This is a genomic window from Actinoplanes couchii (assembly GCF_016862075.1).
GTDB classification, from domain to species: Bacteria; Actinomycetota; Actinomycetes; order Mycobacteriales; family Micromonosporaceae; genus Actinoplanes; species Actinoplanes couchii.
The window spans coordinates 1-52,719 of sequence record NZ_BOMG01000065.1 but is presented as its reverse complement, the minus strand read 5'-3'; the positions used below and the strand labels follow the sequence as shown (position 1 = coordinate 52,719).

54 protein-coding genes and 1 pseudogene are annotated in these 52,719 nt (G+C 71.1%); 24 read left to right on the top strand and 31 right to left on the bottom strand.

Features of this window, described 5'->3' with window-relative positions:
• On the bottom strand, positions 1–903 hold a 903-nt coding region (locus Aco03nite_RS27500; protein ID WP_203799466.1), incomplete at its 3' end, for a 2-keto-4-pentenoate hydratase.
• A complete protein-coding gene (locus Aco03nite_RS27495; RefSeq protein WP_239145470.1) occupies positions 882–2,351 on the bottom strand; it encodes an FAD-binding protein in 1,470 nt (489 codons plus the stop codon). The genes Aco03nite_RS27500 and Aco03nite_RS27495, both read right to left, overlap by 22 nt.
• Positions 2,352–2,399: 48 nt before the next feature.
• Here Aco03nite_RS27495 and Aco03nite_RS27490 point away from each other — a divergent pair, with 48 nt between their 5' ends.
• The 5 genes from Aco03nite_RS27490 to Aco03nite_RS27470 all read left to right on the top strand — a co-directional run bounded on the left by Aco03nite_RS27490 (position 2,400) and on the right by Aco03nite_RS27470 (position 8,462).
• The gene (locus Aco03nite_RS27490) at positions 2,400–3,977 is read left to right on the top strand and encodes an FAD-dependent oxidoreductase (protein ID WP_203799457.1); all 1,578 of its coding nucleotides are present in this window, start codon (positions 2,400–2,402) and stop codon (positions 3,975–3,977) included.
• A gap of 77 nt (positions 3,978–4,054) precedes the next feature.
• Positions 4,055–5,305 (top strand): GlnX family signal transduction membrane protein, encoded by a 1,251-nt coding sequence (locus tag Aco03nite_RS27485; RefSeq protein ID WP_203799452.1) that lies wholly within the window; start codon positions 4,055–4,057, stop codon positions 5,303–5,305.
• On the top strand, positions 5,302–6,276 hold the full coding sequence (locus Aco03nite_RS27480; protein ID WP_203799449.1) for a glutamate ABC transporter substrate-binding protein: 975 nt from the start codon (positions 5,302–5,304) through the stop codon (positions 6,274–6,276). Before Aco03nite_RS27485 ends, Aco03nite_RS27480 begins: the two co-directional genes overlap by 4 nt.
• A gap of 74 nt (positions 6,277–6,350) precedes the next feature.
• Positions 6,351–6,869, top strand: coding sequence for an NfeD C-terminal domain-containing protein (locus Aco03nite_RS27475; RefSeq protein ID WP_203799447.1), 519 nt, complete (start codon positions 6,351–6,353; stop codon positions 6,867–6,869).
• Between the two features lie 81 nt (positions 6,870–6,950).
• Positions 6,951–8,462, top strand: a complete 1,512-nt coding sequence (locus Aco03nite_RS27470; protein ID WP_203799445.1) for a flotillin family protein — start codon at positions 6,951–6,953, stop codon at positions 8,460–8,462.
• Here the strand turns inward: Aco03nite_RS27470 and Aco03nite_RS27465 are convergent.
• From Aco03nite_RS27465 to Aco03nite_RS27440, 7 genes and pseudogenes are all read right to left on the bottom strand, one after another.
• Positions 8,453–9,229, bottom strand: coding sequence for an SMI1/KNR4 family protein (locus Aco03nite_RS27465; RefSeq protein WP_203799443.1), 777 nt, complete (start codon positions 9,227–9,229; stop codon positions 8,453–8,455). The two genes, Aco03nite_RS27470 and Aco03nite_RS27465, sit on opposite strands and share 10 nt — an antisense overlap.
• Positions 9,226–9,819: a hypothetical protein gene (locus Aco03nite_RS27460; protein WP_203799441.1), complete on the bottom strand. Its 594-nt coding sequence runs from the start codon at positions 9,817–9,819 to the stop codon at positions 9,226–9,228. The genes Aco03nite_RS27465 and Aco03nite_RS27460 overlap by 4 nt, the downstream gene beginning before the upstream one ends.
• A gap of 30 nt (positions 9,820–9,849) precedes the next feature.
• Complete coding sequence (locus Aco03nite_RS27455) at positions 9,850–10,989, bottom strand: lipid-transfer protein (protein ID WP_203799439.1); 1,140 nt, start codon at positions 10,987–10,989, stop codon at positions 9,850–9,852.
• On the bottom strand, positions 10,986–11,354 hold the full coding sequence (locus Aco03nite_RS53185) for a hotdog family protein (RefSeq protein ID WP_239145472.1): 369 nt from the start codon (positions 11,352–11,354) through the stop codon (positions 10,986–10,988). Before Aco03nite_RS53185 ends, Aco03nite_RS27455 begins: the two co-directional genes overlap by 4 nt.
• Positions 11,346–12,137: pseudogene (locus Aco03nite_RS53180) on the bottom strand (bifunctional MaoC family dehydratase N-terminal/OB-fold nucleic acid binding domain-containing protein); the annotation flags it as partial. The gene Aco03nite_RS53185 and the pseudogene Aco03nite_RS53180, both read right to left, overlap by 9 nt.
• Complete coding sequence (locus Aco03nite_RS27445) at positions 12,134–13,270, bottom strand: acyl-CoA dehydrogenase family protein (protein WP_203799435.1); 1,137 nt, start codon at positions 13,268–13,270, stop codon at positions 12,134–12,136. The pseudogene Aco03nite_RS53180 and the gene Aco03nite_RS27445, both read right to left, overlap by 4 nt.
• A complete protein-coding gene (locus Aco03nite_RS27440; protein ID WP_203799433.1) occupies positions 13,255–14,250 on the bottom strand; it encodes an acyl-CoA dehydrogenase family protein in 996 nt (331 codons plus the stop codon). Before Aco03nite_RS27440 ends, Aco03nite_RS27445 begins: the two co-directional genes overlap by 16 nt.
• 102 nt (positions 14,251–14,352) lie before the next feature.
• Between Aco03nite_RS27440 and kstR the strand changes: the two genes are divergently transcribed.
• Positions 14,353–14,997: a cholesterol catabolism transcriptional regulator KstR gene (gene kstR / locus Aco03nite_RS27435; protein ID WP_203799431.1), complete on the top strand. Its 645-nt coding sequence runs from the start codon at positions 14,353–14,355 to the stop codon at positions 14,995–14,997.
• A 79-nt stretch (positions 14,998–15,076) separates the two neighbouring features.
• On the opposite strand, the gene Aco03nite_RS27430 is transcribed toward kstR, so the two are convergent.
• A complete protein-coding gene (locus tag Aco03nite_RS27430) occupies positions 15,077–15,508 on the bottom strand; it encodes a type II toxin-antitoxin system Rv0910 family toxin (RefSeq protein WP_203799429.1) in 432 nt (143 codons plus the stop codon).
• A 13-nt stretch (positions 15,509–15,521) separates the two neighbouring features.
• The gene (gene kstD / locus Aco03nite_RS27425; protein ID WP_203799427.1) at positions 15,522–17,168 is read right to left on the bottom strand and encodes a 3-oxosteroid 1-dehydrogenase; all 1,647 of its coding nucleotides are present in this window, start codon (positions 17,166–17,168) and stop codon (positions 15,522–15,524) included.
• A gap of 110 nt (positions 17,169–17,278) precedes the next feature.
• On the opposite strand from kstD, the gene Aco03nite_RS27420 reads away from it, so the two are divergent.
• Positions 17,279–17,932 (top strand): hotdog domain-containing protein, encoded by a 654-nt coding sequence (locus tag Aco03nite_RS27420; protein WP_239145469.1) that lies wholly within the window; start codon positions 17,279–17,281, stop codon positions 17,930–17,932.
• Between the two features lie 87 nt (positions 17,933–18,019).
• Here the strand turns inward: Aco03nite_RS27420 and Aco03nite_RS27415 are convergent, their stop codons facing one another.
• Both Aco03nite_RS27415 and Aco03nite_RS27410 read right to left on the bottom strand, forming a co-directional pair.
• Entirely contained in the window at positions 18,020–19,153 is a 1,134-nt protein-coding gene (locus tag Aco03nite_RS27415) for a hypothetical protein (RefSeq protein WP_203799418.1), read from the bottom strand.
• Between the two features lie 59 nt (positions 19,154–19,212).
• Positions 19,213–20,265, bottom strand: a complete 1,053-nt coding sequence (locus tag Aco03nite_RS27410) for a pectinesterase family protein (protein WP_239145468.1) — start codon at positions 20,263–20,265, stop codon at positions 19,213–19,215.
• Positions 20,266–20,422: 157 nt separating this feature from the next.
• Between Aco03nite_RS27410 and Aco03nite_RS27405 the strand changes: the two genes are divergently transcribed.
• Entirely contained in the window at positions 20,423–21,907 is a 1,485-nt protein-coding gene (locus tag Aco03nite_RS27405) for a serine hydrolase domain-containing protein (protein ID WP_239145467.1), read from the top strand.
• A 20-nt stretch (positions 21,908–21,927) separates the two neighbouring features.
• On the opposite strand, the gene Aco03nite_RS27400 is transcribed toward Aco03nite_RS27405, so the two are convergent.
• The gene (locus tag Aco03nite_RS27400; RefSeq protein WP_203799412.1) at positions 21,928–22,221 is read right to left on the bottom strand and encodes a hypothetical protein; all 294 of its coding nucleotides are present in this window, start codon (positions 22,219–22,221) and stop codon (positions 21,928–21,930) included.
• A 288-nt stretch (positions 22,222–22,509) separates the two neighbouring features.
• On the opposite strand from Aco03nite_RS27400, the gene Aco03nite_RS27395 reads away from it, so the two are divergent.
• The gene (locus Aco03nite_RS27395) at positions 22,510–23,898 is read left to right on the top strand and encodes a cellulase family glycosylhydrolase (RefSeq protein WP_203799409.1); all 1,389 of its coding nucleotides are present in this window, start codon (positions 22,510–22,512) and stop codon (positions 23,896–23,898) included.
• Positions 23,899–24,078: 180 nt separating this feature from the next.
• Here the strand turns inward: Aco03nite_RS27395 and Aco03nite_RS27390 are convergent, their stop codons facing one another.
• Together Aco03nite_RS27390 and Aco03nite_RS27385 are read right to left on the bottom strand one after the other, a co-directional pair.
• Entirely contained in the window at positions 24,079–25,584 is a 1,506-nt protein-coding gene (locus Aco03nite_RS27390) for a GGDEF domain-containing protein (RefSeq protein WP_203799407.1), read from the bottom strand.
• Between the two features lie 50 nt (positions 25,585–25,634).
• The gene (locus tag Aco03nite_RS27385; protein WP_239145466.1) at positions 25,635–27,026 is read right to left on the bottom strand and encodes a DHA2 family efflux MFS transporter permease subunit; all 1,392 of its coding nucleotides are present in this window, start codon (positions 27,024–27,026) and stop codon (positions 25,635–25,637) included.
• 67 nt (positions 27,027–27,093) lie between these two features.
• On the opposite strand from Aco03nite_RS27385, the gene Aco03nite_RS27380 reads away from it, so the two are divergent.
• On the top strand, positions 27,094–27,684 hold the full coding sequence (locus Aco03nite_RS27380) for a helix-turn-helix domain-containing protein (RefSeq protein ID WP_203799401.1): 591 nt from the start codon (positions 27,094–27,096) through the stop codon (positions 27,682–27,684).
• A gap of 2 nt (positions 27,685–27,686) precedes the next feature.
• Here the strand turns inward: Aco03nite_RS27380 and Aco03nite_RS27375 are convergent, their stop codons facing one another.
• Entirely contained in the window at positions 27,687–28,196 is a 510-nt protein-coding gene (locus Aco03nite_RS27375; protein ID WP_203799398.1) for a hypothetical protein, read from the bottom strand.
• A gap of 125 nt (positions 28,197–28,321) precedes the next feature.
• On the opposite strand from Aco03nite_RS27375, the gene lexA reads away from it, so the two are divergent.
• Positions 28,322–28,987: a transcriptional repressor LexA gene (lexA, locus tag Aco03nite_RS27370; protein ID WP_203799396.1), complete on the top strand. Its 666-nt coding sequence runs from the start codon at positions 28,322–28,324 to the stop codon at positions 28,985–28,987.
• Positions 28,988–29,010: 23 nt separating this feature from the next.
• On the opposite strand, the gene Aco03nite_RS27365 is transcribed toward lexA, so the two are convergent.
• The 5 genes from Aco03nite_RS27365 to Aco03nite_RS27345 all read right to left on the bottom strand — a co-directional run bounded on the left by Aco03nite_RS27365 (position 29,011) and on the right by Aco03nite_RS27345 (position 34,095).
• Positions 29,011–30,228 carry an MFS transporter gene (locus Aco03nite_RS27365; RefSeq protein ID WP_203799394.1) on the bottom strand — a complete coding sequence of 406 codons (1,218 nt, stop codon included), beginning with the start codon at positions 30,226–30,228 and terminating at the stop codon, positions 29,011–29,013.
• Positions 30,225–30,767 (bottom strand): ArsR/SmtB family transcription factor, encoded by a 543-nt coding sequence (locus tag Aco03nite_RS27360; RefSeq protein WP_203799392.1) that lies wholly within the window; start codon positions 30,765–30,767, stop codon positions 30,225–30,227. Before Aco03nite_RS27360 ends, Aco03nite_RS27365 begins: the two co-directional genes overlap by 4 nt.
• A 55-nt stretch (positions 30,768–30,822) precedes the next feature.
• On the bottom strand, positions 30,823–31,788 hold the full coding sequence (locus tag Aco03nite_RS27355) for a hypothetical protein (RefSeq protein WP_239145465.1): 966 nt from the start codon (positions 31,786–31,788) through the stop codon (positions 30,823–30,825).
• Between the two features lie 166 nt (positions 31,789–31,954).
• Entirely contained in the window at positions 31,955–33,085 is a 1,131-nt protein-coding gene (locus Aco03nite_RS27350; RefSeq protein ID WP_203799390.1) for a hypothetical protein, read from the bottom strand.
• Positions 33,082–34,095, bottom strand: coding sequence for a hypothetical protein (locus Aco03nite_RS27345; protein ID WP_203799388.1), 1,014 nt, complete (start codon positions 34,093–34,095; stop codon positions 33,082–33,084). The genes Aco03nite_RS27350 and Aco03nite_RS27345 overlap by 4 nt, the downstream gene beginning before the upstream one ends.
• Before the next feature lie 102 nt (positions 34,096–34,197).
• Between Aco03nite_RS27345 and Aco03nite_RS27340 the strand changes: the two genes are divergently transcribed.
• The 3 genes from Aco03nite_RS27340 (at position 34,198) to Aco03nite_RS27330 (ending at position 36,417) form a co-directional block, all read left to right on the top strand.
• Entirely contained in the window at positions 34,198–35,043 is an 846-nt protein-coding gene (locus Aco03nite_RS27340) for a rhamnogalacturonan acetylesterase (RefSeq protein WP_239145464.1), read from the top strand.
• Positions 35,040–35,894: an alpha/beta fold hydrolase gene (locus Aco03nite_RS27335; RefSeq protein WP_203799386.1), complete on the top strand. Its 855-nt coding sequence runs from the start codon at positions 35,040–35,042 to the stop codon at positions 35,892–35,894. The genes Aco03nite_RS27340 and Aco03nite_RS27335 overlap by 4 nt, the downstream gene beginning before the upstream one ends.
• Positions 35,895–35,955: 61 nt before the next feature.
• Positions 35,956–36,417, top strand: coding sequence for a hypothetical protein (locus Aco03nite_RS27330; RefSeq protein ID WP_203799384.1), 462 nt, complete (start codon positions 35,956–35,958; stop codon positions 36,415–36,417).
• Between the two features lie 31 nt (positions 36,418–36,448).
• Here the strand turns inward: Aco03nite_RS27330 and Aco03nite_RS27325 are convergent, their stop codons facing one another.
• From Aco03nite_RS27325 to Aco03nite_RS27305, 5 genes are read right to left on the bottom strand one after another with little or no spacing between them, the layout of a single operon-like run.
• Entirely contained in the window at positions 36,449–37,378 is a 930-nt protein-coding gene (locus Aco03nite_RS27325; RefSeq protein ID WP_203799382.1) for a branched-chain amino acid ABC transporter permease, read from the bottom strand.
• A complete protein-coding gene (locus Aco03nite_RS27320; RefSeq protein WP_203799379.1) occupies positions 37,375–38,226 on the bottom strand; it encodes a branched-chain amino acid ABC transporter permease in 852 nt (283 codons plus the stop codon). The genes Aco03nite_RS27325 and Aco03nite_RS27320 overlap by 4 nt, the downstream gene beginning before the upstream one ends.
• On the bottom strand, positions 38,219–38,890 hold the full coding sequence (locus Aco03nite_RS54190; protein WP_203799374.1) for an ABC transporter ATP-binding protein: 672 nt from the start codon (positions 38,888–38,890) through the stop codon (positions 38,219–38,221). The genes Aco03nite_RS27320 and Aco03nite_RS54190 overlap by 8 nt, the downstream gene beginning before the upstream one ends.
• 28 nt (positions 38,891–38,918) lie before the next feature.
• Positions 38,919–39,674 carry an ABC transporter ATP-binding protein gene (locus Aco03nite_RS27310; protein WP_203799371.1) on the bottom strand — a complete coding sequence of 252 codons (756 nt, stop codon included), beginning with the start codon at positions 39,672–39,674 and terminating at the stop codon, positions 38,919–38,921.
• On the bottom strand, positions 39,671–40,819 hold the full coding sequence (locus Aco03nite_RS27305) for an ABC transporter substrate-binding protein (RefSeq protein WP_203799367.1): 1,149 nt from the start codon (positions 40,817–40,819) through the stop codon (positions 39,671–39,673). Before Aco03nite_RS27305 ends, Aco03nite_RS27310 begins: the two co-directional genes overlap by 4 nt.
• 72 nt (positions 40,820–40,891) lie before the next feature.
• Here Aco03nite_RS27305 and Aco03nite_RS27300 point away from each other — a divergent pair, with 72 nt between their 5' ends.
• The 10 genes from Aco03nite_RS27300 (at position 40,892) to Aco03nite_RS27255 (ending at position 51,168) form a co-directional block, all read left to right on the top strand.
• Complete coding sequence (locus tag Aco03nite_RS27300; RefSeq protein WP_203799364.1) at positions 40,892–41,701, top strand: PaaX family transcriptional regulator; 810 nt, start codon at positions 40,892–40,894, stop codon at positions 41,699–41,701.
• The gene (locus tag Aco03nite_RS27295; protein ID WP_203799361.1) at positions 41,682–42,446 is read left to right on the top strand and encodes a class I SAM-dependent methyltransferase; all 765 of its coding nucleotides are present in this window, start codon (positions 41,682–41,684) and stop codon (positions 42,444–42,446) included. Before Aco03nite_RS27300 ends, Aco03nite_RS27295 begins: the two co-directional genes overlap by 20 nt.
• 44 nt (positions 42,447–42,490) lie before the next feature.
• Positions 42,491–42,925 (top strand): PPOX class F420-dependent oxidoreductase, encoded by a 435-nt coding sequence (locus Aco03nite_RS27290; RefSeq protein WP_203799358.1) that lies wholly within the window; start codon positions 42,491–42,493, stop codon positions 42,923–42,925.
• Between the two features lie 186 nt (positions 42,926–43,111).
• Positions 43,112–43,909, top strand: coding sequence for a slipin family protein (locus Aco03nite_RS27285; RefSeq protein WP_203799355.1), 798 nt, complete (start codon positions 43,112–43,114; stop codon positions 43,907–43,909).
• A gap of 86 nt (positions 43,910–43,995) precedes the next feature.
• Positions 43,996–44,541, top strand: a complete 546-nt coding sequence (locus tag Aco03nite_RS27280; RefSeq protein WP_203799352.1) for a hypothetical protein — start codon at positions 43,996–43,998, stop codon at positions 44,539–44,541.
• Positions 44,541–45,209 (top strand): PIG-L deacetylase family protein, encoded by a 669-nt coding sequence (locus Aco03nite_RS27275; protein ID WP_239145471.1) that lies wholly within the window; start codon positions 44,541–44,543, stop codon positions 45,207–45,209. Before Aco03nite_RS27280 ends, Aco03nite_RS27275 begins: the two co-directional genes overlap by 1 nt.
• Positions 45,206–46,558 (top strand): glycosyltransferase family 2 protein, encoded by a 1,353-nt coding sequence (locus Aco03nite_RS27270; RefSeq protein ID WP_203799346.1) that lies wholly within the window; start codon positions 45,206–45,208, stop codon positions 46,556–46,558. The genes Aco03nite_RS27275 and Aco03nite_RS27270 overlap by 4 nt, the downstream gene beginning before the upstream one ends.
• On the top strand, positions 46,555–49,302 hold the full coding sequence (locus tag Aco03nite_RS27265) for an ATP-grasp domain-containing protein (RefSeq protein WP_203799343.1): 2,748 nt from the start codon (positions 46,555–46,557) through the stop codon (positions 49,300–49,302). The genes Aco03nite_RS27270 and Aco03nite_RS27265 overlap by 4 nt, the downstream gene beginning before the upstream one ends.
• On the top strand, positions 49,296–50,453 hold the full coding sequence (gene wecB, locus Aco03nite_RS27260; RefSeq protein WP_203799341.1) for a non-hydrolyzing UDP-N-acetylglucosamine 2-epimerase: 1,158 nt from the start codon (positions 49,296–49,298) through the stop codon (positions 50,451–50,453). Before Aco03nite_RS27265 ends, wecB begins: the two co-directional genes overlap by 7 nt.
• A gap of 19 nt (positions 50,454–50,472) precedes the next feature.
• Entirely contained in the window at positions 50,473–51,168 is a 696-nt protein-coding gene (locus tag Aco03nite_RS27255) for an HAD family hydrolase (protein WP_203799339.1), read from the top strand.
• A 1-nt stretch (position 51,169) separates the two neighbouring features.
• Here the strand turns inward: Aco03nite_RS27255 and Aco03nite_RS27250 are convergent, their stop codons facing one another.
• The 4 genes from Aco03nite_RS27250 to Aco03nite_RS27235 form a co-directional block, all read right to left on the bottom strand.
• A complete protein-coding gene (locus Aco03nite_RS27250) occupies positions 51,170–51,451 on the bottom strand; it encodes a hypothetical protein (protein WP_203799337.1) in 282 nt (93 codons plus the stop codon).
• Complete coding sequence (locus Aco03nite_RS27245; protein WP_203799334.1) at positions 51,444–52,340, bottom strand: WXG100 family type VII secretion target; 897 nt, start codon at positions 52,338–52,340, stop codon at positions 51,444–51,446. Before Aco03nite_RS27245 ends, Aco03nite_RS27250 begins: the two co-directional genes overlap by 8 nt.
• A gap of 5 nt (positions 52,341–52,345) precedes the next feature.
• Positions 52,346–52,543 (bottom strand): hypothetical protein, encoded by a 198-nt coding sequence (locus Aco03nite_RS27240; protein ID WP_203799331.1) that lies wholly within the window; start codon positions 52,541–52,543, stop codon positions 52,346–52,348.
• The coding region (locus Aco03nite_RS27235; protein ID WP_203799328.1) for a hypothetical protein at positions 52,540–52,719 on the bottom strand (180 nt) is incomplete at its 5' end. The genes Aco03nite_RS27235 and Aco03nite_RS27240, both read right to left, overlap by 4 nt.

Genomic DNA, 52,719 nt, shown 5'->3' with positions numbered 1-52,719 from the left:
GGAAGCAGGAAGGCCGGAAGCAGGAAGGCCGGAAGCAGGAAGGCCGGAAGCAGGAAGGCCGGAAGCAGGAAGATCGGGAACAGGAAGGCCGGACGTGGAAGAGCCGGAGGTGGAGCTGTTGGTGGGTGGCAGGAATCGCAGGTGGACCCGGCCCAAGCCGCTGAACTCGGCGCGGAACACGTCCCCCGGGTTCGCGTCGACGGCTCGGGCGCAGGCGCCTGGCATGATCAGGTGGCCTGCTCGGAGGCGGACTCCGAAGCGGGCTACCTTGCGGGCCAACCACGCGACAGCTGTCACCGGGTTTCCGAGGACCGCGTCCGATCGGCCGGCCGCCACCTGCTCGTCACCCCGCCACAGGACGGCGGTGATGCCTCGCGGGTCGATCTCTCCCGGTGGTACTCGTCCCTGGCCCACCACGAAGCCGGCCGACGAGGCGTTGTCCGCGATCGTGTCGGGCAGACTGATCTTCCAGTCGATGATGCGGCTGTCGATCAGCTCGATGGACGGGGCCAGGGCCTCGGTCGCGGCCAGCACGTCCTGCTCGGTGCAGCCCTCGCCGGGCAGGTCCGCACCGAGCAGGAACGCCACCTCGATCTCCACCCGCGGATAGCAGTAACGCGCGGCGTCGACCGGCCGGTCCTCGAACAGCCGCATGTCGGCCAGCAGATGACCGTAGTCGGGTTCGTCGACCCCCATCATCACCTGCATGGCCTCGGACGACAGGCCCACCTTGTGCCCGACGACCGCCGCGGTACGCCGCCGGATGTTGTGCAACTGGATCGCGTAGGCGTCCTCGGCGGTCAGCCCCGGATAGTCCCTGATCAGAGGCCCGATCGGCACCCGTTCGCGTTCCGCGGACCACAGGCGCCCGGCAAGCTCCGTCAACTCGGTGGCACTGAGCACGTGCTACTCCTTCCGGCCCGGCGCCCGGAGAAGACGCAGTCGGCGAGGGACAGACCACTGACATAGGACCCGGAACAGACCCCCACCGCGGTACGCCCGGCCGCGTAGAGCCCGCCGATCACGCTTCCGTCGGCCCGCAGCACCGCGCCGCTCGACTCGTCCACGGTCAGCCCGCCAAGAGTGAGCATCGGCGCGGGCAAGACCCGCAACGACACGTCGAGCAGCGAGAACGGCCCTGTCCAATTTGACGGATAAGTAAAGGAACCGGTGATCCCCACCCGGCGGGCCGCCTCCTCGACGGTCGGGGCGGTGGTCCGCAACGCGCTCATCAACCACCAGGCCTGAAGCCGCTGAAACCACAGACTCTGCTCACGCACCTGCCCCCGGGCCGCACTGAGAATCGTGGAGTCGACCAGCAACCAGGCCCGCCCGCCGGGCCGGTCGAGGATCGCGTCCCCGAGAGCCGCCCCATAAGCGGATGCGTCACCGACCCGGCGCCCGTCCCGATCGATCAGGATCCCGCCGGCCAGCGCGGACGGCGGCGTGACGAACCGCCACATCGTGACCCGGTCCAGGTGCCGCACTCCCGCCCCGAGCGCCGTCCCGAGCCGGATCCCGGCCCCGTCGTCCCCGGGAGTCCCGAGCCGCAGTCCACGGTAGAGCGGCGCGTGCTCCCGCATCATCTCCCGGTCGAAGACGAACCCACCCGCCGTGAGCACCACCGCGTCGGCCGCTATCACTTCCTCTGCCGACCACCGGTCCTCGATCCACCGCACCACCCGGTGCAGCCGCCGTCCGAGACGGGGCAGGTAGACGCCGGACTTCACCGACCAGCGGTGCAGCAGGCCGTGGGCGCGACGGGCCACTCCGGACCGCAGCGCCCGGACGCGGACCCCGGTGACCCGGCCGGCATCGTCGGCGATCAGGCCCACGGCCCGGGTCTGTGGCCGGAAACGCACACACGCGGTCCGGGCGGCGTCGGCCAACCGTGAGTACAGCAGCCCGCCGGAGGTGCCCGGGGCGTAGGTGCGGTGTCCGCGCGGCGCCGGGTCGGGATACAGATGTTCGTTGCCGGACCAGTACAGATAGTGGTCGTCGGACGGGTAGGACGTCTTGTACGGGCACAGGCTCGCCTCGAACGGCACGCCCTGTTCCTCCAGCCAGGCGAGGTTCGCCGCCGACTCGTCGCAGAACCGGCGCAGGGTCTCGTCGGAGACGGCGCCGCGCACTTCGCGGTGCAGGTAGCCGTACATGGAAAGGGGGGTGTCCAGGATGTTCGCGGACCGTTGCTGGCGCGTCCCACCGCCCGCGTAGACGACGCCGCCCGAGATCGCGGTCGCGCCACCGCCTCCGAAGCGGTCGATGACCAGCACCGATGCACCGGAGGCGGCGGCCTCGATCGCCGCGCAGGCCCCGGCCGCGCCGAAGCCGACCACCACGACGTCCACGCGCACCTCCTAGGCGTTACGGCCGGATAACTATAACCTGTTCTAGTGATGACCGAGGAAGAGTACGACGTCGTCGTAGTGGGAAGCGGTGCGGCAGGCATGACCGCCGCCCTCACCGCGGCACACCTCGACCTCCGTGCGGTGGTCGTGGAGTCCGCGGCGAAGTTCGGCGGTTCGACAGCCCGGTCCGGTGGCGGCCTGTGGATGCCCGGCCCGGAAGCGGCCACCTATCTGAAACACGTTGCAGGTGACGAGGTGTCGCCGGCCCGCCGGGACGCGCTGCTGGAACACGGGCCGACGGTGCTGAACTTCGTCCGCAAGCACACGCCGCTGCGGTTCATGCGGGTGCCGGGCTACCCCGACTACCACCCGGAGGCGCCCGGTGGACTGGCCGAGGGGCGCACCGTCGAACCACGCCCGCTGCCGGTCCGGCGTACCGGAAAGGACCTGGAAGATCTTGCCGAGCCCTATCAGGCGGCGCCGAACGGGATGGCGGTGACCGCCCTCGACTACCGCTGGCTGTCACTGGGGCTGCGGCACCCGCGCGCGGCGCTGACCGTGGCGCGGCTGACGGCCGGCCGGCTCACCGGGCGCAAACTGACGATGGGCCAGGCGCTCGCCGCCGGACTGCGGGCCGGACTGCGCGCGGCCGGGGTTCCGGTGCTGCTCGGCACCCCGATGACGGCGCTGGTCACCGACGGCGGGCGGGTCACCGGCATCCGCTGCGGCGACCGGACCCTGACGGCGCGGCGCGGGGTGGTCCTGACCGCCGGCGGGTTCGAGCACAACGAGCGGCTGCGTCGGCAACACCACGGTTTGGGTACGACCGGAACGGTCGGCGCCCCCACCAACGTCGGCACGGCCATCGAGGCGGGGCAGGCGCTCGGTGCCGCCGTGGACCTGATGGACGAGGCGTGGTGGGGCCCGGCCCTGCCACTGACCGGTGGCCCGTACTTCTGCCTGGCCGAACGCAACCTCCCCGGCAGCCTGATCGTCGACGGCACCGGCCGCCGGTTCGTCGACGAGGCCGCGCCGTACGTCGACTTCGTGCACACCGTCCTGGGCCGCACCGGCACCGGACCGCACCTGCCGACGTGGCTGGTCGTGGACCGCACGTACCGGGACCGCTACCTGTTCGCCGGCCGGGCCCCGCGCACTCCGCTCCCCCGGCGCTGGTTCGACGCGGGTGTGGCCCATCGGGCGGACACCCTGGACGATCTGGCAGCGCGGATCGGTGTTCCGGCGGAGGCGCTGCGCGGGACGGTGGAGCGGTTCAACGGTTTCGCCACGACCGGCCGGGACGAGGATTTCGGGCGCGGCGATTCGGCGTACGACAGGTACTACGGCGACCCGCGGCAGCGCCCGAACCCGTGTCTCGGCCCGCTGCTGCGCCCGCCGTTCCACGCGTTCGCCCTGATCCCCGGCGACCTGGGCACCAAGGGCGGCCTGCGCACCGACGAACGCGCCCGTGTCCTGCGCGAGGACGACACCCCGATCCCCGGCCTGTACGCCGCCGGCAACACGTCCGCCTCGGTGATGGGCCGGGGCTACGCCGGAGCCGGCGCCACCCTGGGCCCGGCCCTGGTCTTCGGCTATCTGGCCGCCCTGGATCTCGCCGCGGACTGACCGGAGTGGACTCGACTTCTTAGGGTGACGATGTCTGAACACGGCGTTGCGTCACCCTGGGGGTGAGAGTGGACCGGATGACCACACCGCGACTCTATTGGCTGGTGGCGATCGGGCTCGTGGTGCTCGGTGCGGTCGCCGGGGCCGCCGCCGTCGGGGAGGTGCGCGGGCGGGGCGCCACGATCGGGGACATCGCCGAGGTCAGTGGGCCGATCAGCGTGGACGCGCAGACGTTGTACCGGGCGCTGGCCGACGCGGACGCCACCGCGGCCACCGGGTTCCTGGCCGCCGACGGGGAGTCGGCCGAGCTGCGCGGACGCTATCTGGACGACATCGCCAAGGCCACCGCCGCGCTGACCGTGGCGTTGCGGGACGCCGACGACGCGGACGCCGACCGGCTGCGGGTGGTCGCCGATCAGCTGCCGGTCTACACCGGACTGATCGAGACGGCCCGGTCGAATCAGCGGCTCGGGGTGCCGCTCGGCGGCGCCTATCTGCGGGAGGCGTCCGGGCTGATGCAGCAGACGATTCTGCCGGCCGCGGCCGCCGTCTTCGACCGGACGAACCGGTTGCTGACGGTGGAGCACCGGGCGGCCTCGGCGGTGCCCTGGGCGGCTCTGCTGCTGACTCTGCTGACCGGTGCGGCGCTGGTGGCGGCGCAGGTGCTGCTGTCCCGGCGCAGCCGGCGGACGTTCAACCGGGGGCTGCTGGCGGCGAGCCTGGTCACCGTGCTGGCGCTGCTCTGGTCGGGGCTGGCGCTGCACGCCTCCGGACGGCATCTGGACACCGGGGAGCAGGACGGCGCGGAGCTGGTGCGGCTGCTGGCGAACGCCGGCCGGGCCTCGTTGCAGGCGCGGGCGAACGAGTCGCTGACGCTGGTGGCGCGGGGCGGCGGCACCGGCTTCGAGGCGACGTTCGCCGCGCAGATGGACGAGCTGATCGGCAGGAACGGGCGGAGCGGGTTGTTCGCGCGGGCGATCGTGCAGGCGCCGTTCACCGACCGGCAGTTGATCGACGAGGCGAGGGACGAGGCGGTCCGCTGGCGGGAACTGCACGTCCAGGTGCGGTCCGCGGACGACGGCGGCGACTGGGACCGGGCGGTCGAGCTGGCCACCGAGCCCGGCGAGAACGGTCTGACCGCCGTCTTCGGCCGGCTGGACGCGGCGCTGTCCCGGGCGCTGGACATCGGCAACGACCGGGTGGAGCGGCAGGCGGCCCGGGCCGGCGGGTCGCTCACCGGCCTGACCGCGGGGCTGGTGCTGCTCACCGGCGGCCTGGTCGCGGGCGTGGTGTTCGGGTTCCGGCCCAGGATCGGAGAGTATCGATGAGAAGGACGACCGTGCTCGTCGCGGTGTTGCTGCTGGTCACCGCCGGATGCGGGACGCCGGAGGAGGCGCGGCCGGTGGCGGCCGAGGCCACCGCGTCGGTCCCCCGGCCGCTGAACGTGGCGGATCCGGCCGAGGTTCCGAGCCCGGCCCCCGTACCGCAATGTGATCCTCGGGCCAGTCTGCGCCCGAAGGGCGCTCTGCCGGAAGCGGGCGCGATGCCGGCCGGCAGCACCATGGCCGGCATCGTGACGAACGGGCGGCTGCTCATCGGCATCGACCAGAACGCCTACCTGTTCGGTTTCCGGGATCCGGCGACCGGCGAACTGGCCGGTTTCGAGATCGACATGGCCCGGGAGGTCGCGCGGGCGATCTTCGGTGATCCGGAGAAGGTGCAGTTCCGGGCGATCACCACCGCCGACCGCATCCCGGTGCTGGAGAACAACGAGGTCGACCTGGTGATCCGGACCATGACGATGACGTGCGAGCGGTGGCAGCGGGTGTCGTTCTCCACCGAGTACATCGCCTCCCGGCAGCGCCTACTGGTCCGGAAAGCGGACGGGATCAAGGACTTCGCCGACCTGGAGCCGGGCAGCAAGGTGTGCGCGACCCGGGGCTCCACCAGCATCGTCACCATCGACGAGCAGCCCGGCGACCTGGTACCGGTGAGCACCGACAGCACCCTGGACTGTCTGGTGCTGCTCCAGCAGCACCAGGTGGACGCGGTGTCGACGATCGACGTCCTGCTCGCCGGGCTGGCGGCGCAGGATCCGGCGACGGTGGTGACCGGCACTCCGGTGTCCGACGAGCCGGCCGGGATCGGCATCCCGAAGAACCGGCCGGACATGGTCCGGTTCGTCAACGGGGTGCTGGAGAGGATGCGCGCGGACGGCACGTGGACCCGGATCTACGACCGTTGGTTGCGGAGCCGGCTGGGACCGGCCGGCCCACCGAGAGCCGTCTACCAGGATTGATGGTCGTACGGCCGACACCACGGGTGGCCCTGCTGGTCTACCCTGACCCGACCGGGCGAACGGGGGGAGGGCCGGTGCTGACGGCGACTGTGGTGTTCCTGGTGATCGGCGGCGTGGCCGTCGTGCTCCTGGCGCTGGCGCTGCTCGGTGGCGAACTACTGCATTTCGGGCATCCGGACGCCAGCGGGCCGCTGTCCACCGAAGTGGCGGCCGGTTTCCTCGGAGCGTTCGGGTTTGTCGGCGCCGCGGCGTCCGAGCTGCTCGACGCCCGTACCGCCGCGGTGATCTCGATCGCAGTCGCGATCGGCGCGCTGGCGGCCTTCCCCGCCGCCTGGCTCGCGTGGCGCCTCGCCCGAGCCGTGCGGAACATGCGCACCGACGCCACTCCCCAGCGGGCGAACCTGGTGGGTTCGCTCGGCACCGTGGTCACCTCGGTCCCGGCCGGCAGCGGTTACGGCGAGGTGACGTTGCGCCTCGGCGGCCAGCCGGTCAAGGTCTACGCGCGGGCCGACCGCGCGATCCCCACCGGTGCCCAGGTCTTCGTGATCGAGGCGCCCAGTGATACCAGCGTCGTGGTCGAGCAGACCCCCTAGCAGCACGGTCGAGCAGACCCACTGACGTTTCGATACCTCCTCAAAGGTCTCCAAACCCCTTTTAATTCTAGGAAGGCCTGAATGTCTGGATTGTTGTACGCGATAGCCGGCATCGTCGTGCTCATCGTGCTGGTCGTCATCTTCGTGCTCTCCCGCATCAAGGTGGCCGGCCCGAACGAGGCCTTCATCATCACCGGCCGCAAGGGCAAGACCACCCAGGGCCTGGACGGCACCAGCAGCACCGACATGTCGGGGCAGAAGGTCGTCATGGGCGCGTCGGTGTTCGTGCTGCCGATCGTGCAGAAGCTGCAGTCGCTGGACCTGTCCAGCCGCCGCATCGACGTCGGCATCAAGGGCGCGGTGTCCAAGCAGGGCATCCGCGCCGAGCTGCACGGTGTCGCCATCGTCAAGGTGGGTGGCACCGAGGGCGCCATCCGGGCCGCCGCCCAGCGGTTCCTGCACCAGCAGTCGGAGATCGAGGACTTCACCCGTGAGGTGCTCGCCGGCGCGCTGCGGTCGATCGTCGGCCGCCTCACCATCGAGGAGATCATCCGGGACCGGGCGGCGTTCGCCAGCGCGGTCGCCGAGGAGGCCGAGCACTCGATGACCAACCAGGGTCTGGTGCTCGACACGTTCCAGCTGCAGGACATCGTGGCCGAGGGCTCGTACCTGCAGGACCTGGGCCGTCCGGAGGCCGCCCGCGTGCTCAAGGACGCGGCGATCGCCGAGGCCCGCGCCCGGCAGGCCGCCGAGCAGGAGCGTCTGCTGGCCGAGGAGGCCATCGCCGAGGCGAACCGGAACCTGTCGCTGAAGCAGGCCGCCATCCAGGCCGAGATCGATGCCGCGAAGGCCCAGTCGGCCGCCGCCGGCCCGCTCGCCCAGGCCGAGCGGGACCAGAAGATCCTGGCCGAGCAGCAGAAGGTGGCCGAGCAGAACGCCGAGCTCAAGCAGCGTCAGCTGGACACCGAGGTGCGCAAGCCGGCCGACGCCGCCCGGTACCGGGTGGAGCAGGAGGCCGAGGCGAACCGTAGCGCCGCGGTCCTGCAGGCCGACGCCCAGCGGCAGGCCACCATCGCCGCCGCCCAGGCCCAGGCCGAGCAGGCCCGCCTGACCGGTGAGGGTGAGCGGGCCCGTCGGGCCGCGCTGGCCGAGGCCAACGCGATCGAGGGTGTCAAGGAGGGTGAGGCCGAGAAGGGCCGCCGTTCCGCGATCGCCGACGCGATCGAGCGTGAGGGTTCGGCCGAGGCCGCGGCGATCCTGGCCAAGGGTCAGGCCGAGGCCGAGGCGATGGCCCGCAAGGCCGAGGCGTTCGCGGCGTACGGCGACGCAGCCGTCATCGACCTGCTGGTGAAGGTGCTGCCGCAGGTCGTCGAGGCCGCCAGCGCCCCGCTCGGCAACGTCGACAAGCTGACCGTCATCTCCACCGACGGCGCCACGTCACTGACCAAGTCGGTGGCCGGCAACGTCGCGCAGGGTCTGCAGATCGGCAGCGACCTGACCGGTATCGACCTGACCGGGCTGCTGTCGAAGCTCGGTGCGGGCGCGAAGCTGAACGGCGACCAGCCGGCCGTGGAGGCCAAGGTTCAGGACTGATTCACCAGATGCCGGCCTGCCAGCGTCACCACCAGGTGATGCAGCAGGCCGGTTTCGTATCTCCGGCCGCCGATCCGCAGACCGGAGATCTCCCAGTCCAGGATGTACGCGATCTCGTTGCCGGCCGGGGTCGCCCCGATCGGCAGCAGCTGGTGGTAGTCGCCGACCGGGAACATCGGCCCGGCGATCGGCCGGCGCAGCGTCTTCGGCTCGAACAGGACGGCGGCGGCGCTGATCGGGGCGGTGCCGTACTGGTTCATCAGCCAGCGGTAGTCCTCGGGCAGCTGGACCCCGATCCGGCCGGTCAGCACGTCCCAGTCGACGGGCGCGTGCCCGAGCGGCGGGCCGGCCAGCTCGGCCAGACGTTTCTGCAGGTCGGCGCCGTACGCGAAGGAGATCTCGACGATCACCGGCACGTCCGGCCCGTCGGACACCACGGCCAGCACGACCGCCCAGTACCCGGCCCGCAGCCGCGCCCGGCCCGGGGCCAGGTCACGCTCGTCCCGGTCGAAGCCGCCACCGGCCGGTAGCCCGAGCTGCTTGGCCATCTGGTGCACCACGGTCTCGGCGGCGGCGAAGGCGGCGGGGTCCGAGGGCAGGCCGAACCCCGGCAGGTCGACGATGATCCGGCCGTCGTCGACCCGGACGGCCAGGCCGGCCGGGCTGCCGATCGAGGCCAGCAGCGCCGTCAGCTCCTTGTCGCCCACCGGGTCGGCGAGCGGCACCAGCCGGCGGGCGATCTCCCGGAGGAACTCGACGGCGTTCATGACACCGGGAGACAGCTGGCGGACTTCGTCGCTGCCCGGTCGACCTGCTCGAAGGCATCGCCTTGGAGCTGGTAGCGGTAGGTGAGCCGGAGTTTGGGGCAGGCGTTGCTGTCGGTGCTGTCGGTGCCGTACGCGGTCACCGTCACCGCCTTGTTCTTCACCGCCATCCCGACCACCCACGGCTGGTCGGTGGGGCCCACGTCGGTCAGGATCGGCGTGCCGACCCGGACCGGGCCGGACGCCGGCGACGCGCCGTCGAAGACCTCGATCGTCGACGGGAAGTACGAGGTGGACGCGTCACAGGTCCGCGCCACGAGCGCGTCGGCCGTACCGTCACCGGTCATGTCCCCGGTCGTCACCAACTGCACGAGCGCCTCCTGTTCCGGGTTCTTGCACTCCTCGATGAAGGCGTCCCAGTCCCCCGCGTCACCCAGGCTCGCCAGGTTGCCGCTCGGGTCCTCGGCCTCGACCGACGGATCGCCGATCGGTTCCGCCGACGCCGGGACGACCGGCGCGGGTTCGGTCCGGTCCTCCTCCGAGCAACCGGCGAGCAGAACCAGCGCCATCACCAGAACGGCCTTCTTCAGCAAAACGATCTCCCCCGTAGATGTCACCACAGCCTAGGGCTGAGCATCCACCGGTTCCAGAAGAAGAGCGCTGGTCGGAACACCTGTGCCAGCCGTTACCAGGACCGGGCCGTCGCCGGGGACCTGGTTCGCCGCGGTGCCGCGGACCTGCCGGACCGCCTCGGCGATGCCGTTCATGCCGTGGATGTACGCCTCCCCGAGCTGCCCGCCGTGCGGGTTCACCGGCAGCCGCCCGTCCGCGATCACGTGCCGGGCCTCCCCACGGTCACAGAAGCCCAATTCCTCCAACTGCATCAGCACGTACGGGGTGAAATGGTCGTACAGCACCGCCGCCCGCACATCGGCCGCCCGACGGCCGGACTGCGCCCACACCTGCCGCGCCACCACACCCATCTCCGGCAGCGCCGCCACCGGCGACCGGTAGTAGCTGGTCATCACGTACTGCCCGGTCCCGCTCCCCTGCGCCGCCGCCGCGATCACCGCCGGGGCCCGGGCGAGATCCCGGGCCCGTTCCACCGACGTCACCACCACCGCGACCGCCCCGTCGCTCTCCTGGCAGCAGTCCAGCAGCCGTAGCGGCTCGGCGATCCACCGCGACGCCCGGTGCTCGTCCAGGGTGATCGGCCGGCCGTGGAACCAGGCCCGCGGGTTGGTGGCCGCCCACCGCCGGGCGGCGACCGCGACCCGCCCGAAGTCGTCGGGGCTGGCCCCGAAGTCGTGCAGGTAGCGCCGGGCCACCATGGCGACCTGTGCGGCCGGGGTGGCCAGCCCCATCGGCAGGTGCCAGCCGGCGTCGGCGTCCGGCGAGGCGAACGCCTGCCCGAACCGGCGGCCGGACCGCTCGTTCAGCGCCCGGTAACAGACCACCACGTCGGCGATCCCGGCGCCGACCGCGAGCACCGCCTGCTGCACGATCGCGCAGGCCGCGCCGCCGCCGTAGCCGATCCGGCTGAGGAACGTCAGGTCACCGGCGCCGATCTCCCGGGCCACCGCGATCTCACTGTTGCTGTCCATGGTGAAGGTGCACAGGCCGTCGACGTCCGACGGGCGCAGACCGGCGTCGTCCAGGGCCGCCCGGATCGCCTCGACCGCCAGGCGCAGTTCGCTGCGGCCGGAGTCCTTGGAGAACTCGGTGGCGCCGATCCCGGCGATCGCGGTGGTCCGGGCGATCACCGCTGCACCGCCACGATGCCGGAGACGTGCGTTCCGGTCGCGGTACGCCCGATCACCTCGACGCCGTCCGGGAGGACCTGACCGGTGAACGTCAGGGTGTCGTAGGCGTGGCAGGGGGCGCCCAGCCGGATCCGGATGCCCGTGACCGTCGTGGTGTGGCCGAGCCGGTCGGTGACGAACCGTTGCACCAGGCCGGTGGTGGTGAGGATGTTGAGGAAGATGTCCCGGCTGCCCAGGCGTACCGCGGCGTCCCGGTCGTGGTGCACGTTCTGGTGGTCGCGGGTGGCCAGGGCGGTGCTCACCACCAGCGTCGGGGTGACCTCCAGCGTCCACGGCTCCAGTTGCGGGACGTCGGGGCGCCACAGCGGCAGGCCGTCGTCGAAGAACACCCGCACCGGGTCGCCGATGCCGGGGCGGGGGCCGCGGTACTCGCCGACCATCCGGACACCGTCGACGTCGACCAGGGCCACCGTGAACGGGCCCCGCCGGCCGGGGACCGGTGGGTGATGGTGGACGACCCAGCTGTGGATCGTTCCGGCGCCGGCCGACACGTCGTACCCGAGCCGGAAGGAACCGCACGCCGGGCAGACCGGGCCGGGCGGGTGCCGCCTCGACCCGCACTCCTGGCAGCGTTGGATCCGCAGTTGCCCTTCGGCGACGCCGTCCCAGAAGAACGTGTTGTCCGCGGTGACCACCGGCCGCAGTTTCGCCGTTTTCTCCGTCTCGACCGGGGCCTCCGGGCGGTAGCGCAGGATCCGGAAGGTCATCTCGCCGACCGGCTCGCCCCCCACCAGCCAGGTGCTGACCGTGGTGACGAAGCGGCCCTCACCCAGTGCCGTCCGTTTGGGATCAGTGACCGATTCGAGCCGGCTGCGGACCGTGATCTCCTCGCCGATCTTGAGAAGCCGGTGGTAGGTCTGCGCGCTGTCGGTGGCCACCACTCCGGCATAGCCGTCCCGCTCCAGCTTCTCGGAGATGTCGCCCAGCGGATCCCCGGCGATCGGCGGCGCCAGGCCCCGCATCGTCCACACCTGGATCATCGCCGGCGGCGCCACCTGATCACGCTCGTAGACCGGATTCGTGTCACCCATCGCCTCCAGCCAGTTCCGGATCATCGGCAGGTTGACCGGATCCCGCCCGGCCCTCATCGCGGCACCCGCGGCAGTCCCAGACCCGCGGCGGCGATGATCTCGCGCTGGATCTCGTTGACACCGCCGCCGAACGTCAGCACCAGATCACGGCGTTCGTGCAGATCGAGCCGGTCCAGCAACTCGGCCGTCAGCGGATCGGTGGGATCACCGTGCCGGGCGACCACCTCGGACAGTTCCTGGATGATCCGCAGCAGCCGTTCGGAGGAGAAGACCTTCGTCGCGGAGGCGTCGGCCGGGCCCGGGGCGTCGCCGATGACCTGCTGGTTGAGCAGCTCGTTCACGCGATGCGCGGCGTGCGTCCGGGCCAGCGCGCGGCGGACGTCCGCCCGTTCTCCGACCCCGCTGCGGTACGCCCATTCGCGCACCCGGTCGAGCAGCGCCCCGAACCGGCCGGCCGGGCCGAGCATGACCCGTTCGTGGTTGAGCTGGGTGGTGATGAGCCGCCAGCCGTCCCCCTCGGCACCGACCCGGCGAGTGACCGGGACGCGGATCCCGCTGAGATACGTCGCGTTGACGTGATGCACGCCGTCACACGTGATGATCGGCGTCCAGGTGTATCCGGGGTCGTCCGTGTCGACGATCAGAATCGACAGTCCACGGTGGCGATCGACCGCGGTCCGGCAGGCCAGCCACAGGTGGTCGGCGTCGTGTGCCCCGGTGGTGAACGTCTTCTGACCGTCCACCACGTACTCGTCACCGTCGCGTACCGCCCTGGTCCGCAGTGCCGCCAGATCGGTGCCGGCCTCCGGTTCGGTGTAGCCGATCGCGAAGTGGATCTCGCCGGCCAGGATCCTCGGCAGGAAGAACCGGCGCTGCTCGTCGGTCCCGTGTGCGAGCAGCGTCGGCGCCACGGTCTGCAACGTCACCGCGGGCAGCGGCACGTCGGCACGCGCCGTCTCGTTGACGAAGATCTGCTGCTCGGCGGGCCCGAGGCCACGGCCGCCGTACTCGACCGGGAAACCCAGCCCGAGCCAGCCGTCGCTCCCGAGGCGGGCCACCAGCTCCCGGAACGCGCCGCCGTGCCGTTCCCGCAGCAGCACACGCCGCTCCGCGGAGGTCAGGACCTTGCGCAGGTACGCCCGGAGTTCGTCCCGCAGTTCCCGCTGCTCGTCGCTCAGTTCGAGGTGCACAGCCGCTCCCCCAGGATCTCCAGCCGGTATTCGCCGCCGCCCAGGAACCGCACCAGGTCCCGGATCAGGGCGGTGTGCCGGTGCAGCGGGTAGTCGATCGACAGGCCGAGGCCGCCGTGCAGGTGATGACAGGTCCGCGCGGCGGCCGGGGCCTCACCGGTGAACCACTGCGCGGCCACGTCCAGGTCCTCGTCGGCGTCCCGTCCGGTGCCGAGCCGCCAGGCCGCGTTCAGGGTGGCCAGGTGCAGGGTCCGTGCGGTCACGTAGACGTCCGCGATCTGCTGCGCGACCGCCTGGAACGTCGCGATCGGCCGCCCGAACTGCTCCCGGGTCCGCACGTGATCGGCGGTCAGCTCCAGTGCTCCGGCCAGCGCCCCGTCCCCGAGCGCGCAGGCTCCGGCGATGGCGTTCCGATGCAGGTCGGCGTGGCTCTCGGCTTTTCTCCCGCGGTGTCCGAACGGCTCGGCGGCGACCCGGTCCAGCCGGAGCACCCCGGTCTCGTGCAGCGCCGCCCCCGGCGCGGCCGGATCGATGACGACGACGCCCGGGCCGGCGACCGTCACCAGGATCCGGTCCCCGGTGGTCACCCCGGTCTTCACGCCGGTGACCGTGCCGTCGGCGGCCAGTTCGGTGCGCGGCGCTGCGGGAAACGGGTCGCCGGGTTCCGCGATCGCCGATCCCAGGATCAGGCCGGTCAGCAGTTCGTCCTGCTGGCGCTCGTCACCCCAGCGCGCCACCGTGGGCACGCCGATCGCCAGGTGTGCCAGCGCCGGGACGTCCAGCGCCCGCCGGCCGATCTCGGTGAGCACGAGTGCGGTCTCCAGCATCCCCAGCCCTGCGCCACCGAGACGCTCGGGAACCGCGAGGGTGAGCAGCCCGGCCTGACCGAGGGCGGCCCACGGCTCGCCCTGTTCGCCTGACAGGATCTCGCGGGCCAGATCGATGATCGACTGCTGGGTCTCGTCCGGACGGAAGTCCATACGGCAGATTAGAACATGTTTCAGTTTGCGGTCGCCACCATCGGGCGACACAGACCCGCAACGCGCCGTTGCTAGGCTGGATCGACCATCGAAGGGGCGACCATGGCAACAGCGAGAACGGGTACCAGCACGCGCGCCGCTCTGTCCGGCGCGGAGGCCGAGCAGGGTTCGGCGGCACAGCGCGATCGGCGTCGGCGCATCCTGGAGGCGACGCTGGCCCTCGCCTCCAAGGGCGGTTACGACGCGGTGCAGATGCGCACGGTCGCGGAGAAGGCGGGCGTCGCCCTGGGCACGCTCTACCGCTACTTCCCGTCCAAGATCCACCTGCTGGTGTCGGCGCTCGCGGTCGAGTTCGAGACGATCCAGGAGAAGATCGGGCGCAAACCCATTCCGGGTGATACGCCGTACGAGCGGACCCTCTTCGTCCTGGGCCGGATGACCCGCACCATGCAGCGGGAGCCGCTGCTCGCCGAGGCCATGACCCGCGCCTTCATGTTCGCCGACCCGTCGGCGTCGGCCGAGGTCAACGCGGTGGCCCGGCTGATGGAGGAGATGTTCACCCAGGCCATGCACTCCGACGACGGTTCCGAGCCGACCGCCGACGACCGCGCCAAGGCCCGGGTGATCGGCGACGTCTGGCTCTCCAACCTGGTCGCCTGGGTGACCCGGCGCGCGTCGGCCAACGACGTGGTGAACCACCTGGAGCTGGCCACCCGCCTCCTGCTCTCCCCACCGTCGGCCAACTGAGACGTGCCGGCCTGAGCCGCTTTTCCCGGCTCAGCCCGGCACGTCGCCGCCTTTTCCCGGCTCAGCCCGGCACGTGCCGTCAGCCGACCAGGGCGATCAGCTTGTCGAGGGCCTGTTTCGCGGCGGGCCCGGCCTGTTTCTCCAGCATGGCGGCCATCGGGCCGTTCAGGGCCGGCCCGGCGAACTCCATCTCGTAGGTGATCTGCGACCCGGCGCCCTCGGGCACGATGATGAACCGGTTCTTGGCCTTGACGCCCATCGGCCCGTCGCCGGCCATCTCCAGATTCCCCGGCGCGTCCGCGGTCACCACCCGCCACGCCATCTCGGCGGGCATGCCCATCAACTTCACCTTCTGCTTGTACGTCGTACCTTCGGCGACCGTGGCCGGGACGTCACCGGTGAAGCCCTGATGCATGGTGTTCCACTCGGGGGTGCGGGGCAGATCGGTGACCACCTGCCACACCTTGTCGGGGTCGGCCGCCGTCGTGGCCGTCACGCTCACCTTGGGCATGTCTTCCTCCTCATCAAGCCGTGGCGGCCGCTATGTCGAGGCCTGCCACGTGGCCGAACGTCATCGCCGGTCCGAGGGTCGATCCGGCGCCCGCGTAGCTGTGCCCCATCACCGCGGAACTGGCGTTCCCGGCCGCCCAGAGCCCGGGGATCACCGACCCGTCGGGTTTCACCACCCGGGCGTTGGCGTCGGTGAGCAGGCCACCCTTGGTCCCGAGATCCCCGGGAACGATCTTGAAGGCGTAGTACGGGGGCAGCCAGATCGGTGCCAGACAGGGGCTCGGGACGTTGGTGGGATCGGCGAAGTAGGCGTCGTACGTACTGTCGCCGCGGTGTTGATCGGGATCCTTGCCCGCTCTGGCCTGGGCGTTGAACCGGCTGATCGTCGCGGTGAGGGCCGCCGCCGGAACGCCGATCCTGGCGGCCAGCCCGGCGATCGTCCAGTCCTTGACCAGGGCGCCACTGGTGTACCAGTCGTCCGGATAGGGCAGCATCGGCGCGAGATCCTTGAACAGGTACCGGTTCCGGTAGTCCTGGTCGGTGATCATCCAGCAGGGGACGTGCCCCTTGGCGTACATGGTGTGCACGACGTCGCTGTACGGCGCCGCCTCGTTGACGAACCGCCGGCCGCCCTGGTTGACGAAGATCGTGCCCGGCAGGGTGCGCTCGGACAGGCAGAACCACGGCTCGCCCGGCAGCGGGATCATCGGCCCCCACCAGGCGTCCTCCATCAGCCCGAGCGCCGCCCCGGCCCGCTGACCCGCCTCGATGCCGTCGCCGGTGTTGGAGTCGGCGCCGATCGTCCAGTCCACCCCGATCGGCGCGGCCTGGTACTGCTTGCGCATCCGCTCGTTGTGCTCGAACCCGCCACTGGCCATCACCACCCCGCGGCGCGCCCGGATCAGGGTCTCGGCGCCGTCCCGGCGGACCAGCACCCCGGCCACCCGCCCGTTCTCCACGTGCAGGTCGAGCAGCGGGGTGTCCAGCCAGACCGGCACACCCGCCGCGATCAGCCCGGCCCGCAACCCGCCGGCCAGCGCCTGCCCCATCGTGACCGGTTTCTGCCCCTGGGCGGAGAGCTGCAGGTAGCGCCAGACGAGTTCGGTGGCGGTGGCCAGCCCCTTCGGATGCCGGGCGATCAGCGACAGCCACTTGTAGTCGACGGTGTAGACCACGGTTCCCGGCGGGCTGGCCTGGTAGGCCGGATTCAGGTGCGTCGCCTCGTCACCGAGCATGTTCAGGTCGAAGGCCTGCGGCTCGATCGAGCGCCCGTTCGGCATCCCGCCGGGGAGTTCCGGATAGTAGTCCGGGTACCCCTGCATCCACGCGAACTTCAGCGGCGTCCAGCGCAGCAGGTAGGAGATGGTGCGCGGCCCGTAGGTGAGATAGGCCCGGCGCCGGGCGGCCGGCACGTCCGTCCCGACCACGGCGGCCATGTAGGTGTCGGCCTTGTCGAAGCTGTCCGGCACACCCGCGGCGAGCAGGACCTCGTTGTTGGGCACCCAGATCCCGGCCCCGGATCGTGCCGTGGACCCACCGAAGACGGCCGCCTTCTCGACGAGAACCGTGTTCAGTCCGCTGCGCGCGGTCGTCAGCGCGGCGGTCATCCCGGCAGCCCCGGCACCCACCACGACCACGTCGTATTCCACGCTGACCGCCATGGCATCCCCATCCGTCAACCCGTTTACGCCGCCGCAATAACTAGAACAGGTTATAGCAGTGTGATGAGATTCACTAGGTCCGATACTCCTGTGTAGAGGAACCTGTTGCTGTGGGTGAAACCGAGAACGGACGGCTGCCACGGCGGCGCGCGGCGATCGGCGAGTTGGGCGAGGCACTGCGCCTCCTGATCGAGAACGCGACCGCCACCGAGATGCCTACCGAGCACATCCTGCGGGCCGCCGAGCTGATCCGGCAGGCCGCGGCCCCGCTCGGCGAACACCGACGCGGCCGCTTCGACACCGCGAGCGCCGACGACCTGCTCGGCGGGATCCGTCTCTACAACCCGGTCACCGGCGAGGGCAGCGCGTTCGCACCCCCGGTCGATATGCACCGCGAGGGCGACCTGGCGATCGGCACCTGCACCCTGGGCCGCGCGTTCGAGGGCCCGCCCAGTTTCGCCCACGGCGGGGTGAGCGCCATGCTGCTGGACCAGATGCTCGGCTACGCGGTGACAACGGCCGGCCACCCCGGCATGACGGTCCGCCTGGACACGGTCTACCGAAGCCCGGTCCCTCTCTACACCCCACTCCGGATGACCGCGTCGATCACCGAGGTCAACGGCCGCCGGGTAACCGCAACCGGCGCCATCACCACCACGACCGCCCCCACCACCGCGCTGGTCGAGGCAACCGGCCTTTTTGTGGCACTCCGCTCCGACCAGGCCAAACGTCTCTTCGGCCCCGTCCTCGACCGCTCCGCCTGACAACACCGCCGACCTGGAACGGGCCGCCGCGGACACTCTCCAGCGGGTGATCCGCCCGGCGGAGACCGTCTGGCACCCGCGCGGCTTCTAGCAGTTCTCCAGGCTGCGGTCGCGCAGTTCGGCGGGCAGGCCGGAGCGTTCGGCCAGCCACGTCACCCAGAACGGCAGCAGGTCGAGCAGATCGTCGGCGGCGTCCCGGAACTCGTCGCGGATCTGCTCGGCCACCGCCCGGGCCCGGTGCGGGGAGCAGCTGTCGAACAACTCCGGCACACTCGACGGCCACATGTCGAACAGCTCCTCGACAAGGAAGATGTCCGGCTCGGGACGGTCCGGCGCGGTGCGCAGCCAGGCGGCGAACGCCTTGGGCCCGGCGTCCAGAGCGGTCTCCACCGGGTCGAAGGCGAGGACCCGCGGCATTTCCAGGACCACCTCGGCCAGGCGGCGGCACCGGTGGTACTCGGCGAACTGGCCGGCCGTCTCGCCGCCGAGCGGGCCGTACTCCTCCGGGCCCGGCAGCAGACCGGCGAGCAGCCGGGAGTCGTCGATCCGCCGCCAGGACGTGCCACCGGCCGCCGCGGCTCCCGCCGCCACCTGCCAGGCGGCCAGCGCCTCCTCCGGCGACGCGTAGAAGCCGGCGTGCTCGGGCCTCGGGGTGAAGTCACAGGCGTCGACGTCCCACAGGTACCAGCGGACCGGGCCCTCCGGGGTGCTGAACGGCGCGATGATGGCGAACCGGCTGCCGTACCGGTCCCGGGTCCAGCGCACCTCGCCGGCCGTCTCCGGGGCGGCCGGCTCGATCCCGGCGCCGGATCGCAGCGGCATCGGCATGATCGCGGCGACCGCCCGCAGCACCTCGCCGGCTCTCTCCCCCGGCTCGGCCCGCTCGCGCAGGTCGTCGATCAGCGCGGTGGCCAGGTGGTCCGGGCCGACGTAGCCCTCCATCGGCAGATCGCCCAACCGGGCCAGCAGTGGGCCGAGCAGAGCACAGATCTCGTCCTCCAGCGCGGTGCCGGTCAGCCGGGAACCGAGCAGAAGGCCGGCCAGGTCCGCGGCGTGCGGGCGGGCCAGCTCGACCCGCTTCGCCTGCCCCTCCTCCTGAGCGCCGGCGATCGCCCGCAGCGAGTTCGTCAGCTGCACCTGCCTGGTGTGCAGGCGGCGGCGCTCGGCCCGGGCCGCGACTGTGGACTTGTGAGACTTCTTGCGCTTACGAGAGACCGGCACGGGCCGAGAATATGTGGACTCCCCGGCCCGGGCCGACCGTCGTCACCCACACGAGCGGATCAGCAGCGTTGCGGTTCCCAGCCGTCGTCACCGGACAGGAACGCTCCGGCCGTGGCGGTCGCGGCCTCCTCGGCGGTCAACTGGGGACGGTTTCCCGAGACCAGGGCGCCGGGCCCGAAGTTGCGGAACTCCCGGAACCGGGCGTCCTCCCACGGCCACGTGCCGAAGTCGCTCCACGCCACGTCCGGGACGTGCGCGCCGATCCACGAGTTCCGGATGACCGTCTGACCGATCGCGTTCGGGTCGTTGCTCGGATGCCACGGGCGGCCCAGGAACACCGTGCCGGCCGGAGCGTCCGAAGTGAACCGGCAGCGGTCGAAGAGCAGCCCGTGCGGGTTGGTGCTGTCGGTGCTGGGGGCGGTGACGTACCCGTTCGGGGTGCTCCCCCGGTCCAGCGAGTGGATCCGGCAGCGCTGGAAGACGGCGGTGGCCCGGCCGAAGATGAAATCGACATCGCCTTCGACGTACGAGTCCCGCAGGAAGACCCGGGCCACGACCCCGGCGGCGCTGCTGTTCAGATAGAGCGTGTCCTGGTTGCCGAGGAACCGGACCCGGTCGAAGACCAGCCGGTCGGCCCGGGTCAGCACGGCCACCGCCTGCCGGTTGGTGATCTCCGGGTGCGCCGCCTCGTCGAACAGGTTCGCGAACGTCAGGTTGACCGCCCGGAACCCGGCACCGTCGACGGTGACCGAGGCGCTGCCCGAGGTGCCCCAGGTGGTGCCGTCCGGTTTCACCGTCCCGTTGGCCCGGTCGTCGGCGATCACCACGTCCTCGGGGCGGCGGCCGAGACCACGGAACTCCAGCAGCGGCTTGGTCTTCGGGACGATCACCTGACCCCGGTGGGTGCCGGGACGGACGCCGATGACGAACGGTTCGGTGCGGGCGGTGGGTGCGGCGTCGACCGCCGCCTGCACGGTGTCGTGGTCGCCGCTGCCGTCCGCGGCGACGATCAGATGGGGCCGGGGGCCGGCGGCCCGGGCGGGGTCGGGGACCACGCCGGTCGCCACGATGCCGAGGCCGGAGGACATTCCGAGAAAGGTACGCCTGCGCACGCCAGTCTCCTCGATGCGGGGAATGCGCTGGGGGAAAGCGCTTTCCTTGGCACGGTAGGCCAGCCATTGATTAACGTCAACGAAATCTTCGGGGATGTGCAACTTGCACGGACAGGGCATTGTGGAACATCGGGAGGTCTGGATGGTGTCTCGTCGCATGGTTCTCCGCACCGCTGCCGCACTGCCCGCCGCTGGGGTTCCGGTGGACTCCCGCCTGCCACGCGCGGTCCGCGACCTCGAGGAGAAGATCCAGGACGGCATGGCGGCGTACCGGATTCCCGGCGTCGCCTACGGCCTGCGCCACCAGGGCCGGGACTACGTCGGCGGGTTCGGCGTCACCAGCGTCGCCGCCCCGCGGGCGGTCGGCGCCGACACCCTGTTCCGGATCGCCTCGACCACCAAGACCTTCACCGGCACGGCCGTCATGCGTCTCGTCGAGAACGGGCGGCTCGACCTGGACCGGACCGTGCGCAGCTACCTGCCCCGGTTCCGCACCGCCGACGAGGCCGCGTCCCGGCGGGTCACCCTGCGGCAGCTGCTCAACCACAGCGCGGGCTGGCTCGGGGACGTCTACACCAGCACACCCACCCTTTCCGGGTACGTGGAAGCGCTGGCCGCCGTGCCCCAGTTGACCCCGCCCGGTCAGGTGTTCTCGTACAACAACGCGGCCATCGGCGTCGCCGGGCGGCTGATCGAAGTGGCCACCGGCAGCGAGTACGAGACGGCCCTGCGCGCCCTCGTGCTGAACCCGCTGCGGCTGCGGCAGAGCGGATTCTCCCCGGATGACGTCCCGGGCGCCGCGGTAGCCGTACCGCATGGATTCGATCTGGAAGGGAACGTGGTGGCCGTGCCGGAGGCGCTGGCCATCCCGCGCAGCCTGCACCCCGCCGGCGGCCTGTTCTCCAGCGCCCGCGACCAGCTCGCCTGGGCCCGCTACCACCTCGGCGACGGCAGTCCGCTGCTGGAACGGCGGTCGCTGCGCGCCATGCGGTGGCGGCCCGGCCCCGGCGGCACCCTCTTCGTCGAGCTGGACGGCGCCGGTGTCACCTGGATGCTGCGGCCCACCGCCGAGGGCCCGCGTGTCGTCCAGCACGGCGGCGACCTGCCCGGCCAGCACTCCGGTTTCATGATCGTGCCGGAGCGGGACTTCGCCCTGACGGTCCTGACCAACTCGGAGAGCGGCCCGCTGCTCACCGCCGAACTGTTCGGCGGCGACTGGGCGATCAGCAGATTCGCCGGCCTGCACAACCTGCCCGCCACCCCGCGGACCCTGCCGCCCGAGGCGCTGGCCGAGTACGAGGGGCGGTACGTCGCCGACCAGATCGGCCTGGCCGGCGAACCGGCCCGGATCGTCCTGGACCTGGTGGCCGCGGACGGCCGGTTGAGCGGCCGGGTCGACGGCGTGGAACAGATGCTGCTGCCGTTCTACCGTAAGGATCACGTGCTGGTGTGGGCCCCGGACGGCTCCGACGCCCACAGCCGGGCCGACTTCCTCCGGAACCCGGACGGAACCGTCGGCTGGCTGCGTTTCAGCGGCCGCCTGTTCCGCCGGCACCCCCTGACGACCGACGTCCACCGCACCACCGGAAGCACCGCCGAACTGCTCCCGGCGACCCTGCCGCACCCGCCCACACTCCGCTGACCCCGCCGCCGCGCTCGTCGTCAGGCCGGGTCGGTGGGGCGGTTCCGGCGTTCGAGGCGGCGCTCTTCCAGCTTTCGCCAGCGGTTGAAGACCTGCACCGCCGCCGCGATGGGCTCGGGGGCCCGGCCCGCTCGCCACTGGCGTGGGAGCCAGGCCTCGGCGCCCAGCCACAGGAGTTCGCTCATCGGGACGGAGCCTCCGTGCATGCGCATCAGCTCCTCGGCCACCTCGAACGCGTGATCACTGCGCCGCCACTTCTCCAGAGTCGAATTGCCGTTCAGCAACTCTTCGTGGTCGTCAGGGTGCAGGTCCATGTTTGGCCAGTCCTTCACGTGCGGCGGGAACAGTCCAGGTCAAAGACCTGAAGCTGGTCACTCTCACCCCCTTCGCCACACCTGTCAAGCTGCTCCTTGCAACGTAGAGTAACTACGACCGATTCGGTCAGGGTGATCATCAACCGGCGGGCCACACCCTCCGAACAGTCAGGCGAAACCCGCGGGGCTCCGGCGCGTCGGCGAAATGTGGCCGACGTTGACAATCTTGAATTCTTACGGGCACATTGGGAGCGCTCCCAATGTCATCCCCGTCCCCTGGAGTGAACTATGACTACGTTTCGATGGAAATGGGTCGCATCCCTGGTCGTCGCGTTCTGTGCCGGAGCGGTGGGACTGGCCGTCGCCCAGCCCGCGCAAGCGGCCACCGGGTTCACCGTCTCCGGCACCCGGATCCTGGAAGGGAACGGCAATCCGTTCGTGATGCGCGGGGTCAACCACGCGCACACCTGGTACACGAGTCAGCTCGGGTCGCTCGCCAACAGCAAGGCGCTCGGGGCCAACACCGTCCGGGTGGTGCTGAGCAGCGGGAACCGGTGGACCCGGAACGACGCCGCCGACGTCACCAATGTGATCAGTCAGTGCAAGGCCAACCGGCTGATCTGTGTTCTCGAGGTGCACGACACCACCGGATACGGCGAAGAAGGCGCCGCGGCCAGCCTTGCTCAGGCCGTCGACTACTGGATCTCCATCAAGAGCGCGCTCGACGGGCAGGAGAACTACGTCATCCTGAACATCGGCAACGAGCCGTACGGGAACACCAACGCCGCGGGCTGGGTCGCCGACACCAAGAACGCGATCACCCGGCTGCGGGCGGCCGGGTTCGCGCACCAGATCATGGTGGACGCGCCGAACTGGGGTCAGGACTGGTCGTTCACCATGCGGGACAACGCGGCGAGTGTGTTCGCCACCGACCCGAACCGGAACGTCGTCTTCTCGGTGCACATGTACGGGGTGTTCGACACCGCCGCGGAGATCACCGATTATCTGGCCCGGTTCCGGACCGCGGGGCTGCCGCTGGTGATCGGCGAGTTCGGGCACCTGCACTCGGACGGCGACCCGGACGAGGACACCATCCTGGCCACCGCGCAGCAGTACGGCGTCGGCTATCTGGGCTGGTCGTGGAGCGGCAACGGGGGCGGCGTCGAATACCTGGACCTGGTCACCAACTTCAACCCGGCGCAGCTGACGACGTGGGGTCAGCGGCTGTTCAACGGGGCCAACGGGATCAAGGCGACCGCGAAGGAGGCGACGATCTTCGGTGGGGTCCAGCCGTCCCCGTCCGGTTCGTCGAACTCGCCGTCCCCGTCGACCTCGCCGTCACCCTCGGCCTCGGTCTCCACTCCGCCGGGCAACGCGGGCTGCACCGCCACCTATGCGGCCACCGGTTCCTGGCAGGGCGGTTTCCAGGGTGAGGTCACGGTGAAGGCGGGCGGTTCGGCGATCACCGCCTGGACGGTGAGCTGGACCTGGCCCAACGGGCAGCGGTTCACCAACAGCTGGAACGCGACGGTGACGACCTCCGGTGAGACGGTGACCGCGAAGAACGCCGCCTACAACGGGCGGCTGGCGGCCGGCGCCACCACCAGCTGGGGCTTCACCGCGTCGTGGACCGGAACCAACAACGCCCCGGCAGCGGTGACCTGCACCGCGTCATAACGGACGCGGGTGCGCTCCAAGAGCGGTGTCGCGGTCGGTTTTATGCGGTGACCACCGCATCCGGCCCGGCGGTCGCGGGTCGGCCCGGTGACGGGCCGGCCTCGCGTCGTAGCCACGGGCACCCTCCGTCATTCGTAAAATAACGGGCCTTCAAGGATCTTCGGGGTTCGGGTTCGGGTTCTACGAGCTCATGCTGTGGTCGTAGCGCATCCACGTGCCTTTGCCGTCGTGTTTGGCGGCGTACATGGCGGTGTCGGCGGCGTGCAGGAGGCTGCGGATGTCGTCGTCCGATTCCGCACAGGCGACGCCGATGCTGGCACTGGCCCGGACCGCGGTGCCGTCGACCGGGATCGGGACGGTCAGGGCCTGCAGGATGCGCTGCGCGGTGCGTTCGGCGTCGAGGTGGTCGCAGTCGCGCAGCAGCACGGCGAACTCGTCGCCGCCGAGCCGGGCCGGGAGGTCGCCGGCGCGGACCGCGGACCGCAGTTTGTCGGCGACGCCGGCCAGCAGCGCGTCCCCGGCCGCGTGCCCCAGCGTGTCGTTGACCGCCTTGAATCCGTCCAGGTCGACGAGGAGCAGCGACACCGTTCCCGGCTCGGCGTGCTCCAGGGCGGCGCTGACCTCCTCGCGGAAGTGGGTGCGGTTGGCGAGCCCGGTCAGGTCGTCGAAGAGTGCCTGCCGGCGCAGCCGGACCTGGTGTTCGCGCAGCTCGGTGAGGGTGCTGTCGAGTTTCTCGATGAGGCGTTTGTTGTCGTGGAAGGCGAGCAGTTGCCGGGCCACCACCATCGCGACGATGACGCCGAGCCCGCCGACGGCACCCCACAGGCGGGCGTCGTCGCGGTCCTCCGGCAGCACCAGGATCATCGCCACGAAAACCACGAAGATCGAACCATAGGGCAGCAGGCTGTACGGTTTCCGGCGCCGCGCCCCGAACGCCGTCTCGTCGAATCGGGCGGTGATCTCCTGGATCCGTGGCCCGACAGCGATCAGCAGCGAGGGCAGAAAACGGATCACGTAGACGTACGCCGGAAGCGACTCCTCGGCGTTCGGCGCCGCGAACACGCCTACCGCGTTCACGATCGCCGCGAAGATCATCGGCAGGGCGGCGTTGCGGTGCATCGGCGCGTTGCCGCTGAGCATCATCTTGACCGCCGCGAACGCCGAGGTCAGCACCACCGCGGCGCCGGCCAGCGCACCGACCGGGTTGGTCCGCATGTCCTCCGGGTTGATGGCGAAACACCAGGCCACCACCATCCCACCGACCAGTACGGTCGCCGAGTCCAGCCAGAACGCGATCCGGTCCCGCCCGCTGCGGCCGGCGTGCGGGTGGATCAGCATGGCGACGACGATCAGCCCGAGCCCGACCGCGAACAGTGTCGACTGGACGTCGCCGCCGGTGGTGGACCAGCGGTCACGCTGCCCCAGCGACAGCACGAACTGGGTGGTGTCGCCGATCGTGAACAGGGTTCCGGAGACGGTGAGGACCCGCCAGAACCGGCGGGTCGCCCCGGTCGCCATCCGGGAGACCCGCCAGGACCAGACGGCGAACAGCAGGTCGAGCGGCGGCTGGAACGCCCAGAAGATGCTGACCTGGGCCTCCGAGTCGGTGTGGAACGTGAAGAGCAGTGCTGCGGCCAGGACGGTCCAGGCTACGGCCACGGCTAGCGCCGGGTCTCTTCGGTTCACGCTGCTTTGATCGGCTCCGGAGGTGGCCTGTTGAGGAAAGTGACGGCCGGCTATCGGGTGGCGCCCACCACCGTCGCGGGGGCGGGGCGGAGCGCCGGGGACACCTGGGCCGCCAGCAGGACCGCCGCGCCGCACGCCGCGACCAGCGCCCAGCCCGGCCGGGTCGCCGCCGCCAGCCCGGCCGGGGCGATCCCGGCCAGCAGGCCACCGGCCAGGGCGACACCAAGGGCGGCGCCCACCTGGCGTGACGTCGAGGCGATCCCGGCGGCCACCCCGGCGCGGGCCGGCGGGAGACCACTGACCGCGGTGTTGGTGATCGGGGCGTTCGCGAAACCGATGCCGACACCGATGAACAGGTACGCCACCAGCAGCACCGGCATCGGGGTCCGGTCGCCGAGCCCGACCAGCAGCGCTCCGCCGAGCATCGTGGCCGCCCCGGCGATCCGCAGCGGCAGCCGGGGCCCGGCCCGGCCGACCAGCATGCCGGAGAGCGGCGCGAACACCGTCGCGGCCAGCGCCATCGGCAGCGTGACCAGGCCCGCGGCGAGGGCGGTCAGACCTCGTACCTGCTGCAGGTAGAGGGTGCCCAGGAGCAGGGTCACGTTGAGCGCCACGAACATCGCCACCGCCCCGCCGACCGCCGCGGTGAACGGGGCCCGGCGGAACAGCCCGAGGTCCATCAGTGGCTCGTCGCGCCGGGTCTCCACCCGGACGAACACGGTCAGCAGAGCGACGATCGCGGCGTACCCACCGAGCAGCAGCGGCGATCCCCAGCCCAGCCGCGGCCCCTCGATCAGAACCGCGACCGTCGCCGCGACCAGGGCGGTCAGCAGCACCTGACCGGGCAGGTCCAGACGCCGGGCCCGGGGCGCGCGGGACTCCGGCACGAACCGGAAGGTCAGCGCCAGCACCACCGCGACGATCGGCAGGTTCATCCAGAACACGGTCCGCCAGCCCAGCCCGGTGATCAGCGCCCCGCCGAGCAGCGGGCCGGCCGCCATGCTCAGCCCGAACACCGCCGCCCACACCCCGATCACCCGGGCGCGTTCCCGGGGCTCGGTGACCCCGCTGATCACGATGGCCAGGGCGACCGGCGTCAGCATCGACGCGCCCACCCCCTGCAGCGCCCGGGCCGCGACCAGGGCGCCGATCGACGGCGCCAGCGCGCACGCCACCGAACCGGCGGCGAACAGCACCAGCCCGATCCGGAACACCCGCCGGCGGCCGAGCCGGTCACCCAGCGCGCCCGAGGTGATCAGGAGACTGGCCAGGACCAGGGTGTACGCGTCGATCGCCCACTGCAGGTCGCTGATCGCCAGCCGCAGCTCGCCGCCGATCGACGGCAGCGCCACGTTGACGACAGTCGTGTCCAGGCCCACCAGGAAGATGCTCGTGACGCAGATGGCCAGGACCGGCCACCGGCGTGCGGTTTCAGTCGTCATGCCGCCGATCGTCGCCGCGGTGGCCCCCACCGGCCGAGACATCTTGCGAAGACCGCAAACTGCACCTGTGGAACCCGCGCTGCAGCAACTGCTCGACGACATCGGTCCCCGCCTGCACCGGATCCGGCAGGACCGCGGGCTGACCCTGGAGGAGCTGGCCGCCGCGACCGGCATCTCGGTGAGCACGCTGTCCCGGCTGGAGGCGGGCAAACGCCGCCCGACCCTGGACCTGCTGCTGCCGCTGGCCACCACGTACCGGATGGCGCTGGAACAGATGATCGGCGCGCCGATGACCGGGGATCCCCGGATCCACCTGACCCCGCACCACCGGCAGACCCGCACCCGGCTGGACAGTGTGGTGATCCCGCTGACCACGTACCCCGGCCGGCTCCAGGTCTTCAAGCAGATCCTCAGCCCGTCGGCCGAACCACCGATCCTGGTCACCCACCCGGGGCACGCGTTCTTCTACGTACTGGCCGGGACCGTCCGGTTGCTGGTGGCCGATCAGGAGCGGCTGCTCAAGCCGGGTGAGACCGCGGACTTCGACGCCGGGCTGCCGCACTGGTTCGGGCCCGCCGACCGGACCGCCGCCGAGGTGCTGCACCTGTTCGGGCCACATGGTGACCGGTTCACGCCGTCGGCGCTTCCCGTGGTCTGACCTCAGACGATCGCCGGGCCGAAAGTGTCGGACATCGCGGCCACGCCCAGGCACAGCAGCGGGCCGGGGAACGCCTCGTCGACGTCGGTCAGGTCGTGCCACTGCTGGACCACCGGGTCCGGCGAGTGCCGGTCCAGGGAACGCCGGGCCGGTTCCGGGATCCGGTGACCGGCCGTCCGCAGCATCGACGCGACACCCTCGAGCAGGTGCCGGACCGCGACCGCCAGATTGCCCGGGCCGCTCTCCGGGCCGGGCAGGGCGTGATCGGTCAGCCAGGCGGCGAGTTCCGGGCCGGAGACCACGTGCCGCCCCGGGACGTCGGCCCCGTAGGTGCGCCCGTAGACGATCAGCGCCGTGGTGTGCACCAGCACCTGGTGCACCGGCAGCCGGCTGGGCAGACTGATCACCGGATGTGTCGGCGCGAGCAGGATGGCGGCACGCAGGGTAGCGGCCTTCCACGCACCGGTGTCCCCTGCCGCGACCTGGTCGGCGTACTCCCAGATGCTTGGCACCAAATGATCTTCATCATCGGGAACGCGCTGGTCATCGGCCAACGGTCCCGCGTCGGCGTCCCCCGAACGTGCGGTTTCCGGTCACCGTTCGTACATCTGATCTAATCATGGGGTAAGGTGCGGCCATGAGCATCGACAGTGGTGCAGACCCCCACCTACCCCTGACCGCCCGCCAGCTGCGCATCCTCGCGGTGATCAGGGATTCGGTGCGCTCCCGTGGTTATCCGCCCACGGTCCGTGAGATCGGTGCGGCGGTCGGGCTGGTCTCCCCGTCCTCGGTCTCCTACCAACTGGGTGTCCTGCAGAGCCACGGCCTGATCCGGCGCAGCCCCAACAACTCGCGGGCCGTCGAGCTGCTCCCCGCCGCCGAGGCCTTCCTGGATGCTCCGGCCGCCACCGAGCCGGACACCGCCGGTCGCCTGGTCACGGTGCCGGTGCTGGGCGCGATCGCGGCCGGCGCCCCGATCCTGGCCGAGGAGCACGTCGAGGACCACCTGACCGTGTCGGCGTCGATGGTCGGCGGGGGCACCCTGTTCGCCCTCAACGTCAAGGGCGACTCGATGATCGACGCCGCGATCTGCGACGGCGACGTGGTGGTGGTCCGTCAACAGCCGGTCGCCGAGAGCGGCGAGATCGTGGCCGCCATGCTCGACAACGAGGCGACGGTCAAGGTCCTGCGCCAGCGCGACGGCCACACCGAGCTGCTCCCCCGCAACCCGGCCTACCAGCCGATCCCCGCCGACCACGCCGTCATCCTGGGCAAGGTCGTCTGCGTCCTGCGCCGCCTCTGACCCCTGGCAATCTCGGCGGGGCGTCAGTGCCGGCTGGTGGCGGCGGGGCTTCTGGCGGCCGTACGGACGCTGGGGGTGAAAGTGGCGACCAGCGCGGCCGTGAGCATCACGCCGGAGAGGGACCACAGTGCACCTCGGGGGCCGGCCGTGGTCAGCAGGACTCCGACGGCCAGCGACGCCAGTGGCATCACGCCCCAGGTCACCGTGGCGCCGGCGCTCATCACCCGGCCCAGCAGGTCGTTCGGGACCACCGTGCCGGCGTAGGCGAAGATCACCACGTTCCACAGTGGGCCGGCGAACGCGCACAGGGCGCCGATCACGCCGATCTGCAGGGGGTGTGTGGTCAGGAGCAGCAGCGGCAGTAACGCCGCCCAGATCCAGTTGATGCCGACCAGCACCGCCCGGAACGAGAAACGGCGGTGCAGACGGCCCGCCGCCAGGGCGCCCAGCAGGCCGCCGATGCTGTAGACGCCCATCATCACGCCGATGTCGGTCGGGGTCGCGCCCTGGTCGCCGGCCAGCACCACCAGTACCAGGACCAGGGCCTGGAAGACGGCGTTGCTCACCGCGATCAGCAGCAGCGACACCCGGATCAGCGGGTGGTGCCAGACGTACCGGATGCCGGTCATCGCCGAACGCCACAGCGGCTCCGGCGGGCCCTCCGGTGGTTTCTGCAGGTCGCGGCGGAGGAACAGGAGCGCAACGGCGGCGATCAGCGACGAGATGCCGTCGGCCAGGAACGGCAGCGCGCGGTCCAGGCCGAACAGCGCGCCGCCGGCGGGTGGTCCGGCCAGCGCCGCGGCCCGGCTCCGCGCCTCGTTGTGGGCGATCGCGGACGGCAGCTCCTCGGTGGTCACCACCATCGGCAGGGCGGCGTCCTCGGCCAGCCCGAAAAAGACAAAACACACCCCCTGGACAAAGGCCACCCCACACAACCAGGCGATGTTCAGTACGCCGGACCAGAGCGCCAGTGGCACGGTGAGCAGCGTCAGCGCGCCGGCGATCTCACTGGCCAGCAGGATGCGGCGGCGGTTCCAGCGGTCCACCAGCGGGCCGGCCGGCAGGTTGACGATCAGGTGCGGAAGGGTGCCGGCGGCGCCGACCAGTCCGGCGTCCAGCGCGGAGCCGGTGGTGGCCAGGACCAGCAGCGGCATCGCCGTCCCGGTGATCGTCGCGCCCAGTGACGAGACGACCTGGCTGCCCCAGAGCAGGGTGAAGTCGCGGTTGCGCCAGAGGCTCACGACGGCGTCGGGAACGCGTTGAACAGCACCGTCACCGCGCGGGCGCCCGCCGAGGCCGCGTCGGGCGGGCGGTGCCAGCGGCTCAGGAAGGCGACGTACTCCTCGCCGAACTGTCTCAGCTCCGCGGCGGTGAGGGTGGTGGTGCCGAACGAGTTCATGGCCGCCTCGCCGAACTCGCCGTACGACCGGTGATCGGCCAGGTAGGTGAACAGATTCCGCTGGGCGTCCTCGATCCACTGCCGGCTGATGACGTCGGCCGTGGCGGAGATCTCCGGATCCTCGGCGTCGTACGGCAGGCGAAGGTCGAGCGGTTTGGCCCGCCAATATCTGCGGCGCCCCTCGGACCGGTCCTCCTCGACGAAGTCGTAACGGGCCAACTGGCGCAGGTGGTAGCTGGTGCCGCCGCGGTCGGCCTCGAACCTGGCGGCCAGGTCGGCCGAGGTGGCGGGGCCGTACCGGTTCAGGTGGGTGAAGATCCGCTGGCGGAGCGGGTGGGCCAGAGCCTTGAGGGCATCGACATCGGTCAGATCGCGGCGCATGCCGGAGAAGGTATCGATGCGAAGACATCTTCTCATCCGAACTGTCAGTGAGATGTCACCGGACGAAGAGCAGGTACAGACCAGTCCATGTACACGCGATCATGAAGAGGACAAGGGGGAACTCGTCGGCCAGCACCGCCAGCGGTGGCCGGGACGGGCTCTCGGCCAAGGCCCGGTCGTGGGCGACCAGCACGCCGATCGCGTGGCCGATCAGGATCAGGGCTATCTGGATCGCGGCGATCACCTCGGGGATCAGCCGGGGATCCCAGGCGCCGGGCGCTGCGCCGACCAGCAGCAGGACACCCCGGGGCGCTTCGACCACCAGCAGCGACAGGTAGTGGGCCAGGGTGTAGGCGGCGGCGATCGGGATCAGGGACATCGTCACGTCGAGACGGCCCGCGGTCCACCGCACCGCCAGGTAGACGGCTGCGCAGAAAAGGATCAGGCCGGGGGCGCCCCAGAGGGCTCCGGCGCTGTCGAAGACCGTCGAACCCCACCAGACCGCCACGAACGCCGCCACACCCGGGAGCGCCGGAGTCGCCAGGCCGGAGAACAGGCCGGGACGGCGCAGCGGGCTCAGGCGTCCGGCCAGGTCGGAGTAGACCTCGAAACAGTCGCCGCGGGCGAACCACTCCTCGCCCCGGAACGCCGCCGACACCACCTGGGCCAGGCCGTACAGCAGCAGGAACAGGCCGACCGCGACCGGATCGCCGTGGTGCGGCACGACAAGTTCAAAGGCCACGAACAGCAGCAGGTACGCGGTGGCAGGCCAGGTCGAGCCCGGGGAACCGAGCGGGCGCAGGCCCTCGGGTGGCAGGCGCAGCAGGGTGAAGATCGTGCGCAGAGGGTTGAGGCCGCGCCAGATCGGTCCCAGGATCACACCGGCCAGGACCAGGCCCACCCAGAGCCAGACGAACAGGGCGTGGGCGGCGGGGTTCTCCGGGCCGCGCGGGCCGATCAGCGCGTAACCGGTGAGATAGAGCGCCAGTGCCAGGATCGGGTAGCGCAGCCAGCGGGTCACGCCGAAGTCTCTTGGTTCGGCCGGTTTCAGGCGGGGCGTGCGGCACCAGAAGGCCGCGATCAGAAACGACAGTACGACGGCGGCGGCACCGGCCTACAACACCAGGTCCAGCGGCAACGGCAGATCCTCGGAACTGCCGACACCGTGCGCGAGCGGGGTCGGAGGGCTAGACATCACGCGGCGGGCCCTCGGCGTCAGCCGCCTGCTCGCCCGAGGGGCCTTCGGCGGGGGACGCGCTCTCGGCCAGGGAACCTTCCGTGTCAGACGCCTTCCCGGCCGAGGAACCATCCGTGTCAGACGCCTTCTCGGCCAAGGAACCATCCGTGTCAGACACCCTCTCGGCCAAGGAACGGAGGACTCCGGCACCGGCGATCGCCACACCGGCGCCCAGGCCGAGGGCCAGGACCACCAGGACTCGTTCCAGGGTGGCGGGGCCGGCGAAGGGCAGGACCGGGCGGTGGAACGAGGTCACGTCCGGGAGGACGAAGACCGCGGTCAGGGCCGCTCCGGCGCAGACCGCCAGGACTCCGGCGGCCCGGCCCCGGAGGACCGTCACCGCGCCGCCGATCACCAGCGGCCAGGCGAGCAGGTTGATACCCGCCGCGCTCAGAAACGTCGTCACCATCGGAGCGGACTCGACCGCGAGGGTGGAGCCGATCACGTGAGCGGCCGAGGCCAGCGCGGCGACGGAGCCCGCGACAGCGAGCAAAAGGTCGGCGCGAAGCAACCGGTGCGCGGGCGGCTCGCCCACGGAATCCGACGGGTGGGGATGCGGGTGGACCGCGGAATCCGACGGGTGCCGGTGGGCCGCGGGATGCGCCCTGGTCAGTCGGCGGGCCGCCAGGAGGAGGGCCGCGCCGGTCAGGGCCGCGGCGATCCACCAGACGGCGGGCCGGGGGCGCTTCTCCCCCACCAGTTCGCCGGTCACGGTCACCGGGGTGCCGGCCGCGTCCAGGGTCAATGTCCACGGGACGGTGCGGCTGGCGGGCACGGTGCGGCCGTCGGGGGTGGCGCGGGTGTCGATCCAGGTCACCTCGGTGCCGGGGGCGACCACGGCAGGGGCGGCCGTACCGCCGCCGGGGTTGATCGTTATCGGACTGCCGGTGTCGTTGCGCAGACGCAGCCTCGCGCCTGCCTCGATCGTCTCGACCGTCAGACCCGGAACGGACGGGGAGACCGCGACCACCCGGCCCCGCGCATCGGTGGCGGTCAGGCCGCCGGCATGAGCCGCCACCGGACCGCCGGTGACGACGAGCGTCCCGGCGACGACGGCGAGAACGACGAGGAACCGGGTCATCTGGGGAGGTGCTGGATGCTGCGGGTGACCAGGACGGTGGCGGCGCCGGTCAGGGCGGTCAGCGTGAGCAAACCGGTCAGGATGTGGACGTTGAAGCCGGTGCTGCCCTCCTGGATCTTGCCCACCAGCAGGACCGCGCCCCACACGACCGGCGGTGTGAGCAGTCCGAAGAGGACCCAGCGGACGTTCGCGGGCCACGTGACGAAGAGCAGGGCCAGGCGCCAGGCGAGTTCGATGGCGAAGGACGCGGCGGCCAGGGTCAGGGCCGGCCACCAGTCGTCGCGGGAGTCGAACATCAGGTGCATCAGGACGGCGACGATCGCGACCAGGGTGGACGGCAGGCCGATCGGCAGCGGCCAGCGCCGGCCGATCACGATGAACGGCAGGAGCAGCAGGACGGTGCTGACGACGTAGCCGTGGATGAGCTGCGCGTCCGGCGAGAAGACCGGGATCGGCTCCTGGCCGCTGCCCAGCTGGCGGAAGCCGATGCTCGACGCGTGCAGGGTGTAGATGTGCACCGGCAGCACGGTGAACAGCGTGGAGACGCCGACGAGCAGGGCGTTCCGCAGTCCCAGGGTGCGTTCGGGGCCGGTGGCCAGCATCAGTGCCGGGCCCATCGCGACCAGCACCATGCCGAGGATGATGAACTCGTGGCTGGGGCTGACGAAGATCTCCATGTCCCGCTCGATGCCCCAGATGTTGTGCCAGAGCGTGTCCACACCGCCGCCGACGAGCAGGAACGCCATGCCCGCGAGCGGCAGGCGCAGGGCGTTGGGCAGGGCGAGGACCGAGGCGTACGTCGGGATCCCCGGCAGCCGGGACCGCATGATCCAGAGCAGGGTGAAGCCGGACGCGGCGATACCGGAGTAGAGGACGCCGTGCCAGGGTGTCCAGAACGTCTCCAGCTCGGGGGTGGTGGCGTGGGCGTAGGCGTCGAGCTGGAGCCCGATCACCAACCAGGCGCTGGCGATCAGGAGGACCCAGCGCTCCCGGGCACTGAACGTCGTCACGCGGGTAACCTACATCGCCACTTGCGCACCTTTCGATCCCGTTTCCACCACCAGCGGGAAAGCGCTTGCCCACATCGATAGAAATTGATTAGATGTGCCCTCATGGAGATTCGACGGAGAACGTTGCTCCGCGCCGGAGCCCTCGCCGCGGTGCCCGCCCTGGCAATGGGCGAGCAGACGCCCGGCCTCGCCGCGAGCAGGCGCAGGCCCACCGTCTTCGTGGCCGGCGACTCGACCGCCGCCACCTACGCGACCGCCGACCATCCGCGCGCCGGCTGGGGTCAGGCGCTGCCGGTCTTCCTGCACGACGGCGTGCGTGTGGTCAACGAGGCGCTGTCCGGGGCCAGTTCGAAGAGCTTCTACGACCTGGGCCGGCTGGACCGGATCCGGGCCGCGATCCGCCCCGGCGACACCCTGCTGATCTCTTTCGGCCACAACGACGAGAAGATCACCGACCCGGCCCGTGGCACCGACCCGTGGACGACGTTCCAGGAACACCTGAGGCTCTATCTCGACGGGGCACGCGCGGCCCGGGCCACCCCGATCCTGGTCACGCCGGTCGAGCGGCGGAGATTCACCGCCGACGGTACGCCGTATCTCTCGCACGGTGACTATCCCGCCGCGATGACCGCACTCGCCACCGAGACCGGCACCGAGCTGATCGACCTCACCCGGCTGTCCTTCGACCTGTGGAGCAGGCTGGGCCCGGAGGCGACCAAGGACCACCTGCTGTGGCTGGAGCCCGGCGAGTCGGTCAACTATCCGGACGGCGTGCAGGACAACACGCACTTCCAGGCGCACGGCGCGATCGAGGTGGCCCGGCTGGTGGTGGCGAACAGCCGCGGGATCCCCGGACGGGACCGGCGGGCGCTGTGCGACACCGACATCCCGGACGACGTACTGACCTGGCCCCCGACCCGGCCCGCAGAGGGTATAGAGGGGGTATGACCCTGACTCTCGACGCTCCCGGTGCCGTGATCGCCTACGACGTCCACGAGCCGGCCGCGCCCTCGGACACGACACCGCTGCTGCTGATCGGCTCGCCGATGGACGCGAGTGGGTTCGTCACCCTGGCCGGGCACTTCACCGACCGGCGGGTGATCACCTACGACCCCCGGGGCACGGGCCGCAGCACCCGCACCGACCCCGCGCCCGAGACCACGCCGGAACAGCACGCCGATGACGTACGACGGGTGATCGAGGCCGCCGGGGGCGGGCCGGTCGACCTCTTCGCCAGCAGCGGCGGGGCGGTCAACTCGCTCGCCCTGGTGGCCGCGCATCCGGAGCTGGTGCGCACCCTCGTCGCGCACGAGCCGCCGGTGGTGCGGCTGCTGGACGAGGCGGTGGACGCCGAAGCCGCGGTCCGGGGCATCCGTGACCTCTACGAGCGGTTCGGTGTCGGCCCGGCGATGGTCAAGTTCATCGAGATCGTCTCGTTCCAGGGCCCGATCCCGCCCGGTTTCGCCGACGAGCCGGGCGCCGATCCAGCCACGTTCGGGCTGCCGAGCACCGACGACGGCAGCCGCGACGACGTGCTGCTGGGCCAGAACCTGGTCACCTGCTGCCTGTTCGAACCGGACTTCGCCGCCCTGAAGTCGGCCGGCACCCGGATCCTGGTCGGGGTGGGCGCCGAGTCCGAGGGCGAGCTGGCCCACCGGGCCGGGCGCGCGGTGGCGGCGAGGCTGGGCGCCGACCCGGTCGTCTTCCCGAGCAACCACGCCGGTTTCCTGGGCGGCGAGTACGGCCAGCACGGCGACCCGGTCCCGTTCGCCGCAAAACTCCATGAGGTCCTCGACTGATGCGTGCATCGAGGTGGCCCACCGAAAACAACGGGCATGTCTCCGACGGATGGGTGAGGCCGTGACGGAGCTGCGCTCCCTGATCGCCGCGGGTGACCCGGTGGCCCGGTTCGACGCGTTCGGTGTGGCGGTGCGACTGTCGCTGAACGCGATCCGTGAGCAGCTCGACGAGGCGTTCCTGGACCGGCACGCGGCAGCCGCTTCGGCGTTCTTCCAGGCGTGGCTGCCGCGGCTGGAGCCGTTCGAGCGGATGCAGGCCGCCGAGTGGGTGGCCGGTGAGTACCTGCTGAGCATGGTGCACATCCCCGACGCCTACGCGCTGGGTGCCCGGGTGCAACTGGAGGCGGCGGCGGGCGCCGCGGCGGCGCTGGCCGGGACGCTCACGGATTTCGGGGCGTTCGCCGACGGGCCGGACGCCGGGATCGACGCGGCCGTCCCGGAGCGTCTGGAGCGGCTCGCCCCGCCGGTGCGGGAGGTCGCGGAAAAGCTGGCCGCCGAGGTCGACGGGCTACCACGCGCGTGAGAAAACGGATCACCGCGCGCAAGAGCGCAGGTCACCCCGCGCGCGACGGGATCCGGAGACGGCGCAGGGCCGGGACCAGGCCGCGCGGCAGGTAGAGCACGCACGTGATCAGGACGATCGCGTACACCGCGTAGGAGAGCACGCTCGGGGCGTACCCGGGCATGCCGGGCTGGGTGCCGAGGGTGTTCAACAGCTGGACCAGCACGATGATCACCCCGGCGCCCACCACCGGCCCGGCGACGGTGCCGAGGCCGCCGACCACGGCCATCACCACGAACTCGATCGAGAGCAGCACCGGGAACGAGCCGGGCGACAGGTAGCCGAGGTAGAAGGCGTACACGCCGCCGGCCAGCCCGGCCATCGCCGCGGACAGGGCGAACACCGCGAGCCGGTGACGGCCGACCGGGACACCACTGGCGGCGGCCGCGATCTCGCTGGTCGCGGCGGCGCGGAGGGCGCGGCCGGGGCGGGACGCGATGACGTTGCGCGACACCAGGACGGCGAGGGTCAACACCACGATTGCGGCGTACGCGTACCCGAGATCGTCCCCGACCAGGCGCGGTATCCCCTGCAGTCCGATCGCCCCGCCGGCCCAGTCGGCGGATGCCAGCACCGACAGCAGGATCAGCTGCACGGCCAGGGTGGCGAACGCCAGGTGATGCCCGCGCAACCGCAGCAGGGGCGCCCCGAGCAGGACCGCCGCGACCGCCGCCACCACGGGTGCGAGCAGCAGCCCGAGGACCGGCGGCGCCCCGTGCACGGCGAGCAGGCCGGCGGCGTACGCCCCGATCGCGTAGAAGGCGGCCTGGCCGAGCGAGACCTGTCCGGCGTACCCCATCAGCAGTGAGACACCCACGGTGACCGTCGCGGTGAGTGCGAAGAGGACAAACGTCGCCAGGTGCCGCTCCGGAAGGAGCGGGGGGATCGCCAGCGTGACCGCGCCGAGCAGCAGGAGTCTCATCGGGCCCGGGCCGCCTGGACGATCATGACGGTGAGCATCAGCACGAGGGCCACCTCCACCTGGTAGGCGCCGCCTCCGTAACCGGCGGCGAGGGTCTGCGTGACGCCGAGCAGCAGGCCGCCGCCGAGGGCCACGACCGGCCGGGTCAGCCCGCCGAGGACGGCGGCGGCGAATCCGTTGACGATCAGGGTGACGTCGCTGTCGAACGTGACCTGCTGGACCGGGGTGGTGAGCACCCCGGCCAGGCCGCCGAGCGCGCCGCCGAGGGCGAACGCCAGCAGTCCCATCCGGCGGACGTCGATGCCCACCACCCGGGCGGCGTAACGGTTGGAGGCGCACGCGGACAGCGCCTTGCCGAGGTCGGTGCGGGCGAAGAACAGGGCCATCAGCAGGAAGACCGGCGCGGCCACCCCGATGATCAGCAGGTAGTGGGCGGGCACCCGGGCGCTGGCGATCTCGGCGACACCCGGCACACCCGGGAAGGATCGCGGCTGGTCACCCCAGATCAACACCTCGATGGCGTACGCCAGCACGCCCAGCCCCAGGGTGACGATCAGCGCGGTTCCGGGGGTGGTTCCGGGGCTGTCTCTCCGTGGTCCGAGAACGATCAGTCCGGTGAGGAGTCCGGCGGCCGCGCCGAGCGCCACCCCGCCCACCTCGGCGAGCCCGTGCGGCAACCCGGCGGCGAGCAGGGTCGAGGTCAGCATGGCGGCGAGCACCGCGAACGCGCCCTGGGCGAAGTTGACCACCCGGGTCACCCGGTGGATCGCGACCAGCCCGCTGGCGACCAGGGCGAACCCGGAGCCGATGCCGAGCCCGGTGAGCAGGTACCCGACCAGGTCACTCATGGCCCGCGCCCAGGTAGGCGTCGGTCACCCGGGGATCCCGGGCCAGCTCGGCGGACGGGCCGTGCAGGACGATCCGGCCGGCCTCCAGCACGTAGGCGTGGTCGCACAGGTCGAGCGCGAGCCGGGCGTTCTGCTCGATCAGCAGGACGGCCAGGCCCCGGTCGGTGTGCAGGGCGCGCAGGTGGGCGGCCAGGGTGCCGACGATCAGCGGCGCGAGGCCGAGGCTCAGCTCGTCGACGACCAGGATCTCCGGGTCGGCCATCAGCGCGCGACCGATCGCGACCATCTGCTGCTGCCCGCCGGAGAGTGCCCCGGCTTTACGGTTGCGTAAGGGAACCAGGTCGGGCAGCAACTCGTACAACCGCTGGGTGTCGCGGTTTCGGCGGCCCCGGCGCCAGGCGCCGAGCCGCAGGTTGTCGTCGACGGTGAGGTCCGGGAACATCTCCCGGCCCTCCGGGACCTGGGCCAGCCGGTCGTTGACGGTGATCGTCCCGGACGCCGGGCGGACCAGCCCGGACAGCGCTTTGACCAGGGTGGACTTGCCCGCCCCGTTGGCGCCGATCAGGGCGACCGCCTGGTGATCGGCAACGGTCAGGTCGACGCCGTCCAGGGCGGTGGCGCCGTCGTAGCGGACGGTCAGCCCGGTCACCTCGACCGCGGTCACGACGGGCCCACCGCCGTGGACGGCGTGGTCATGACGGGCCCAGGTAGGCGGCGACCACTTCCGGGCGGGCCCGGACCTCGGCCGGGGTGCCCTCGGCGATGACCCGGCCCAGGTCGAGCACGGTGACCCGGTCGGCGAGCCGCATCACGAACGCCACGTCGTGCTCGACCAGCAGGATCGTCAGCCCCTCCGCGCGCAACCCGGTGATCAGCCCGGCCAGCCGCTCCCGCTCGGCGGCCCGCAGCCCGGACGCCGGTTCGTCGAGCAGCAGCAGCCGCGGCCGGGCACAGAGCGCGCGGGCCAGCTGCAACGATCGCTGCCGGCCCAGCGGCAGCTCCTCGGCCGCCCGGCCGGCCCAGTCGGCGAGGCCGGTGCGTTCCAGGCAGACCATCGCGGCGGTACGGATCTCCCGCTCGTCCCGGCGATGGGCGGGCAGGCGCAGCGCCGCCGCAAGAAAGCCGGAGCGGGTGGTGGCGTGCGCGCCGACCATCACGTTCTCCAGCACGGTCATCCCGTGGAACACCCGGGCCGCCTGGAACACCACACTCACCCCGCGGCGTGCCCGGCGGTGGGCGGGCAGCCGCTCGACCGGGTCGCCGTCGAACCGGACCCGCCCGTGATCGGCCGCGAGCTGCCCGCCGATCAGAGCGAACAGGGTCGACTTGCCGGCCCCGTTCGGCCCGATCACCGCCCGCAGCTCGCCCGGCTCGACCGTCAGGCTCACGTCCCGCACGGCCCAGACCCCGCCGAACGCCCGCGACGCCCCCTCGACGACCAGCCTCACCGGAAGCGGCTCTTCGAGAACTCGGTCGGCACGAACTGTCCACTTTCGATCGTGTTGATCGAGATGAAGTCGGTGGTCAGTCCGGAGTGGTCGTCGGCGGCATAGGTGTAGGTGCCGTTCGGGGTGGTCAGGGTCAGATTCTCCAGAGCATCCCGGATTTTTGTACGGTCCGAGCCGCCCGCCTTGCCGATCGCGGCCGCCAGCAACTGCACCCCGCTCCAGCCGTCCTGGGCGAACTGTGGCGGCGGATAGCCGTACCTGGTGGTGAACGCGGTCGTCAGTTCGTCGACCGCGGTCTTCAGCTCGCCGGCCGGCAGATGGGTGCCGACCACGCCGACGGAACTCGCGATCGTCGCGCCCTCGGCCGCCGGGCCCACCGGATCCAGGAACAGTCTGCTGGCCTGCGCGCCGGTCAGCACCAGCGGAATCGTCAGGCCGGACGCGGCGTACTGCTTGGTCAGCGCCACCGCGGGAGCGCCGGTCGCCCACACCATCAGGGCCTGCGCCTGTGACGAGCGCACGTGGGTGAAGACCGCGCCGAACTCGGTGGCCGTCGTCTGGAACTCCTCCACGGGCGCGATCGTCACCCCGTACCGGGAAGCCTGGGTCTGCAGGCCCTTCGCCCCGGCGACCGCGTAACTGCTCTTGGTGTCGAAGGCGAGCGCCACCCGAGTGATCTTCTCGTTCTGGAAATACTGCAGCGCCGCCTCGGCGTAGGCGCCGGAGGTGGCCGGGACCACGAAGACGTACGGATGGATCGGGGTGACCTGCTCGTCGGCCGGGGTCAGCGAGAGGTAGGGGATCTCCGCCCGGTCCACCAGCGGAATCGTGGCGAGCGCCGAGTTGCTGAACGGCGACCCGATGATCGCGTCGGAGTCGCCCTTGAGTTCGTTGAAGGCGAGAACGGCCTGGTCCGGCAGGCTCTTGTCGTCGCGGACGGTGAGCTCGACGGTGCGCCCGCCGATGCCACCGGCCGCGTTGATCCGCTCGACGGCCAGGGCGACGGACTTCTGGTTCTCGGTGCCGAGCGGCGAGTAGTTGCCGGTGAGCGAGACGATCTGGCCGACTCTGATCACGTCGGTGGTCTGGTTGTCCTGGCAGCCCGCCAGGGCCACGACCAGGACGAGGGCCAGCATTCTGCGCATGACGACCTCCTCGGACATCGACGCTAGGCATTTGTTTGGACGGCCGTCAAGAAGATGCCTAACATCTAGCCCATGCCGCCGAATCCGCAGACGTTGATGCTTATGCTGCTCGGGGACTTCGTCCTCGACCGCGGCGTGTGCGTCCACTCCGGCAGCGCCGTCGACGCCCTCGGCCGCCTCGGCGTCACCGCCCACGCCACCCGCTCCACCCTGACCCGGATGGTCCACCGCGGCCTGCTGCACCGGCAGCGCGACGGCCGGCGCATGTACTACGGCCTGACCCCGCGCGCCGCGGCGCTCCTGCACGACGGCCGCGCCAGGATCTGGGAGACCGGCGCGGTCAACGAGAACTGGGACGGCACCTGGACCCTGCTCTGCTTCTCCCTCCCCGAGGCGTGGCAACGCCAACGCCACGACCTGCGCTCCCGCCTGGCCTGGTCCGGTTTCGGCCCACTGCAGGGCGGCCTGTGGCTGGCCCCCGGCGAGGTGGCGGCCCAGGACATCGTCGAGGAGCTGGGCCTGTCGGCGCACGCCCGCGTCTTCCACGCCCGGGCAGCCGACCTGACCGACATCGGCGCGATGGTCCGGGAGGCATACGACCTGACCGCGTTGGCGGCGCGTTACCAGTCCTTCCTGTCCCGATGGGAGGGCCCACCCCCGCTGTCCGACCCGCTGGCGGCCCGCTTGACCCTGATAGCCGAATGGCACGACGCCATCCGCCGAGACCCCCGCCTACCGGTCGAACACCTACCCCCGGAATGGCCGGCCCACCGAGCCCAATCCCTCTTCCGAACCCTGGAGAAGTCCTACCTACCCCCGGCCCGAGCCATAGCGGCCGACCTCCTGGACCTAAGGTTCGGGCATGGGATCGACGAGGCTTGACGCCGGCTACTTCGACGAGTGGTATGCCGACATGGGTGGGTCGGCTGATCGGGACGCCGTCATCGCTGGGGCCATGGGGCTGCCCGCTGAACTTCGGGACGCCGGGGTGCTCAGCTGGTCAGCGATCGGGGAGGTTGCCTCCGCGCTTGAACTTCCCGCGGACGGGGTGCTCGTCGACGTCGCCTGCGGGCGCGGGGGCTACGGGATCGAGATCGCCAAGCGGGCCGGTGGGCGGCTGGTCGGGGTGGACTTCTCGGCTGTGGCTCTGGCTGTGGCTGCGGTCACCGGGGCGGAGCGGCTGCCGGGGCGGGCCGAGTTCCGGGTGGGGGATCTGGCCGGGACCGGGCTGCCGGATCAGGTTGCCGATGCGGTGATGTGTGTGGACGCTGTGCAGTTCGCCGCTCCTCCGCTTGCCGCTGTCGTCGAGTTCCGGCGGCTGCTGAAACCTGGTGGGCGGGTTGCTCTGACCTGTTGGGAAGCGGTTGATCCGGCGGATGGGCGGGTGCCTGCCCGGATTCGGGCGGTGGATCTGCGGCGGGACCTGACGACGGCCGGGTTCACGGAGATCCGGGTGGCGGAGATGCCTCAGTGGCGGGTCGCCGAGCGGGAACTGTGGGAGTCCGCGATGGCCGCCGACGGTTCGGACCCGGCGGTTCGGGCGATGCAGGACGAAGGACGGCGGTCGCTGGAGACGTTCGACGCGATGCGCCGGGTGTTCGCCACCGCACGCCGGGCCGCGGAGTAGCCAGGCCGTGGAATAGCCGGATCCGGGGCGGGATTGCCGTTGGTATGACCGAGACTGAGTTCGATCCGCGGGCGCTGCTCGCCCAGAGCAAGATCGGTGTGCTGGCCACGATCAAGGCGAGTGGGGTGCCGCAACTGTCGCCGGTGACGCCCTACTACGACCGGGACGCCGGGGTGATCCTGGTGTCGATGACCGAGGGCCGGGCCAAGACCGTGAACCTGCGCCGCGACCCGCGTGCCGCCCTTCAGGTGACCAGCGCCGACGGCTGGTCGTGGGCCACCGCCGAGGGCGACGTGACGCTCGCCGGGCCGAGCACCGACCCGGACGGTCCCGAGGTCGAGGCGCTCGTCGACTACTACCGGCGGGCCGCGGGAGAGCACCCGGACTGGGCCGAGTACCGCCAGGTGATGGTCGACGACCGCCGGGTGCTGATGACGTTGACGGTCACCAAGGTCTACGGACAGACGATCCGGCGATAAATACGTTGAACCGCCGCCGGGGCCCGGAGCATGATCTGAGTGGCCCCGGCGGCATCAGAAGCCGGCACTTAACCAGCGGGTGCACTGGCGATCAAACCGCGCTCGTCCGCTGGAATCATCTGTGACCGGTCCTTCACATCGGGACCGCTACGGGGCCACCCAAAATCTATTCAAGAGGTGTGTCCCATGTCCAAAGAGGTGATCATTCGCAGCGGTTTCCAGGGTCTGCGCTATGTCGACGGTCGTTTCGACCGGGTGCTGGAGCCGGGGCGTCACCCCCTGTCCACGGGTGGCCGGTTCCGGCGTACCGCAAAGATCGAGATCGTCCCGATCGACTTGCGTGAGCGCGAGCTGAACATCAAGGGCCAGGAGATCCTGACCGCCGACAAGGTCGCGGTCCGGGTCAACATCATCACGCATTTCCGGGTGACCGACCCGGTGGCGGCCATGGAGCGGGTCACCGACTACGGCGACCGCGTCTACAGCGACGTGCAGCTCGCCGCCCGGCGGTCCCTCGCCTCGATGACGCTCGAGGCCATCCTCACCAACCGCAATCAGCTCTCCGAGGACATCCTGCGGGACGTCGAGGGGGTGTCCGCGGGCTACGGCGTGGAGATCATCCGGGCCGATGTGAAGGATCTGGTCTTCCCGGGCAACCTGCAGGACGTGATGAACCGGGTGCTGACCGCCCAGCGGATGGCCGAGGCGCAGATGGTCGAGGCGCGGACGAAAGCCGACCGGGAGACCCTGGAGGCGACCACCCGGGCCGAGACGGCACGTTTCGCCGCGGAGGCGGACGCCGAGGCGAAGCGGATCCGCGCGGATGCCGAGGTGGACGCGTTGCGACGGCTCGCCGAGGCGGCCCAGGCGTACGCGGAGCATCCGGCCCTGCTCCGGCTCCGCGAGTTGGAGACGATCAGCGCGCTCGGGGCGAACGCCGAGGCCCGGCTGTACATCGGGTTCGACAAGCATGTAGCCGACTAGCTCCCGGGGGATCCCTCAAGCGGACGGGGGCGCGACCGATCGTGCCGGTCGCGTCACATCCCGTCCGACTGCGGAGGTTCCCCTACATGCGTCTCGTCTCGATGTTGCGCCGGCGTCGTATCGCCTTCGCGGCCGGTGCCGTGGCTCTGGTCGCGGCCGTCACCACGGCGCTGTTCGTCAACACCGGCCCGGCGGCGGCGACCTGGCAGACCCTGTCCGGCAGCCCGACCTGTGACTGCGTGGTCAAGAACAGCAAGACCGGAGAATATCGGGCGGTCTTCGGGTACGTCAGCAACAGCACCGCCACCGGGAAGATCGCCGCGGGCGCCAACAACCGGCTGGAGCTGACCGGCGGCAGCGGCTCCCTCGACACCGCCGTGACCACCCGTTTCGAGCCGGGCACCCACAAGGCGTCCTTCGCGACCGGCTGGGTCAGCAAGAACGCGCAGGTCACCTGGTCCGTCGGTGGCAAGACCGTGGCCGCGCACTGGAACCGCCCGACCTGTGGCAACGACGTCAGCCTGCCGGCCGGTGGCAATGGGCTCGGCCCGATCATCGCGCTGCTGGCCGCCGGTGTGGTGTTCGTCCTCGCCGCGGTGATCCGCCGGCGCCGGGTGACCCGCTCGTCATGATGCGCAGCGTGCTGGCGGTCGGGGCGCACCCCGACGACATCGAGCTCGGCTGCGGCGGCACCCTCGCCGCGCACCGGGCCGCCGGGGACTCGGTGACGATGCTGGTGGTCACCGGTGGCCAGAACGGGCCCGGTGACATCGACGGCCGGCGCCGGGAGGCCGAGGCGGCCGCCCGCAGCCTGGACTGCCTGCTGATCTGGGGCAGTCTGCGGGACTGCGAGGTCGCCCCGGATCTGGCGACCATCGCCCTGATCGAGCGGGCGATGGCCGACGTGGGCGCGGACGTGGTGTACGTGCACGCCCCCGACGACTCGCACCAGGATCACCGGGCGGTCGCGGCGGCCACGGTCAGTGCGGCCCGGCACTCGCTGCGGGTGCTGCACTACCGCAGCCCGTCCACCACCCGGTTCGAGCCGACCGTGTTCGTCGACATCTCCGCCCACCTGGCCCGCAAGATCGACGCGCTGTCGTGTCATCGCAGCCAGGTGGAGAACTCGGCGATGGTCGACCCGGAGGTGGTGGCGGCGAGCGCACGGCACTTCGGGGCGCAGGCACGGGTGCGGTACGCGGAGTCGTTCGTACCCGGCCGCTTCGTCTGGGACCTGACCCCGCCCCCCGCATTGCCGCAACTGATCGAGGTCCCGGCGTATATAGAAGCCGCAGCGTGAACCGGCGAGGGCGCCGCCGGGCGGTGCCCTCGCACCACCGTCTCGGGTTGCTGCTGCATGCCGCGGTGTTCGTCGTGGTTGCGATCATTTTCGGGCTCGACAGCACACTCGGCTGGATCGCCACCGTACTCAACGTGGTGTTCCTGATGTTCTTCTTCCGGCACCTCGGGTTCGCGGTGTCGGCCGCCCGCTGGACCGAACGCGACCTGGACGCGCCGCTGGTCGGCACCGAGGCGTTCACCCCGCCGGTCGCCGTGCTCGTCGCCTGCAAGGACGAGGAGCTGGTGGTCGACGGGATGGTCGCGGCGATGCTGTCGCTGGACTATCCGCCGGAGGCGCTCACCGTGGTGATCGTCGACGACGCGTCCACCGACGGGACCGGCGCGAAGCTGGACGCGTGGGCGGCGGCCGATCCCCGGCTGCGGGTCCTGCACCGGGCGCCGGGCGCCGGCGGCGGCAAGTCGGGCGCGCTCAACGACGCGCTCGCGCTCGTCGACGCCCAGGTGGCGGTCATCTTCGACGCCGACCACCAGCCGGAACCGGACGTGCTGCGCCGGCTCGTGCGGCACTTCCGCGATCCGCGGATCGGCGCCGTGATGGGCCGCTGCGTGGTCCGCAACGGGGTCGAGTCCAACCTCGCGTCGACGATCTTCATCGACTACCTGTCCGGCTACCTGGTGAACGAATACGGACGCCAGGCCCTTTTCGAGCTTCCCGCGTACGGGGGTGCGAACTGCGCCGTCCGCACTGATCTGATCCGGTCACTCGGTGGCTGGAACCCGCACACCGTCACCGAGGACACCGACCTCACGCTGCGGCTGCTGCTCGACGGGTGGCGGGTGCGCTACGACCCGTCGGCCGTCGACTTCGAGGAGGCGGTGCTGTCGTCGCAGCGGTTCTGGAAACAGCGGTACCGGTGGGCGCGCGGGCATCAGAAGTGCCTGCGCGACTACTGGCGGCCGATCCTCCGGACCCGGCATCTGTCGATCATGGAGAAGGTCGAGACGATGCTGTTCCTGTGGGTGTACCACGTACCCGTACTGTGCGGCCTGGGTCTGATTCTGATCGTGCTCCGGGCCTTTGGCATCGGGGATCAGTCGGCGGTCTCGATGGTGGCGCTGTCGGCGCTGCTGTTCGCCGGCCCGTTCACCGAACTGGCCGTCGGGCTGATCCTCGGCCGGGTCGAGCGGCGCGCGGTGTGGATGCTGATCGGCTTCATCCCGGCATTCGGCATGTCGATCCTGACCTCAACAAAAGCCTACTTCGACGGCATGTGGGGCACGTCCTACACGTGGTCCAAGACGGCCCGCTCCGGGGTCACGTCGACACCGGTCAAGGTCGCCGCATGAGCCTTGTCGACAAGCGTCTCGGCACCACGTTGGACAGGCAGATCAAAAGACGCACGACGATTGCCACCGTACGACGTCGCAGGCTCGTGTTTCTGGAAATGATCGGCGCGGTCGTCTTCTGTGTGGGCGGCTACCTGCTCTGGATCGACCCGGTCCGGTTCTTCGAGGTGCGACTCGCCTCCAAGATCATCGAGCTGATGGGGGTGGACCGGATCTCCGGCGCGCTCGGCGACGGCTTCGTGGTCTTCGGGCCGAACCTGGAACCGGTCGTCGCCGAGATGACCGGCTCCTGCTCGATCCTCAGCAGTGTGCTGGCCCTGGCCGCCCTCGCCGTGCTCGCGTTGCGCCAGCGCCCGCAGGCGCTGCTCGGATTCCTGGCCGCCAGCGCGTTCGTGATGGCCGCCAACCAGGTGCGGCTGCTCGGATCGCTGCTGGCCGGCCGCTACCTGGCCGTCGACGCGCTGGTCTTCTTCCACGACTGGATCGGCGCGGTCCTGAACTTCGCGTACACCCTCATCGGGCTCCTCATCATGATCGGACTGACCATGTACGACGCCGAACGTGCCGAACAGGACCGTGCCGGCCGGCACACCGCCGACCGTCCCGCCGCGTGGGCCCGCCCCGGACTCGGCCACCGGGTGTCCCTCGATCCGGCCCCGGTCGACTCCGCGCCGGTCGATGCGCCGCCCAAGCTGCAGATCGCCGCCGTCATCCACCGGCGGATCCTGCCGAAGGCGCTGTCCCGGCGGCTCGCCCAGCGCCGGGAACAGCGCCGGATCGACTACCGGGTCGGGCACGAGACCCCGGCCCGGCGTGCCGAGATCGTCCGGGACCTGGCCGCCAAGGGGCTCGGCGTGCACACCGCGACGTTGCTCGCGGTGGCGTCCTACGAGACCGATCCGCTGGTCCTGGACGCCCTCGCGGGTGCGATCGCGCAGCGCCAGTGGGAGCCGATCGCCGGTGGCGACGTGATCGCCCTGCGGCTGTGGGCGCGGGCGTGGCTGATGCGGGCGCCCCGGGAACGTACCGTCGCCGAGACCGGCCGTCTCGTCGCCGTCACCGGTGCGGGCGGGCCGGCCGGGGTCGCCGTCATCCGGGCCCTCCAGGCCGCCGGCGAGCACGTGCTCGCTCTGGACGCCAACCCGGACGCCGTCGGGTTGCGGTTGGCCGGCCGGCACGCGGTTGTTCCCCGGGCGGATCATCCGGCGTACGCGGAAACCCTGCTCGCCGTCGTCGCGGAGCACCGCCCGGTCGCGCTGATCGGCACGGTCGCCGAGGAGTACGGCGTGCTCAGCCCGCTGGCCGGGGCCCTCGCCGGGCTCGGGGTGCGCACCTGGCTGCCCGACCCGGACGCCGCCGACCTGTGCCTGGACAAGGTGGCGTTCGCGACCACCATGCACGCGGCCGGGGTGCCGCATCCGGCGACCGCGTGGACCGCCGCCACCGCCGGCCAGGTCCCCGGCCCGTGGGTGGTGAAACCGGCCCGCGGCCGGGGCAGCCGCGACGTGGTCCTGGTCGACGATCCGGCCGAGCTGGCGCACGCCTTCGCATCGGTTCCGGACGCCATCGTGCAGACCCGGCTGGCCGGCCGCGAGTTCACCGCCGACGCGCTGGTCGCCCGGGACGGCACGCTCGTCGCCTGTGTCCCCCGCTGGCGCGACGAGACCCGGGGCGGCATCTCGGTCCGGGGCACGACCTTCGAATCACTCGCGGTCACCGAGCTGGTCACCGCGACCCTTGCCGCGGTACGCCACACCGGCCCCGCCAACGTCCAGGGTTTCCTCAACGAACACGGCGAGGCCACGGTGGTGGAGGTGAACCCGCGCTTCTCCGGCGGGCTGCCACTCACCCTGGCAGCCGGAGCCGACGTGGTAGGCACCTACCTGACCGGCATCCTCGACCCGTTCACCCCGTTGGGTTCCCTGGGTTTCCAGCCAGGAGTCCGCATGTCCCGCCATTTCGCCGAGCTCTACTACACAGCCGACGGCACCCCGGTCCCCGACCCCCTGTCCCCCACCACGGTCTCGGTCCCGAACTTCACACCCCCACCCACCCCTCCCCTCACGCTCGCCGTTCCTCCGGCGCCCACCACTGCCCCGGCGTCCGCCTTCCCGGCCCCGGCGCTCCCGGCCATCGACGCCTCTCCCACCACACTTCCGGTCGGCGCGGCGACCGCCACGGCCGCCGCTCTCCCCGCGCCCGTTGCCTCCCTGTTCTCTACCGGTTTCCCGGCACCGGGCCCCTCCGTCGTCCCGGCCGTCTCCTCGTCTCGCGCCGGGCACCCGGCCCCGGTCATCCCCTCGCCCGCCGCCGACAATCCCATCCCGGCTGTTTCCTCCTCGCCCGCCGCGTTCCCCGACGCCGCTGCCCTTTCGGCTTCCGGCGGGTTCCCCGGTTCCGCTTACCTGTCCACCCCCGCGATTCCCCTTTCCCTCGCGGCCTTCCTCGCGCCGGCGCCGTCCCCCTCCGCCGCGTCCGTTCCCTCGGCGGCCCCCTCCGCCACCGTTTTCTCCACCTCCGCTGTTCCCTCCGCCTCCGCCGGTCCGGCTTCCTCGGCGTTTCCCTCGGCTGCGGAGTTCGGTGGGGCGGACTACATTCCCTCGGTTTCTGCGGATGTTGCCCGGGTAGCGGCGACCCGGCACCTTCATTCCTTGCCGGACATTTCGGATATTCCTGATTTTGGGCCTGGGGCTGCCGCGCCGGCGGCCGGGGACTCGGAGACTCGTACCGGAGGTGGATGGTGAAGCGGCACATCGTCGTTCCCTTCGGGACCCGGCCCGAGGTCATCAAGCTCGCCCCGGTCGTGACGGCCCTGCGGGAGGCCGGCCACCTGGTCACCGCCGTGGACACCGGGCAGCACCGGGACGCGGCCATGAGCGGAGACGTCCAGCGGGACCTCGGCCTGACCCCGGACGTCCGCCTCGATCCCCCGGCCGGGCTCGGCGGACTGGTCACCGGAGCACTGGGGTTCCTCGCCTCGGCCGAGCTGGACGACGATTCCGTGGTGCTGGCGCTCGGGGACACGCACACGGTGCCGGCCTGGGCGCTGGCCGCCCGGAACGCCGGGGTTCCGTTCGCTCATCTCGAAGCGGGACTGCGCAGCTTCAACCCGCGCAGTGCGGAAGAGGTGAACCGGCGGGTGGCGGCGGCCACCGCGCAGATCCACTTCGCGCCAACCGAGCGGGCCGCGGCGTTCCTGTTGTCCGAAAGTGTTCCTGCCGAGCGCGTGTTCGTGGTCGGCAACCCGGTGATCGACACGTTGCGGGGGCGGGGCTTGTCACCCGTACCGGCAAATGATCGAAGTGGGGTTCTGGTGACCGCGCACCGGGCCTCGAACGTGGACAGTCCGGACCGTCTCGCCCGTCTCGTCGACGTCGTCGGGCGGCTGGCGGCGATCGGTCCGGTTCGATTCCCGGTGCACCCCCGCACCCGGGCGCGTCTCGCCGAGTACGGGCTGACCGATCGGCTCGCGGCCCTACCCGGGGTGACCTGCGAGGATCCGCTTCCCTATGCTGCGCTGCTCGATGCGCTGGCCGGGTCGCGGGTGGTGGTCACCGACTCCGGCGGGCTCCAGGAGGAGGCCGCGTTCTTCGGCGTGCCGGTGGTGGTGCTGCGGCGTTCGACCCCGCGCTGGGAGGGTGTCGAGGCCGGTTCGACAGTGCTCACCGGCATCACCAGCGACGCCGAGGCGATCAGCGCGGTGGCGGCGGCACATCACCTGAGTTCGCCGTGGCAGCTGGAGCGGATCTCGGCGATGCCGTGCCCGTACGGCGACGGCCGGACCGGTGCCCGGGTGGCGGAGCTGCTGTCCGATCCTGATCTGAGCCCGCTGCTGGCACTGGACGAACCCGACCATACTGACGGCTCCCTGCCCTGGGAACTGCTCCCCGCCTGAAGTGATTGCCGAGACAACCATGGACCTGATCGATAATCCACCGCTGGCCGTTGTCATCGACCTGGACGACACCCTGTTTCCGCAGGCCAGCTACCTGTACGGCGCGGCGCGGGCGGTGGGGCGGGCCGGTGCCGCCGCCGGACTCGACCAGATCCGGCTGACCCGGGCGGTCCGGCAGTCGCTGCTGGCCGGCTCAGACCGGGGCGGCACGATCGACGCCGCGCTGGCCGCGTACGGCATCGGCCCGGACCTGGCAGTCGATCTGATCCCGACGCTGGTGGCGGCGTTCACCGGTTACCGTCCGCGCCGGCTGCCGCCGTACCCCGGGGCGCTGGCCGCACTGGCCGCGATCAGCGCCCGCTACCCGGTGGCCTGCCTGACCGACGGCAACCCGGCGATCCAGAGGGCGAAACTGGCCGCCACCGGCCTGTCCGAAGCTTTCACCACGATCGTCATAACCGACGAGCTGGGCGGCCGTACGCTGCGCAAACCCCACCCGGAGGGCCTGCACCGGGCAGCGGCCGCCCTGGGCGTGCCCCCCGCCGACCTGGTGGTGATCGGAGACCGCCCCGGCAAGGACATGGCGGTAGCGGCAGCAGTGGGAGCCCGCTCCATCCGAGTACGAACCGGCGAATACGCCACCGCCCCCGACACCCCACCCCCCACCGCCACCGCCGTCGACTTGACGGCAGCCGCAGCCCTACTCACGACCTGATTCAGATCGGACACCGAACGCTACGACCTGCCTCTTCCAGTTCGGTACGCCGTCCCGGATCCATCGTCTGGTAGGTCTGCCAGAACCTGCCGAACGCGGCACCGATCTCGTCGCCGTACACGCTGCTCGCGGCCATCCGGCGCAGTGATGCGCCGGCCAGCACCTCGCGGCTCATCTCGCGGATCTCGGCGTTGTCGTGATCGGCGAGTGCCACGAGAATCTCCCGGATCCTGGCGGCCAGATGGATGTCGCCATGGGCGATGTCCAGTATCTCGTCAGGCATGAGCACCCACCCCGCTCAGGGGGTGGTCGTATCCGGCATCGCCGCCGAGCAGCGGCGGAGTGATCGATTCCAGCTCGCTGAGTGCGATGTGCACCATCGAGCGGAAGCCCTTCACCGCCGAATCCGCGTACGCGAGGTACTTCGTGACGGTGCCCCACATCGCGAGCATGCTGGCCGCTTCGGCAGCGGCGACTCCCCACCCCACCGCGGCACCCGCACCTGTCATGGCGGTGGCGGTGCCACCGGCTGCCGCCAGACCGGCGATGAGGGCCGCGTCGCAGATTCCTTTGATCAAGCCACCGATGGCATCCCCTGCCTCCCACACCGCTTCCGCCATGAGCCGGTATTCCTCGGCCAGTGACGCCAAAGGCGAACGAAGCCGGTCCACGAAGGTGGCGAAGTCGGTGAAGTAGCGATGCGCCGCGTCGCCGGCATTGCCCTGCCAGTACTCCTGCAGGGCGCTCGCTCCGGCCTGAACGTTGTAGGCGAGATCGTGCACGGCTGTCGCCGCGTTGGTCAGGACCGGCTGCATTCGGGCGAGCACTTCCCAATCGCCGAAAAGTTTGTTCTGCACTTCCTGGATCGGATCGAAACCGAAAACGATGTCGAAGCCCTTCATCGTCCAGGAAGTCGGGCTGACGTAGTCCATCCAGCCCATCGTGTTCACCGGGTTCTCGGGTTCGAGGTCGGGTGTGTTCAGACTCCGACTGGGAAGCCTGGAATCCTGGAACGGGAGCGGCGGGCATACGTCGACCTCGGTCTCGATCACCGTCGGGCACCATTCTCCGGTGGCGGGAAGCGCACGATCGAGGTCGATGGCCGCGGCGAGAGTCGTCTGCCGGTAGTAGTCCGCCGCTGCGCGGAGTTCGATCGCGGAATTCTCCAACATGCAGGTCAGCCGGTTGAAGCTTCCCTCGATCGCGGCGACGGCGACCGATTGCCGTCGACGGCGATTCCGAACAGCTCGCCCCCGGTCCCGTCCGTGGCGTTCTTCGTGATGTAGTCACTGATGGCACGGGAATCGTCACCGGCCCGGTCGATCTGATCAGCATAGGAGACCGGAGCGTGCGGTTCGATGTTGAGAAGACTCATGATCCCCTCCCGGACACCAGAGCCAATCCCGCGAGGCCCAGCGCGACGAGCGTGACCGCCGCGATCAGAAGTCCGAGCACCAGTTTGGGGTACCTCCGGCTGAAGTAGACCCCACCACCGCAGACGCCGCCCACGGCGCACGCCAGGGTCGGTGCCAACTTCGCACCGTCGCTCAT

Excerpts from the sequence above, each read along its gene's own strand:
- Aco03nite_RS27405 (WP_239145467.1), top strand. The coding sequence starts at position 20,423 with ATGGTTCTCCGCACCGCTGCCGCACTGCCCGCCGCTGGGGTTCCGGTG.
- Aco03nite_RS27385 (WP_239145466.1), bottom strand. The coding sequence starts at position 27,026 with ATGACGACTGAAACCGCACGCCGGTGGCCGGTCCTGGCCATCTGCGTC.
- Aco03nite_RS27275 (WP_239145471.1), top strand. The coding sequence starts at position 44,541 with ATGCGCAGCGTGCTGGCGGTCGGGGCGCACCCCGACGACATCGAGCTC.
- Aco03nite_RS27295 (WP_203799361.1), top strand. The coding sequence starts at position 41,682 with ATGGGATCGACGAGGCTTGACGCCGGCTACTTCGACGAGTGGTATGCC.
- Aco03nite_RS27360 (WP_203799392.1), bottom strand. The coding sequence starts at position 30,767 with ATGCGCCGCGATCTGACCGATGTCGATGCCCTCAAGGCTCTGGCCCAC.
- Aco03nite_RS27430 (WP_203799429.1), bottom strand. The coding sequence starts at position 15,508 with ATGCCCAAGGTGAGCGTGACGGCCACGACGGCGGCCGACCCCGACAAG.
- Aco03nite_RS27335 (WP_203799386.1), top strand. The coding sequence starts at position 35,040 with ATGACCCTGACTCTCGACGCTCCCGGTGCCGTGATCGCCTACGACGTC.
- Aco03nite_RS27480 (WP_203799449.1), top strand. The coding sequence starts at position 5,302 with ATGAGAAGGACGACCGTGCTCGTCGCGGTGTTGCTGCTGGTCACCGCC.
- Aco03nite_RS27325 (WP_203799382.1), bottom strand. The coding sequence starts at position 37,378 with ATGAGACTCCTGCTGCTCGGCGCGGTCACGCTGGCGATCCCCCCGCTC.
- Aco03nite_RS27465 (WP_203799443.1), bottom strand. The coding sequence starts at position 9,229 with ATGAACGCCGTCGAGTTCCTCCGGGAGATCGCCCGCCGGCTGGTGCCG.
- Aco03nite_RS27265 (WP_203799343.1), top strand. The coding sequence starts at position 46,555 with ATGAGCCTTGTCGACAAGCGTCTCGGCACCACGTTGGACAGGCAGATC.
- Aco03nite_RS27255 (WP_203799339.1), top strand. The coding sequence starts at position 50,473 with ATGGACCTGATCGATAATCCACCGCTGGCCGTTGTCATCGACCTGGAC.
- Aco03nite_RS27485 (WP_203799452.1), top strand. The coding sequence starts at position 4,055 with ATGACCACACCGCGACTCTATTGGCTGGTGGCGATCGGGCTCGTGGTG.
- kstR (WP_203799431.1), top strand. The coding sequence starts at position 14,353 with ATGGCAACAGCGAGAACGGGTACCAGCACGCGCGCCGCTCTGTCCGGC.
- wecB (WP_203799341.1), top strand. The coding sequence starts at position 49,296 with ATGGTGAAGCGGCACATCGTCGTTCCCTTCGGGACCCGGCCCGAGGTC.
- Aco03nite_RS27470 (WP_203799445.1), top strand. The coding sequence starts at position 6,951 with ATGTCTGGATTGTTGTACGCGATAGCCGGCATCGTCGTGCTCATCGTG.
- Aco03nite_RS27240 (WP_203799331.1), bottom strand. The coding sequence starts at position 52,543 with ATGAGTCTTCTCAACATCGAACCGCACGCTCCGGTCTCCTATGCTGAT.
- Aco03nite_RS27290 (WP_203799358.1), top strand. The coding sequence starts at position 42,491 with ATGACCGAGACTGAGTTCGATCCGCGGGCGCTGCTCGCCCAGAGCAAG.
- Aco03nite_RS27280 (WP_203799352.1), top strand. The coding sequence starts at position 43,996 with ATGCGTCTCGTCTCGATGTTGCGCCGGCGTCGTATCGCCTTCGCGGCC.
- lexA (WP_203799396.1), top strand. The coding sequence starts at position 28,322 with ATGAGCATCGACAGTGGTGCAGACCCCCACCTACCCCTGACCGCCCGC.
- Aco03nite_RS27320 (WP_203799379.1), bottom strand. The coding sequence starts at position 38,226 with ATGAGTGACCTGGTCGGGTACCTGCTCACCGGGCTCGGCATCGGCTCC.
- Aco03nite_RS27395 (WP_203799409.1), top strand. The coding sequence starts at position 22,510 with ATGACTACGTTTCGATGGAAATGGGTCGCATCCCTGGTCGTCGCGTTC.
- Aco03nite_RS27245 (WP_203799334.1), bottom strand. The coding sequence starts at position 52,340 with ATGTTGGAGAATTCCGCGATCGAACTCCGCGCAGCGGCGGACTACTAC.
- Aco03nite_RS27305 (WP_203799367.1), bottom strand. The coding sequence starts at position 40,819 with ATGCGCAGAATGCTGGCCCTCGTCCTGGTCGTGGCCCTGGCGGGCTGC.
- Aco03nite_RS27300 (WP_203799364.1), top strand. The coding sequence starts at position 40,892 with ATGCCGCCGAATCCGCAGACGTTGATGCTTATGCTGCTCGGGGACTTC.
- Aco03nite_RS27340 (WP_239145464.1), top strand. The coding sequence starts at position 34,198 with ATGGAGATTCGACGGAGAACGTTGCTCCGCGCCGGAGCCCTCGCCGCG.
- Aco03nite_RS27250 (WP_203799337.1), bottom strand. The coding sequence starts at position 51,451 with ATGCCTGACGAGATACTGGACATCGCCCATGGCGACATCCATCTGGCC.
- Aco03nite_RS27350 (WP_203799390.1), bottom strand. The coding sequence starts at position 33,085 with ATGACCCGGTTCCTCGTCGTTCTCGCCGTCGTCGCCGGGACGCTCGTC.
- Aco03nite_RS27490 (WP_203799457.1), top strand. The coding sequence starts at position 2,400 with ATGACCGAGGAAGAGTACGACGTCGTCGTAGTGGGAAGCGGTGCGGCA.
- Aco03nite_RS27440 (WP_203799433.1), bottom strand. The coding sequence starts at position 14,250 with ATGGACTTCCGTCCGGACGAGACCCAGCAGTCGATCATCGATCTGGCC.
- kstD (WP_203799427.1), bottom strand. The coding sequence starts at position 17,168 with ATGGCGGTCAGCGTGGAATACGACGTGGTCGTGGTGGGTGCCGGGGCT.
- Aco03nite_RS27400 (WP_203799412.1), bottom strand. The coding sequence starts at position 22,221 with ATGGACCTGCACCCTGACGACCACGAAGAGTTGCTGAACGGCAATTCG.
- Aco03nite_RS27285 (WP_203799355.1), top strand. The coding sequence starts at position 43,112 with ATGTCCAAAGAGGTGATCATTCGCAGCGGTTTCCAGGGTCTGCGCTAT.